The organism is Ruegeria sp. BE9, from assembly GCF_056538765.1.
This window is the reverse complement of sequence record NZ_JBQFTS010000001.1, coordinates 1,304,795-1,362,465: the sequence shown is the minus strand read 5'-3', so window position 1 is coordinate 1,362,465 and position 57,671 is coordinate 1,304,795. Positions and strand designations below refer to the sequence as shown.

Annotated in this window: 47 protein-coding genes (2 of these 47 running past the window's edge); 28 read left to right on the top strand and 19 right to left on the bottom strand. The window is 54.4% G+C overall.

From position 1 onward, the window contains the following. On the bottom strand, positions 1-673 hold the 5' portion of the coding sequence (locus tag ACR0EO_RS06600; protein WP_480688178.1) for a tripartite tricarboxylate transporter substrate binding protein. The gene continues 257 nt to the left of window position 1, outside the view; 673 of the gene's 930 nt are visible here — the first part of the coding sequence; its start codon is at positions 671-673; its stop codon lies beyond the left edge, outside the window. Positions 674-781: 108 nt separating this feature from the next. Here ACR0EO_RS06600 and ACR0EO_RS06595 point away from each other — a divergent pair, with 108 nt between their 5' ends. Both ACR0EO_RS06595 and ACR0EO_RS06590 read left to right on the top strand, forming a co-directional pair. Beyond that, entirely contained in the window at positions 782-1,561 is a 780-nt protein-coding gene (locus ACR0EO_RS06595) for an IclR family transcriptional regulator (protein WP_480688176.1), read from the top strand. A 32-nt stretch (positions 1,562-1,593) separates the two neighbouring features. After that, positions 1,594-2,946 (top strand): aminotransferase class III-fold pyridoxal phosphate-dependent enzyme, encoded by a 1,353-nt coding sequence (locus tag ACR0EO_RS06590; protein ID WP_480688174.1) that lies wholly within the window; start codon positions 1,594-1,596, stop codon positions 2,944-2,946. A gap of 64 nt (positions 2,947-3,010) precedes the next feature. Here ACR0EO_RS06590 and hpaR read toward each other — a convergent pair whose 3' ends face one another. Further along, on the bottom strand, positions 3,011-3,451 hold the full coding sequence (hpaR, locus tag ACR0EO_RS06585) for a homoprotocatechuate degradation operon regulator HpaR (protein ID WP_480688172.1): 441 nt from the start codon (positions 3,449-3,451) through the stop codon (positions 3,011-3,013). A gap of 106 nt (positions 3,452-3,557) precedes the next feature. Between hpaR and ACR0EO_RS06580 the strand changes: the two genes are divergently transcribed. From ACR0EO_RS06580 to ACR0EO_RS06545, 8 genes are all read left to right on the top strand, one after another. After that, positions 3,558-3,956, top strand: coding sequence for a 5-carboxymethyl-2-hydroxymuconate Delta-isomerase (locus tag ACR0EO_RS06580; RefSeq protein ID WP_480688170.1), 399 nt, complete (start codon positions 3,558-3,560; stop codon positions 3,954-3,956). Between the two features lie 3 nt (positions 3,957-3,959). Next, positions 3,960-5,468, top strand: a complete 1,509-nt coding sequence (hpaE, locus tag ACR0EO_RS06575; RefSeq protein WP_480688168.1) for a 5-carboxymethyl-2-hydroxymuconate semialdehyde dehydrogenase — start codon at positions 3,960-3,962, stop codon at positions 5,466-5,468. A 164-nt stretch (positions 5,469-5,632) separates the two neighbouring features. Next, positions 5,633-6,475, top strand: a complete 843-nt coding sequence (hpaD, locus tag ACR0EO_RS06570; RefSeq protein WP_480688166.1) for a 3,4-dihydroxyphenylacetate 2,3-dioxygenase — start codon at positions 5,633-5,635, stop codon at positions 6,473-6,475. Positions 6,476-6,499: 24 nt separating this feature from the next. Further along, entirely contained in the window at positions 6,500-7,981 is a 1,482-nt protein-coding gene (locus ACR0EO_RS06565) for an NAD-dependent succinate-semialdehyde dehydrogenase (RefSeq protein WP_480688164.1), read from the top strand. Next, positions 7,981-8,835, top strand: a complete 855-nt coding sequence (locus ACR0EO_RS06560) for a fumarylacetoacetate hydrolase family protein (protein ID WP_480688162.1) — start codon at positions 7,981-7,983, stop codon at positions 8,833-8,835. The genes ACR0EO_RS06565 and ACR0EO_RS06560 overlap by 1 nt, the downstream gene beginning before the upstream one ends. Continuing rightward, the gene (gene hpaH / locus ACR0EO_RS06555; RefSeq protein WP_480688160.1) at positions 8,832-9,632 is read left to right on the top strand and encodes a 2-oxo-hept-4-ene-1,7-dioate hydratase; all 801 of its coding nucleotides are present in this window, start codon (positions 8,832-8,834) and stop codon (positions 9,630-9,632) included. Before ACR0EO_RS06560 ends, hpaH begins: the two co-directional genes overlap by 4 nt. Before the next feature lie 14 nt (positions 9,633-9,646). Then, complete coding sequence (locus tag ACR0EO_RS06550) at positions 9,647-10,702, top strand: aldolase/citrate lyase family protein (protein WP_480688158.1); 1,056 nt, start codon at positions 9,647-9,649, stop codon at positions 10,700-10,702. Between the two features lie 12 nt (positions 10,703-10,714). Next, entirely contained in the window at positions 10,715-11,455 is a 741-nt protein-coding gene (locus ACR0EO_RS06545; RefSeq protein ID WP_480688156.1) for a metallophosphoesterase family protein, read from the top strand. A gap of 505 nt (positions 11,456-11,960) precedes the next feature. Here ACR0EO_RS06545 and ACR0EO_RS06540 read toward each other — a convergent pair. The 4 genes from ACR0EO_RS06540 to ACR0EO_RS06525 form a co-directional block, all read right to left on the bottom strand. After that, positions 11,961-13,037, bottom strand: a complete 1,077-nt coding sequence (locus ACR0EO_RS06540) for a PLP-dependent cysteine synthase family protein (RefSeq protein WP_480688154.1) — start codon at positions 13,035-13,037, stop codon at positions 11,961-11,963. A gap of 574 nt (positions 13,038-13,611) precedes the next feature. After that, complete coding sequence (gene sstT / locus ACR0EO_RS06535; protein ID WP_480688152.1) at positions 13,612-14,841, bottom strand: serine/threonine transporter SstT; 1,230 nt, start codon at positions 14,839-14,841, stop codon at positions 13,612-13,614. Between the two features lie 349 nt (positions 14,842-15,190). Further along, entirely contained in the window at positions 15,191-15,715 is a 525-nt protein-coding gene (locus tag ACR0EO_RS06530) for a hypothetical protein (protein WP_480688150.1), read from the bottom strand. A 63-nt stretch (positions 15,716-15,778) separates the two neighbouring features. After that, positions 15,779-17,500: an adenylate/guanylate cyclase domain-containing protein gene (locus ACR0EO_RS06525; RefSeq protein WP_480688148.1), complete on the bottom strand. Its 1,722-nt coding sequence runs from the start codon at positions 17,498-17,500 to the stop codon at positions 15,779-15,781. 276 nt (positions 17,501-17,776) lie between these two features. On the opposite strand from ACR0EO_RS06525, the gene ACR0EO_RS06520 reads away from it, so the two are divergent. The 8 genes from ACR0EO_RS06520 (at position 17,777) to ACR0EO_RS06485 (ending at position 26,538) form a co-directional block, all read left to right on the top strand. Next, entirely contained in the window at positions 17,777-19,309 is a 1,533-nt protein-coding gene (locus ACR0EO_RS06520; protein WP_480688146.1) for a cryptochrome/photolyase family protein, read from the top strand. 365 nt (positions 19,310-19,674) lie between these two features. After that, positions 19,675-20,271 (top strand): hypothetical protein, encoded by a 597-nt coding sequence (locus ACR0EO_RS06515; protein ID WP_480688144.1) that lies wholly within the window; start codon positions 19,675-19,677, stop codon positions 20,269-20,271. Between the two features lie 2 nt (positions 20,272-20,273). Then, positions 20,274-21,560, top strand: coding sequence for a hypothetical protein (locus tag ACR0EO_RS06510; protein ID WP_480688142.1), 1,287 nt, complete (start codon positions 20,274-20,276; stop codon positions 21,558-21,560). A 17-nt stretch (positions 21,561-21,577) separates the two neighbouring features. Continuing rightward, positions 21,578-22,828: a hypothetical protein gene (locus ACR0EO_RS06505; RefSeq protein ID WP_480688140.1), complete on the top strand. Its 1,251-nt coding sequence runs from the start codon at positions 21,578-21,580 to the stop codon at positions 22,826-22,828. Continuing rightward, a complete protein-coding gene (locus ACR0EO_RS06500) occupies positions 22,815-23,717 on the top strand; it encodes an OmpA family protein (RefSeq protein WP_480688138.1) in 903 nt (300 codons plus the stop codon). The genes ACR0EO_RS06505 and ACR0EO_RS06500 overlap by 14 nt, the downstream gene beginning before the upstream one ends. 17 nt (positions 23,718-23,734) lie before the next feature. Further along, positions 23,735-24,559, top strand: coding sequence for a hypothetical protein (locus tag ACR0EO_RS06495; protein WP_480688136.1), 825 nt, complete (start codon positions 23,735-23,737; stop codon positions 24,557-24,559). Positions 24,560-24,916: 357 nt separating this feature from the next. Beyond that, positions 24,917-25,777, top strand: a complete 861-nt coding sequence (locus ACR0EO_RS06490) for a hypothetical protein (protein ID WP_480688134.1) — start codon at positions 24,917-24,919, stop codon at positions 25,775-25,777. Beyond that, positions 25,774-26,538 (top strand): hypothetical protein, encoded by a 765-nt coding sequence (locus ACR0EO_RS06485; RefSeq protein WP_480688132.1) that lies wholly within the window; start codon positions 25,774-25,776, stop codon positions 26,536-26,538. The genes ACR0EO_RS06490 and ACR0EO_RS06485 overlap by 4 nt, the downstream gene beginning before the upstream one ends. A 95-nt stretch (positions 26,539-26,633) precedes the next feature. Here the strand turns inward: ACR0EO_RS06485 and ACR0EO_RS06480 are convergent, their stop codons facing one another. The 5 genes from ACR0EO_RS06480 to ACR0EO_RS06460 all read right to left on the bottom strand — a co-directional run bounded on the left by ACR0EO_RS06480 (position 26,634) and on the right by ACR0EO_RS06460 (position 33,211). Then, entirely contained in the window at positions 26,634-27,584 is a 951-nt protein-coding gene (locus ACR0EO_RS06480; RefSeq protein WP_480688130.1) for a hypothetical protein, read from the bottom strand. Positions 27,585-27,695: 111 nt separating this feature from the next. Further along, positions 27,696-28,979 (bottom strand): histidinol dehydrogenase, encoded by a 1,284-nt coding sequence (gene hisD / locus ACR0EO_RS06475; RefSeq protein ID WP_480688128.1) that lies wholly within the window; start codon positions 28,977-28,979, stop codon positions 27,696-27,698. After that, entirely contained in the window at positions 28,976-29,668 is a 693-nt protein-coding gene (cuyB, locus tag ACR0EO_RS06470; RefSeq protein WP_480688126.1) for a cysteate racemase, read from the bottom strand. The genes hisD and cuyB overlap by 4 nt, the downstream gene beginning before the upstream one ends. A 14-nt stretch (positions 29,669-29,682) precedes the next feature. Next, positions 29,683-30,696: a D-cysteate sulfo-lyase gene (cuyA, locus tag ACR0EO_RS06465; RefSeq protein WP_480688124.1), complete on the bottom strand. Its 1,014-nt coding sequence runs from the start codon at positions 30,694-30,696 to the stop codon at positions 29,683-29,685. A gap of 79 nt (positions 30,697-30,775) precedes the next feature. Beyond that, the gene (locus ACR0EO_RS06460; protein ID WP_480688122.1) at positions 30,776-33,211 is read right to left on the bottom strand and encodes a GcvT family protein; all 2,436 of its coding nucleotides are present in this window, start codon (positions 33,209-33,211) and stop codon (positions 30,776-30,778) included. 193 nt (positions 33,212-33,404) lie between these two features. Between ACR0EO_RS06460 and ACR0EO_RS06455 the strand changes: the two genes are divergently transcribed. Then, positions 33,405-34,928: a trimethylamine methyltransferase family protein gene (locus ACR0EO_RS06455; RefSeq protein ID WP_480688120.1), complete on the top strand. Its 1,524-nt coding sequence runs from the start codon at positions 33,405-33,407 to the stop codon at positions 34,926-34,928. A gap of 7 nt (positions 34,929-34,935) precedes the next feature. On the opposite strand, the gene ACR0EO_RS06450 is transcribed toward ACR0EO_RS06455, so the two are convergent. The 3 genes from ACR0EO_RS06450 to ACR0EO_RS06440 form a co-directional block, all read right to left on the bottom strand. Continuing rightward, positions 34,936-35,910 carry a LysR family transcriptional regulator gene (locus tag ACR0EO_RS06450; RefSeq protein ID WP_480688118.1) on the bottom strand — a complete coding sequence of 325 codons (975 nt, stop codon included), beginning with the start codon at positions 35,908-35,910 and terminating at the stop codon, positions 34,936-34,938. 494 nt (positions 35,911-36,404) lie between these two features. After that, positions 36,405-37,349, bottom strand: coding sequence for an SDR family oxidoreductase (locus ACR0EO_RS06445; RefSeq protein ID WP_480688116.1), 945 nt, complete (start codon positions 37,347-37,349; stop codon positions 36,405-36,407). 63 nt (positions 37,350-37,412) lie between these two features. After that, positions 37,413-38,366, bottom strand: a complete 954-nt coding sequence (locus tag ACR0EO_RS06440) for an alpha/beta hydrolase (RefSeq protein WP_480688114.1) — start codon at positions 38,364-38,366, stop codon at positions 37,413-37,415. 117 nt (positions 38,367-38,483) lie between these two features. On the opposite strand from ACR0EO_RS06440, the gene ACR0EO_RS06435 reads away from it, so the two are divergent. After that, positions 38,484-39,086 (top strand): TetR/AcrR family transcriptional regulator, encoded by a 603-nt coding sequence (locus ACR0EO_RS06435; RefSeq protein ID WP_480688112.1) that lies wholly within the window; start codon positions 38,484-38,486, stop codon positions 39,084-39,086. A 259-nt stretch (positions 39,087-39,345) separates the two neighbouring features. After that, positions 39,346-42,666, top strand: a complete 3,321-nt coding sequence (locus tag ACR0EO_RS06430; protein WP_480688110.1) for an AAA family ATPase — start codon at positions 39,346-39,348, stop codon at positions 42,664-42,666. Between the two features lie 15 nt (positions 42,667-42,681). Here the strand turns inward: ACR0EO_RS06430 and ACR0EO_RS06425 are convergent, their stop codons facing one another. Together ACR0EO_RS06425 and ACR0EO_RS06420 are read right to left on the bottom strand one after the other, a co-directional pair. Beyond that, positions 42,682-43,623 (bottom strand): lipid A-modifier LpxR family protein, encoded by a 942-nt coding sequence (locus tag ACR0EO_RS06425; protein ID WP_480688108.1) that lies wholly within the window; start codon positions 43,621-43,623, stop codon positions 42,682-42,684. A gap of 411 nt (positions 43,624-44,034) precedes the next feature. Then, positions 44,035-44,715: a type 1 glutamine amidotransferase domain-containing protein gene (locus ACR0EO_RS06420; RefSeq protein ID WP_480688106.1), complete on the bottom strand. Its 681-nt coding sequence runs from the start codon at positions 44,713-44,715 to the stop codon at positions 44,035-44,037. Positions 44,716-44,964: 249 nt separating this feature from the next. On the opposite strand from ACR0EO_RS06420, the gene ACR0EO_RS06415 reads away from it, so the two are divergent. Both ACR0EO_RS06415 and ACR0EO_RS06410 read left to right on the top strand, forming a co-directional pair. Next, a complete protein-coding gene (locus ACR0EO_RS06415) occupies positions 44,965-45,561 on the top strand; it encodes a TetR/AcrR family transcriptional regulator (protein ID WP_480688104.1) in 597 nt (198 codons plus the stop codon). Positions 45,562-45,872: 311 nt separating this feature from the next. Next, the gene (locus ACR0EO_RS06410; RefSeq protein WP_480688101.1) at positions 45,873-47,507 is read left to right on the top strand and encodes a DUF6798 domain-containing protein; all 1,635 of its coding nucleotides are present in this window, start codon (positions 45,873-45,875) and stop codon (positions 47,505-47,507) included. Between the two features lie 31 nt (positions 47,508-47,538). Here ACR0EO_RS06410 and ACR0EO_RS06405 read toward each other — a convergent pair whose 3' ends face one another. Next, entirely contained in the window at positions 47,539-48,549 is a 1,011-nt protein-coding gene (locus ACR0EO_RS06405; RefSeq protein ID WP_480688099.1) for a glycosyltransferase family 2 protein, read from the bottom strand. A gap of 362 nt (positions 48,550-48,911) precedes the next feature. Here ACR0EO_RS06405 and ACR0EO_RS06400 point away from each other — a divergent pair, with 362 nt between their 5' ends. The 5 genes from ACR0EO_RS06400 to arcC are packed head-to-tail and all read left to right on the top strand — an operon-like array spanning position 48,912 to position 55,003. After that, positions 48,912-50,399: a YfcC family protein gene (locus ACR0EO_RS06400; protein ID WP_480688097.1), complete on the top strand. Its 1,488-nt coding sequence runs from the start codon at positions 48,912-48,914 to the stop codon at positions 50,397-50,399. Positions 50,400-50,408: 9 nt separating this feature from the next. After that, on the top strand, positions 50,409-51,782 hold the full coding sequence (locus ACR0EO_RS06395) for an amino acid permease (protein WP_480688095.1): 1,374 nt from the start codon (positions 50,409-50,411) through the stop codon (positions 51,780-51,782). Continuing rightward, positions 51,779-53,005: an arginine deiminase gene (locus ACR0EO_RS06390; RefSeq protein WP_480688094.1), complete on the top strand. Its 1,227-nt coding sequence runs from the start codon at positions 51,779-51,781 to the stop codon at positions 53,003-53,005. The genes ACR0EO_RS06395 and ACR0EO_RS06390 overlap by 4 nt, the downstream gene beginning before the upstream one ends. A 57-nt stretch (positions 53,006-53,062) precedes the next feature. Next, positions 53,063-54,061: an ornithine carbamoyltransferase gene (argF, locus tag ACR0EO_RS06385; protein ID WP_480688092.1), complete on the top strand. Its 999-nt coding sequence runs from the start codon at positions 53,063-53,065 to the stop codon at positions 54,059-54,061. A gap of 3 nt (positions 54,062-54,064) precedes the next feature. Then, complete coding sequence (gene arcC / locus ACR0EO_RS06380) at positions 54,065-55,003, top strand: carbamate kinase (protein ID WP_480688090.1); 939 nt, start codon at positions 54,065-54,067, stop codon at positions 55,001-55,003. 77 nt (positions 55,004-55,080) lie between these two features. Here arcC and ACR0EO_RS06375 read toward each other — a convergent pair whose 3' ends face one another. Then, positions 55,081-56,175 carry an aminomethyl transferase family protein gene (locus ACR0EO_RS06375; RefSeq protein WP_480688088.1) on the bottom strand — a complete coding sequence of 365 codons (1,095 nt, stop codon included), beginning with the start codon at positions 56,173-56,175 and terminating at the stop codon, positions 55,081-55,083. Positions 56,176-56,191: 16 nt separating this feature from the next. Further along, positions 56,192-57,671: the 3' portion of a trimethylamine methyltransferase family protein gene (locus ACR0EO_RS06370; RefSeq protein WP_480688086.1), read on the bottom strand. 62 nt of this gene lie beyond the right edge of the window; the window shows 1,480 of its 1,542 coding nt (coding positions 63-1,542); its start codon lies off the right edge, out of view; it ends in the stop codon at positions 56,192-56,194.

Below are 57,671 nucleotides of genomic sequence, written 5' to 3'. Positions count from 1 at the left end.
TGTCGGGGGTCAGGCTCAGACGTTCCGCACCGATATTGGCCAGCACGTTCACTTCGTTGATGCAGGGCAGGATCAATTGCAGCGTTGTGTTGATCACATCCACATCACCCGAAGCAAGAGTGTTGCAATCCAGCGCGTCGAAGGCTGCCTCGCTAGCGAAGTCAAAGCCGCTATTGATTGCGGCTGCAAACGTCACCTGTGTGGGCGGCAGGAACGAGCCGAAATGACCCAGAGCGACATCATTTTCTTTGCCGTATTCGACCAGGCCATTCCAATCGGAATAGGGCGCGTCACCCGCCGAGGCGATCACGAACGGATAGGTCATGAAGATGCCAATCGGTTCGAACGGGTTGGGTGACAGTTCTGGGATGCCGATCTCAGGGCCGCCAATTGGCACGTCTGTCACAAAAGACCCGATGGTGTAACCATCTGCAGGGGCTGTTGCTACTTCGACAGCGCCGGGGAAGGGACCTCCGCCTCCGCCGGGCTTGTTCACGACTGCTGCCGGAACGCCATACATTGCCTGAAATTCGTCTGCGATGATCCGCGTCAGTACGTCCTCCAGATCGCCCGGAGGCCATGGAACGACGAATGTCACCGGCTTTTCTGGATACTCGGCCATTGCGGCTGTTGCAGAGGCAACAAAAGCGGCGGCTGTTAGAACTTTCTTCATTGACACCTCCCGTCAGTGGTTCATTATTTGATCCGCGTTAACAATAATTATGTTGCTTTGTTAAGTTTGTTCTGTCAAGTATTACCTTAGCACGAGGATACCAAACACATGGGTACGGCCCTAAACGCATTGAAAATGCTCAACTACTTCTCGAATGCCCGACCGGAAATCGGGCTGAGTCAGTTTGCGCGGCTGTCTGGATTGAACAAAGCCACTGCGCTGCGCCATCTTCGGGCGCTCGAGGAGTATGGGTTGATCGAGCAGAACCCCATGACGAAATCTTATGCGATTGGGCCGGCGGCATTGCGTCTGGCTGCGTTGCGCCAAATCGCCCGACCCGGTATCGAAAGTGCTCGTCAAAGGATGCAGGTCGCTATGCAGGATGTTGGTGAAAGCCTGCATCTTTCCCTGCTGGAAAAGGGTTCGCTTCAGACGGCTCTGGTGGTGGAAACGACGCGCCACAGCGTGCGTGTCAGTCTCGATCCAAGTGAGATACTGCCGATCAATGCGACCGCTTCGGGTCTTTGTATGCTCAGTTTCGGTCCATCGTTTCTGCTGGAGCGTCTCGAGCATTCAGAGATTCCGCAATACACAGAAACCACGCTAACGGATCCGGTGCAGATCAAAGATCGGGTTTCGGCGATCAGCCAATCGGGTTGGGCCAACAGCAATGGAAGCTATGAGAGTGGTGTCTACGGCTATGCTGCGCCGATTTTCGGCATTGATCAGGTGGCCTTGGGAACCATTGCTATTGCAGTTCCCGAAGGCCGTGCCGGAGACGATCGGCTGCCCGAGATTTTGACAACCCTACACTCGCTTTCGACTGATCTGACAGCCAGCTTTGGTGGTCAGCTTCCCGATACATTTCCAACCGAATTCCAACCTTAAACAGGTGGACTCAAACCCTGGAGGCCCGAGACATGAAAGACTCGAACTTTCTGAAAGAAAACAACGCGCGTTACTTCTGGCACCCAATGGCGCACCCCGCGGACAGCCAGAAGAACCCGCCCACCATTCTGAACGGCGGTGAAGGCGTTAGCATTGTTGATGTCGATGGCCATAAGGCGCTGGATGCGGTTGGAGGGTTGTGGAATGTCAATTTGGGGTATTCCTGCGAGCCGGTGAAGCAGGCTATTGCCGATCAGCTGAATGCGCTGCCCTATTACTCGACCTTTCGCGGCACCAGCAACGACAAGGCGATCGAACTGTCGTATGAATTGGCGCAGTTCTTTGAGCCCGATGGGCTGACCCGCGCCTTCTTTACCTCGGGCGGTTCTGACTCGGTTGAAATCGCGCTGAAACTGGCGCGGCAATATCACAAGGTTCGTGGCGAAGCTGGACGTACCAAATTCATCAGCTTAAAGCAGGGCTATCACGGCACCCATTTCGCCGCTGCCTCGGTCAATGGTAACCAGAAGTTCCGTGCGATCTATGAGCCGATGATGCCGGGCTGTTTCCACGTCCCGGCGCCGTGGACTTATCGCAACCCGTTCGATGAAACCGACCCTGAACGTCTTGCGCATCTCTGCGTCAAGGCGCTTGAGGCCGAGATCGCTTTCCAAGGGGCAAACACTGTGGCCGCCTTCATCATGGAGCCGGTTCTTGGGGCAGGGGGTGTGATCCCGCCGCACAAGAGCTTTATGCCAATGGTGCGCGAGGTCTGTTCGAAACACGGCATTCTTTTGATATCGGATGAGATCATCACCGCATTTGGCCGTACCGGCAGCGAAAGCGGCGCAAGACATTGGGGCGTACAGCCAGACATCATGACGACCGCCAAAGCGATCACCAACGGCTACTTCCCATTTGGTGCCGCCATGATCTCGGGCACGGTTGCCGAAGTGTTTGAAAGTGACACGACGGGTAAGGCTTCGGTCGATCAGGGTTACACATATTCCGGGCATCCCGTTGGCGCAGCCGCCGCCTTGGCCGCGCTGTCGGAGATTAAGCGTCTGCGCGTTTGGGAAAATGCAGCAGCACGAGGTGATGAGTTGTTTGCTGGTCTCCAGAAGCTGGGCGAAAAATACGACGTTATCGGAGATGTACGAGGGGGCGAGGGCCTGATGTGCGCCCTAGAGTTGGTTTCTGACCGTGAGACAAAGGCGCCTATCGCCAAGCACCTTCCTCTGCAGGTTCAGAAAGCGGCCTACGAAGACGGTGTGATGGTGCGTGTGTCCGGTAACAACATCATTCTGTCGCCGCCACTGATCATCACATCTGACGATGTGGCCAAGATCCTGTCGGCGCTAGATACTGGTCTAGCCACTCTGTAAATGTCAAAGCGGCCCTGTCCGGATTGGATGGGGCCAAACGGTCCTACGGAAAGGCCGGGTTTGCTTAGACTTTTACCGCCTGTAGTTCTTCAAGGAGGTCCAGTAATTGATCTAACTTTTCGCGGCCCATCTGCGCCTCGATATTGTTAGAAATAGCCAGAGAAGTGGCGAGGTTGTCTTGCAGGACCGAACGCCCGGCATCAGTGATACGAACCATGGTGCGGCGCTTATCTTCGTCATCCTGACGGCGGGTGATCTGACCATCAGCCTCCATTGTGCGCAGAATGCGGGTGAGGCTGGGCAGTAGCAGGCAAGCTTCGTGAGCGATCGCACTTTGTTCAACTTCGCCGAGTTCGTCCAGAACCCTCAGAATTCGCCACTTTTGCTCGGTCAGTTGAATATCCTGCAGCATATCGCGGATCGGCGCCATTACGGTTTCTCGGGCGCGCAATAACGCAATTGGCAGAGAGCGAGCGGTACTTTTTGTGTGGCTTTGTGTGGTCATGCGGCCTTCTAAAACGCCAATTCTGAAATTGCAAAGATTAACAAGACAAGTTCTTGACAGCTTCACTGCAAAATACTAAACATGTTAAGCAATAGCGGGAGGACACATGCCACACTTTCACGTCGAATATTCCGGAAACCTGGAAGACAAGATCGACATAGCTGGCCTGTGTGAGTGCATCCGGGCTGCGGCCACCGAGATCGACACCTTTCCAATGCCAGGCATTCGTGTTCGCGCCACACGCGTTGATCACTATGCCATCGCTGACGGCAATCCAGCGCACGGTTTCATCGATATCTCGATCCGTCTCCGAGGAGGTCGGCCAGATGAAGTCAAGCAGGATGCTACCAAGCATATTTTCGAAGCGGTCAAAGCCTATTTGGACCCCGCCTTCTTACATCATTCCATCGCGCTCTCGCTTGAGATGCGCGACATCGACCCGAAGCTTTCGCCCAAGACCGGTACGATCCGCGATCACCTTGGGGCGACCACGCAGGAGACCTGAGCTATGAGCGCACTGGACACAAATATCGAAAAACTGAAGGGTTTTCTGGCGCGGTTCCAAGAGACGGGCATCAAGAACCGCATCGCGGGTGAGGACGTCGCCGGTTCCGCCGGTGTGTTTCAGTCCACTTCCCCTGTCGACAAGTCGGTGATCTGTGATGTGGCGCATGGTACAGCGGACGACATCGATGCTGCGGCCAAAGCGGCCCATGCGGCCTTTGCCGAGTGGCGCGACATGCCCGCTAGCGAACGCCGTCGCATCCTGCTGAACGTGGCTGACGCCATCGAGGCGCGCGCCGAGGAAATCGCGCTTTGCGAATGCTGGGATACGGGTCAGACCCTACGCTTCATGTCTAAAGCGGCGCTGCGTGGTGCTGAGAACTTCCGCTATTTCGCAGACCAGGTGGTGCAGGCGCGGGATGGTCAGCATCTGAAGTCGCCGACCCTTATGAACGTTACCACTCGTGTGCCGATTGGGCCGGTTGGTGTGATCACCCCGTGGAACACGCCGTTCATGCTGTCGACCTGGAAAATCGCACCTGCTTTGGCCGCAGGCTGCACTGTGGTTCACAAACCCGCTGAGGATTCGCCTCTGTCAGCCCGGCTGTTGGTCGAAATTGCTGAAGAGGCGGGACTGCCCAAGGGGGTACTAAACACCGTGAACGGGTTTGGTCCGGATGCGGGCAAGGCACTGACGGAACATCCACTGATCAAGGCCATCGCATTTGTTGGCGAAAGCCGAACCGGCAGCATTATCACCAAGCAGGGTGCAGACACGCTGAAGCGTATGCACTTGGAACTGGGCGGCAAGAACCCGGTTATCGTGTTCGACGACGCCGATCTGGACCGCGCGCTGGATGCGGTGATCTTCATGATCTACTCGATCAACGGTGAGCGCTGCACCTCGTCCTCGCGTCTGTTGGTGCAGGACACGATCAAGGAAGAGTTCGAAGCCAAGCTGATCGAACGCGTGAACAACATCAAGGTTGGCCACCCGCTAGACCCGGCAACCGAAATCGGCCCGCTGGTCACCGAAGAGCATTACAACAAGGTCACCAGCTATTTCGACATTGCCAAAGAAGACGGCGCGACCGTCGCTGCCGGTGGTTTGAAGTTGGGCAACGAAGGGTATTTCATCCGTCCGACCCTTTTCACGAATGCCACCAACCAGATGCGCATCGCGCGTGAGGAGATCTTTGGCCCTGTTCTGACCTCGATCCCATTCTCGACCGAGGAAGAGGCACTGCAGATGGCTAATGACACGCCTTACGGTCTGACCGGCTATGTCTGGACCAACGACCTGACGCGGGCGCTGCGCTTTACCGACAAGCTCGAGGCTGGAATGATCTGGGTGAACTCGGAAAATGTACGCCACCTTCCGACGCCTTTTGGCGGAGTCAAGGCGTCCGGCATCGGCAGGGACGGCGGCGACTGGTCCTTTGAGTTCTACATGGAGCAAAAGCACATCGGTTTTGCCACCGGTCAGCACAAGATCATGCAATTGGGCAAGTAAACCTGTGGACTGGCTGCTCAGTTGCGGCCAGCTCAGATTTGCCACGTGAGGAAACGCGCATAAACTGTGGTTCGGCCATGCCTGCTTTAGCCAGAACCAAGCGACGTCCGGCGGTCCTACCCAATCAGGGTCGTCAGTCGTCTTGATCGCAAGGAGGAACTGTTATGGGAAAAATCGTACAGGCCGCGAAAATAACGCATGTGCCAAGTATCTGGATGTCCCACACGATGCCGAAATACAAAGGCATCCGCCAGCCTGCCATCGATGGCTATGCGCGTTTGCGTCAGGATGCGATCGACCGCGAGGTTGATACCTTCGTCATATTCGATACGCACTGGATCACCAATCAGGGTTTTCACCTGAACACGAAAGAGCACCACAAGGGCCGTTTCATCAGCCATGAACTGCCGCATATGCTGGCGGATATGGAGTTCGACTACCGTGGTGATCACGAACTCGGGGAAACCATCCTCGAAGTTTTGCGTGAACGCGGGGAGCGGGCCTTGGGACATTCGCATCCCGATATGGGGATGGAATACGGTACTCTGCTGCCGATGTACTTCATCAATGAAGGTGTGAATGCGCGGGTTCTTCCAGTAGCCGTCAACCAGTTCTCGTCAATTCAGGAAAACCGGGTGTGGGGTGAGGCGATTGCCGAAGGTATCCGACGCTCGAACCGGAACGTCTCGATTTTGGCATCGGGATCGTTGAGCCACGATTTCACGCCCAACGAACGGTCAGTCGACGGCCTGAATGCGGTGAATGGGGAATTCAATCGTCAGATGGACATGCGAGTGCTGGAGTTGTGGGAGCAAGGCCGGTTCGAAGAGTTTCTGGAAATGCTGCCCGACTACGCCAAGAAGTGTGCGGGGGAATGCGCCATGAACGATACAGCCTTGTTGTTCGGAGCCCTTGGGTGGGGCAGCTATAAGGGCGAGATCGACATCTATACCCCGTACTTCGGAAGCTCGGGAACAGGTCAGGCCAACATCAGCTTCTCGGTCTGAGGTCTGAAACACGGGGAAATTCGAATGACTGAATTGCGTCTTAACGATCCTACCCTGCTTGCCGAAAGGGCGCGGGTCGGGTCCAGATGGGTGGATGCGTCCGAGGTACCAAATTCGATAGATGTGACCAACCCGGCGACGGGTGAATTGATCGGTCGTATACCTAATTTGGGTGCTGTGGAAACGGCTGAAGCGATCGCGGATGCGCAGCGCGCGCAGAAAGACTGGGCCAAACGCACTGCGAAAGAGCGCAGCCAGATCTTACGCCGTTGGTACGATCTGATGATGGAAAACCAAGACGATCTGGGTGCCATCCTGACCACCGAGCAGGGCAAGCCGTTGGCCGAGGCCAAGGGTGAGATCGCCTACGGCGCCAGCTTCATCGAATGGTTCGCCGAAGAAGCTCGGCGTGCTTACGGTGATGTCACACCCGGCCATGCGCCGGACAAGCGGATCATTACTGTTAAACAGCCCATCGGGGTCGTCGCCGCGATCACGCCGTGGAACTTTCCCAACGCCATGATCACCCGCAAGGCCGGACCGGCTTTTGCCGCGGGCTGTTCGATGGTGCTGAAGCCCGCCAGCCAAACGCCGTTTTCGGCCATTGCGCTGGCCGTTCTTGCCGAGAGAGCGGGTTTGCCCGCAGGTCTTTTCTCGGTCGTCACCGGTTCGGCTCGGGAGATTGGCAGCGAGATGACGTCGAGCCCGATCGTGCAAAAGCTAACCTTTACAGGGTCGACCGAGATCGGCGCGATGCTCTACGCGCAATGCGCACCGACGATCAAGAAACTGGGTCTGGAACTGGGCGGCAACGCCCCGTTCATCGTGTTCGACGACGCAGATCTGGATGCCGCCGTCGAAGGTGCCGTGATCGCGAAGTTCCGCAACAACGGCCAAACCTGCGTCTGCGCAAACCGTATTTATGTGCAGGCCGGTGTTTATGATGCCTTCGCGGAAAAGCTGGCTGCCAAGGTTGCGTCTCTGCCGACTGGCAATGGGTTTGACGAAGGCATTATCTTTGGCCCGCTGATCGATCAAGCTGCCGTCGACAAGGTGGCGGAACATGTCGAAGACGCGACCTCTAAAGGCGCCAAGGTGACGCTTGGAGGCAAACCGCACGCGCTTGGTGGCACTTTCTTTGAGCCGACCATCCTGACCGGCGTGACCTCGAACATGGCGGTAGCGACCGAGGAAACCTTTGGCCCTGTCGCGCCCTTGTTCAAATTCGAGACCGAAGCCGAGGTTGTGGCGGCTGCCAACGATACCGAATTCGGCCTCGCCTCCTACTTCTACTCTCGAGATCTGGCCCGTGTTTGGCGTGTGTCCGAGGAGCTGGAGTACGGAATGGTGGGTGTCAACACCGGGCTGATCTCGACAGCCGAGGCGCCATTTGGTGGAGTCAAAATGTCGGGTTTGGGGCGCGAAGGCTCCCGCTACGGTTTGGACGATTTCATGGAACTCAAATACATCTGCATGGGCGGCATCGAACCCGCCGAGGAGGCCTGATGCGCTTTGCGACTTACTCTGCCAACGGCGAAACCCATTTTGGCGCAATCACGGACGCCGGTGCCATCGCGTTGAACGATGCCTTTCCCTATTACGACACCCTATACGAGGTGATTGCCGCGGGGGCGTTTGACGAGTTGGTCAAAGCCACAGAGGGCAAAGCGGTGACTCATACCGACTTTACGTATGAGATGGTGATGCCGGATGCGCGTCGCATCCTGTGTGTCGGCGTGAACTTTCCGGATCGCAATGCGGAATACAAGGATGGCAGCGCGCAGCCCAATTACATGTCACTTTTCCCGCGTTTTGCCAGCGGCTTTACCGGCCACGACCGCCCCCTGATCCGTCCGCCGGAAAACCACACGCTTGATTACGAAGGCGAGGTTGCGATTGTCATTGGCAAGACCGGCCGCCGTATTTCGCAACAAGACGCCTATGACCATATCGCGGCCCTTACCCTGTGCAACGAAGGCACAATCCGCGACTGGGTGCGTCACGCCAAGTTCAACGTCACCCAAGGCAAAAACTGGGACAACTCGGGCGCAATAGGTCCTTGGCTTGTGCCCTTTACCGATGCGGCGCAACTGGATGACGCCCGCATTCAGACCCATGTGAACGGAGAGTTGCGTCAGGACGACACCCTGAACCGTATGATGTTCCCGATCCGGCGCGAGATTGAGTACATTTCGACCTTCATGACCCTGCAGCCGGGCGACATCATTGTCACCGGCACCCCGACTGGGGCAGGGGCCCGGTTTGATCCTCCGAAATATCTGGTGCCAGGCGACGTGGTCGAGGTCTCGGTAGAAGGCATCGGTAAGCTGCGCAACACGGTTGAGGACGAACAGCCATGACCCCTGAGGATCACACACGCGCTGCCGCCGATCTGCTACAGGCTGAGCGTACGCGTGAGCAGATCGGTCTGCTGACCCTGCGCCATCCCGAGATGGGGATGGACGACGCCTATGAGGTGCAAAAAGCCATCTATCGTCAGAAGCTGACCGAAGGGCGCAAGGTGATCGGCTGGAAGATCGGCCTAACCTCGAAAGCGATGCAATACGCATTGAACATCGACATTCCCGACAGTGGCATCTTGTTTGATGACATGGCCTTTGAAAGCGGTGGAACGGTTCCTGAGGGCCGATTTATCCAGCCGCGGATCGAAGCCGAGATCGTTTTCGTTATGAAATCCGCAGTTGGGGGCGAAAACGTTTCCCGGGAAGATATTATCGCTGCTACGGATTACGTCACACCATCGATCGAAATCCTCGACACCCGTATTCAGCGAGTCGATCCCGTGTCCGGCAAGGCGCGCACGGTTTTCGACACGATCAGCGACAATGCTGCGAATGCCGGCATCGTACTGGGCACGGAACGGCACGCCGTGGATGCCTTTGACCTGCGTTGGGTCGGTGCGTTGACCTTCCGCAATGGCGAGATCGAGGAAACCGGCTTGGGGGCGGGCGTCTTGAACGATCCGGTCGAAAGCGTTGTTTGGCTGGCCCGCCGCATGGCGCAATACGGCCAAAGCATCGAACCCGGTCAGATCATCCTGTCTGGCAGTTTTATCCGCCCGGTCGAATGCCCACCCGGTACAGAGATCCACGCTGACTTCGGGCCGTTTGGCTCGGTCGATATCAATTTCGCCTAAAAGGAACGCCGCCCATGCCCGCGCCGAAGAACACGTTCAAAGCCGCTCTCACGGCCGGACAGCCGCAGATCGGTTGTTGGGTTGGCATGGCCAACGCCTATGCGGCCGAAATCGCAGCAACCGCACAGTTCGACTGGCTGCTTGTCGACGGTGAGCACGCGCCGAACGATCTGCGCTCGATCCTTGAACAGGTGCAGGTGATCGAAGGATCAGGTTGCACCCCGGTCGCACGCCTTCCGATTGGCGAAACTTGGATGATCAAGCAATACTTGGACGCCGGAGTGCAAAACCTCCTTGTGCCCATGGTTGAAAGCGGCGATCAGGCGCAGGAGTTGGTGCGGGCGGTGCAATACCCGCCACATGGTGTGCGGGGAGTGGGCTCGGCATTGGCGCGTGCCTCGCGGTTTGCGGCCATCCCGGATTACCTGAAAACGGCGGACGAACAGATTTGCCTGCTGGTGCAGGTGGAAAACCAAAAGGGTCTGGCCGCGCTGGACGATATTCTGGCTACCGACGTGGATGGAGTGTTTATCGGCCCATCCGATCTGGCCGCCGACATGGGTCATATCGGTAATGCCGGTCACCCCGACGTGGTTGAGGCCGTGCTGGATGCCCTGACCTGCATCGTGGCTGCGGGCAAGGCGGCGGGTATCCTGACCCTTGATCCGGAGATGCAGCGCAAATGCGTAGATCTGGGAACCACGTTCGTGGCGACCAATATCGACGTCACATTGTTTGCAACAGCGATGCGCAATGCCGCCAAAGACGCCCTTAGCCTGTTGCCGGACCAGACCGTCTCGGGCGTTGCGGAAACTGCTGCGGCCAGCAAGTATCTGCAACAGTTGTGTAAACACTGGTCTCACAAGGCCGAGGTGTTCTTTGACGATACGAAGGGCAGTGTAGCCTTCCCGGATGGCGACAGCGTGACCTTGGAAGCGAATGACGGCCGTCTGACAATCACCGCGGCGACCGGTCCGCGTGGGGACTTGGCGCGCTGGAAAGACGTGATCGAAGCCCACCTGGTGCGCTTCGCTTTTCGCGAAGAGTTCCGCATCGACTGGTCTGAATAAGAGCGCCTGAACATGCCTGAACCTATTTACGCCATCGGTGACATCCACGGTCAGTTGTTCATGTTGGAAGATGCACTGGCGCGTATCGAAAAGGATGGCGGGCCCGATGCCCAAGTCGTCTTTATCGGTGACTATACCGACCGTGGCGCACACAGCCGTGAGGTTCTGGACCTTTTGGTGAAAGGCCAGGCCGAAGACAAAAACTGGACGTTCCTGCGCGGCAACCACGACCAGATGTGCGCTATGTTTCTTGAGGACTACCCGCGAAACGACGCACGGCTTTTGGTCGGGTATCACTGGCTTCACCCCCGGATAGGAGGCATTGAAACGCTGAAATCCTATGGCGTTGAGGTGAACGAGGGGGATCGAACCTATCAGGTGCACGCCGAGGCCAAAACTGTTGTGCCCCAAAGCCATATAGATTTTTTGTCTGGGCTACGGCCCTTTTATCAGTACGAGAATTTGCTGTTTGTTCACGCAGGCATCAGGCCGGGCATTCCATTAAACCAACAAGATCCCGACGATCTGATCTGGATTCGGGAAGAGTTCCTGAACTATCCAGCCGCTCATCCATGGTTGGTGATTCACGGCCATACGCATGTCGCGTCACCTGAACACCATGGAAATCGAGTGAACATCGACACTGGTGCGGGGTATGGAAAACCACTTACTACGGCAGTCTTTGAAGGATCAGAGTGTTGGGTGTTGCAGGGTAATGAGCGAATTCCATTAAGGCCGTGCAGTCCTTTCTAATCGGGCTTCTAACCTCGAAGGAACGTGAAATTACTATGATGCCATTCGCAGGGTTCAATAAAACCGCGTTCTAAAAGAACATGCAGGTAAGTGTTGCATGGTGAAAATCATAGAAAGCGGTTGTACGCGAAAACACATGTGACAACGAGCCGTTCAGCGAGTTTCTTTGTTGTCTCGCTACCCTAGAGCCAGAAAAGCTCCACAGTCGGTGAGAGCATCCGGGGCTAGATGCGAATTCTGACTCACGTGCGTGACAGCGATGCAGCGACGAACCGCAGCCATGTGCGTCAGGGCCAAAAGTTTCCATTGGTCGAACTGTATCCCATACCGACCAATACGCCCACGAACCTCGTATCTCGCCATTCTTATCGACTGGCGAGATACGCTTTCCATCAAATGGGCGGTCTAGCTGTCAGTTTGGGGCTGAGGCGCAATCGGCAAACACTGATGCCATCCCCCCCGCAAGGTAACAGCCGAACAATCAAAGCAGTGTGTTAGATCACTGCTACTCAGCAACCATTTGCGCAGACGGTGTGGACATTGAAATTGCCAGTTCCTCGTCCGTCATTTCCTCTTCTATTCCTTCAAAAAGAGGCGTCGAAAGATAGCGTTCTCCGGTGTCCGGCAGCATTACCAACATGACGGAACCATCAGGTGCCTCTTGTGCGATTTTCATGGCAACCGCAAAAGTCGAGCCGCCGGATATTCCCGTGAAAATCCCTTCCTCAGCGGCGAGGCGGCGGGACCATTCAATTCCTTCGCTACCTGGGATTGGGATCAATTCGTCATAGTAGGAGTGATCTATAGCCTCTTGCAGAACCCAAGGGATGAAGTCCGGTGTCCAGCCTTGGATGGGATGGGGCTCAAAGTTCGGGTGGCTCTCGGTTGGTTGATGTGTGTCGTTTCGGGTGTTTACGTAGCCTGAACCTACGATTGCAGCGTTCGCTGGTTCCGTCAGAACAATTTTGGTATCTGGTCGCTCTTTACGCAGAACTCGGGCCACGCCCGAGACGGTTCCGCCCGTACCATATCCAGTGACCCAATAGTCCAGCCGCTCTCCGTTGAAGTCGCCAAGGATTTCCTGAGCGGTTGTGTTTTCGTGAATGTCGGCATTGGCTGCTGTTTCGAATTGACTGGCCAGGAACCATCCGTTTTCTTCGGCCAGTTCTTTAGCCTTGGTATACATGCCAAAGCCCTTCTGAGCCCGCGGCGTCAATACAACCTTGGCGCCCAGAAAACGCATCAGCTTCCTGCGTTCCACTGAAAAACTATCCGCCATGGTAACCACAAGAGGGTACCCTTTGGCTGCGCACACCATCGCCAGGCCTATCCCGGTGTTGCCCGATGTCGCCTCGACAACGGTTTGACCAGGCTTAAGTCGACCTTCTCGCTCAGCGGCTTCAATAATGTTCAACGCCAATCGATCTTTGACAGAGCCAGCAGGGTTAAAGGCTTCAAACTTAACGTAAACCTTCACATGCGGCGGCGCGATCCTGGCAACGCGTATGCAGGGTGTGTCGCCCACCGTATCAAGAACGCTTTCGAATAGGCGTCCACGCCCATTTGTGTTTCTGATTGCCATGACATCCTCCCAGTTCTGTATCCTCGGAGCCTGCCACAGATCGGGTAGAAATGACATGTGTGTCATTATGTTCGCGTTTCACAAGTGGACGAACCGGTAGTGCAGTGATCATCAGATCGGCAAGAAATGAACTTCGTATTGCAAATAGCCTTGGTTTTGCGAGCGCGAGTAAATGACGGTCGAAAGAGCACAATAAGCCGTGGGCCTAAACTTTCGACAAAACCAATGGACTGTTCGGAAATCCCTTGGTCCAACCCATCAATCGCCAAACCAAAGATTAACCTCGCCGCTCAAAACGATCGCATTCTGCTCACTTTAAACAGAGTACCCTTCAGGGTGTGCTGTTGTCGGACCGTAAGTGAGGAATTACCAGGGGGCTTTGATCAGAGAGCCTTCTGGAGGAGAAATTATTCCCGTGTCCCAACACTCCAGTCGATCGGGCTGGCTTGCTTCACGGACTGACCACAAAAAATATGGGAAGCGCCGGCTGGCAGCGCTTCCCACAACTATAGGTAACTTTAAAGACGGAAACTCGGTCCATCATCTAAACGATTAGGTTGACCCATGTAGCGTTTTAAGCGGGAACCTCTTCCATAGGCAGTTTGCGAGGATAAGGAGCGCCTTCTTTGTAAGAACCCGCCGCAGTGAACAGAACGTCGGTTGACGAGTTTAGCCCAGTTTCAGCAGAATCCTGCAGAACCCCAACAATGAAGCCAATGCTAACCACCTGCATGGCCGTTGCATTGTCGATCCCAAAGAGGCTTGCGGCCATCGGGATCAACAGCAGCGATCCGCCTGCTACTCCTGAGGCACCGGTCGCGGCGATAGCAGCGATGACGCTCAGCAGAAGGGCTGAGAGGAAATCAACCTCTATACCCATGGTGTGAACAGCGGCCAGTGTCATGACTGTAATGGTTATGGCAGCGCCCGCCATGTTGATTGTCGCCCCGATCGGAATGGTGACTGAATAGGTCTCCTCATCCAAATTCATCCGGCGGCAAAGCTCCATGTTTACCGGGATGTTGGCGGCAGAACTCCGCATGAAGAATGCAGTGATGCCGGATTCTTTGAGGCAGGTGAACACCAGCGGGTAGGGGTTCTGCCGGATGCGCAGGAATACGATCAACGGGTTAACTACAAGCGCCATGAACGCCATACAGCCAATGAGTAGAGCCAACAGGTTGGCATAGCCGACAAGTGTTCCAAAACCGGTCTCAGCAATGGTCGAGGCAACGATGCCGAAAATACCAATGGGTGCGACGCGGATAATGGCCGAGACAATTTTCGTGATCCCGTTATCCAAATCCTGCATGAAGGTTTTAGTCGTGTCACTCGCATGGCGGAAAACAAGCCCAAGGCCAACGGCCCAAGCGAGAATGCCAATGTAGTTGGCTTGCGCCAGTGCATTCACCGGGTTGTCTACAATTTTCAACAAAATGTTCTTCACAACCTCAGCCAGCCCGTCAGGGGCATCCATCACTTGAGGTGTTCCTGTCAGTTGCAGTGTGACCGGAAACATGAAGCTTGCGGCAACGGCGACCAACGCGGCGGCAAACGTTCCAAGGACGTAAAGAAGAACGACTGGACCCATACGGGCCTGGCTGTCCTTTTTGTGGTTCGCGATCGCTGCGCAAACAAGGATCAACACCAGTATTGGTGCGACAGCTTTTAACGCATCGACAAAGAAATCTCCCAGCAAACCCATAGCCATTCCGGCTTGGGGCCAAACGGCAGCGAGAAGGATACCAGCGATAAGCCCGATAATGATCTGTGTAACCAGGCTACTTTTTAGAATGAAACTCATCGGGACCATCCTGTTTGTTGTGGGCCTTGCTGGTAACTGGAACACCCGCCAAGGCACAGTGATAATTAACAGATTGGCGGCTATATGGGCGCTTAGAGAGCAATTGTAACCTTTGTGACCAGCTCAACCGGGTAGGGAGCATCATCAAGCGCGCCAATTCGCAGTTGCTTGGCAATCTTCTGGGCAAGAGCGTTCAAACACAAAATTGACGTTAAATGGCGTCAGGGCTTGGATAAAATTTGAATTTGGGGAATTTGACATCTTCCCCAACGTCAACTTCTGGCACCAAGTAATTTTTTTCGAGAAAATTCAAAGTTTTTTTGCGTTTCCAGAGAAACCAGAGGTTTGGCTACTGTGAATCTGCGGCACAAGTTCGGATTTTGGGCGCTTCTGTGGACACGCGCGTTAGACTCCATATGCATGTCTGAACTGTTAGGCCGGGAATATTCGGCACCTGTTCAGACGCCCAGACGCTTGTGACCGATAGGCTGAACGGCGACGCGCTGGTGGATGCAGGAAAAAACCGCGCCAGCTCTTTCGATGGAAAGGTACCACCGCAAGCTTCGAAATAGCCGCTTATCAGAACACCATCCGACGAAAGGGCAATTGACCCAGAGTACAATGAGAACTCGGCTCCAAGTTCTTGGCTATCGGTATAGCGCAGGTCAATATTGATACGCTCGCCATCCTGAACGATCCCAGCACGCATAGGATCGGACCAGGTAGATGGAACTCCAGCGGTTGTGCTGTCGCAGGCGTACCGGCCTTCGTATTCACCGGTCAGCGAAAAGCTTTCTGCAGAGGCTGAAGCTGCAAATTGTCCCAAGCCAAGGGTCGTCACTGCAAAAAATCCGAAAACAACATTCTTAGTCATGAATTGCCTCCCTATAGTCTTTCACCTCAGTCAGCGTTCAGAATATCGGTCCGAAGGTCCTTATTAGGCGGGCAGCCCCATAGTTTTTAGATCAGCTGCCAGCCCGTCTGGATAATTGGAACTCCGGTACAATCGAGAACTGACGTACTTAGAAATCGAAAAATGCGGGTCGATCTGTCGGATTTCTGAGGCGACGCGCTCCAATTGCTTAGTCTGATGAGCCCGTTGAAACGCACTGGCCAGAACGATCCGTGACTCCAGATCTTGATCATTCAAACGCGTTGTTTCTTCGGCCGTGGTGATGGCGTCGTCTACTTCATTCAGTGCCAGTAAGGTCGCCGAAAGAATATTCCTAAAGAAAGGAGGGTTAAGGGGGTGGAACCGCATTGCCAAACAGATGTGATGCTTGGCTTCTTCGTGTTCGTCACAGTGGTGCAGAACGTTTGCAAAAAATGCGTTGGCGTTGGCGCAGCCCGGTCGAACCGTTGTTGCATCGCGACCTGCTGAAAGAGCGGCGTCGTAGTCACGCCGCATCAGATGCACATGGCTTAATACGGTCAGGGCTTGCCCATCTTCGTCCTGTTTGGAAGCGGCCATTTCAGCCCATTGCACAGCTTGCTCTTGGGCATAAGGAACATCCTTGGCCCAACCTTTTTGCAATTCGTACCAATAGCACATCGCTGCCTGCATCGGGCCAAGCGCCGATTGCGGTTCCATTTGCGAAACCTTCTCGAAGTAGCCGCGCGCGATCAGCATGTCGTCTGGGTTCATGCGATAGAACGTGTCGACGCCCTTGTAGAAAAGCTCGAGCGCTTTGAACGACCGCAGAGACTTGTGCCAGATTTTCGCCTGCTCGCCAGCAACAAGCGCGACATCCATCTCAACCAGAACTTTGGCAGCGATTTCATCTTGGAGGGCAAAACCGTCCTCTAGATCGCGGTCAAACTGTTCGGTCCAAACGATCTCACCGGTGGCAGTGGTGATGAGGACCGCAGTGACGCGCACTCGGTCTCCGGCAACGCGCATAGTGCATTGAAGAGCGTAACGCACACCTAACGCCGGTCCTGCTTCCTCTGGCGTTGCCCCACGGAATTGGTCGGCAGCCCCCATTGCTATGATGAAAACACCTAGCACTTGGGTTAACGCGCTTTGGACATCTGCGCGAAGGCCTTCCGCGAAAATCTCGTGGTCAGGATCCTTAGACAGGTTGCGAAATGGCAAAATCACCACGGACGGTTTTTCGGGTTCAGCGAGATCATACTTTGCGAGCCGTTGAGGCACGGCAAAATGGCATCGCCACTCCCAAACGTGGATCGGATGCAGAATGTTTTTGAATTCCTGGGCGCCGAGGTCGTCAAACCGGACATCCAACTGATCCCGGACTTGCTGGTAGACGTCATCCGAGACGACAATGCAGCCGGTCTGAGCCATCGGCTCAAGTCGGGCAGCGATGTTGACACAGTCGCCGTAGACGTCGTCGCCCTCAACAATGACTTGGCCGTGGTGGATGCCAACGCGGAATTTCAAAAGGGCTGCGTCGTCGGACCTTGCGCGGCGTTGCCAATCCAAGGCACAGCGAACGGCGTCGATCGCGCTGTCGAACTCGACCAGAAACCCGTCACCTGTCCGTTTGAAGACACGCCCGGAATGCTTGTCGACGCATGGTAAAACGATTTCGGTTTCGCAAGCTTTGAGGAGCTCCAACGTACCGGCATCATCGTCGTGCATGAGGGCTGAATACCCCACGACATCCGCTACCAAAATCGTCGCGACTTTACGCTTCATGTCACTCGCCACTACAGAATTAACGCTTCTGCTTCAGGTCTTTGGCCGTTCAACCACCTATGGGATAGGCTATTGACCTTTAAAGGGTAGGGTAATCAATCGCACTGAAACTTCAACGAAATTTACCGATACTGCGGTGGGTGGACTGAGTGCTGCACCTGTACCGGCCTGAACTTGCTGCTCCGAAGGTGTTTACAAGCTTTCCCCGCAATACGGCCGATTGCCTATTTCGATTTACCGATAGTCTTTTGATCGAAAGAACCTACCCTCTCGGTCATGAAAGCACCTGACCATAAACCGCTTGCCCCAAAATTAATCGTTGTTTTGGGAGACCAGCTGACAAAGAACAACGCCGCTATGCGTTTAGGTGATCCTGAATGCGATACGGTGCTGATGGCCGAAGTCATGGACGAGGCGTGTTACGTACCGCATCACAAAAAGAAGATTGCCTTTGTCTTTTCTGCGATGCGCCACTTCGCCGAGGAATTAGTCAATAGCGGGTGGAAAGTTCGATATGTGCGTTTGGATGATCCAAACAACACCAACAGCTTAGCTACAGAAATTGCCCGTGCGCGGCGTGAGCTGAAAATCGAAAGTTCGGTTGTGACCGAGCCTGGTGAATATCGATTGGCGAATGAATTTGCTCAATGTGAAAGATTAGAGGTTCTTGCCGATGATCGCTTTCTGACCAGCCATCAGGAATTCAAAGACTGGGCCGAAGGCCGTAAGCAGTTACGGATGGAGTATTTCTATCGCGAGATGCGCCGAAAGACCGGGCTTTTGATGAACGGGGGGGAGCCGGAAGGGGGGCGTTGGAATTTTGATGCTGAGAACCGTAAGCCGGCTCAACCCGATTTCTTCATGCCACGACCGATGCAAATTGAGCCTGACGATATAACAAACGGTGTTTTGCGGCTTGTAGAGGATAGGTTTGGAGGCAATTTCGGCACACTCCGTCCCTTCTGGTACGCAGTTACCCGTGAAGACGCACAAGGGGCGTTAGAGCATTTTGTCGACGCCGCCTTGCCGCAGTTTGGTGACTACCAGGATGCGATGCTGTCTGATGAACCTTTCCTGTACCATTCAGTTCTAGCACAGTACTTAAATGCCGGGCTTCTTTCGCCACTCGAAATCTGCAGACGCGTCGAGAGGGCGTATTACGAAGGGCACGTGCCCTTGAACGCAGCTGAAGGATATATTCGGCAAATTATCGGGTGGCGTGAGTTTGTGCGCGGCATCTATTGGCTGCAAATGCCCGGCTATACACAGGAAAACTACTTTGCCGCGAAACGCCCTCTACCTGCATTCTATTGGACTGCAGAAACGGACATGGCGTGTGTGGCTGCAGCAATTGAACAAACACGTGACGAGGCATACGCCCATCATATTCAGAGGTTGATGATAACCGGTAACTTTGCCTTGTTGGCGGGTATAGATCCTGCCGAGGTACATGAATGGTACCTGGCGGTTTATGCGGATGCTTATGAGTGGGTCGAAGCACCAAATGTTATAGGCATGAGCCAGTTTGCCGACGGTGGCCTTCTGGGATCAAAACCCTATGCGGCGAGTGGGAATTACATCAACAAAATGTCGAACCACTGTGCGTCTTGTCGCTATGACGTGAAACAGAAAACCGGTGACGCCGCGTGTCCTTTCAATCCGCTCTATTGGGACTTTCTGGTGCGAAACGCTGACAAGCTACGTACCAATCCGCGCCTTGGTAACGTCTACAGAACGTGGGACCGCATGAGCGAAGCCAAGCAACGTGAATACTTGGACAGCGCTCAAGAGGTGCTGGCGCGTCTTTAGGTTTGGAGCCCCTGAGTGCTTCTCGCAGTTGGCCGAGCTAGTGTTTCGCGGCACTCTGAACACGGCTGAATGGTGCTGGGATTACTGGCTGAACGTCGAAATTTCGTTTTGAATTTCGACGAGATCAGTCCGCTTCTTTTATGCCCGATCTTTAACGGCGTTTCGATCGGATTGAGCGCGCATTCTGTGCCTTCAATAAACCCTTTGCCTGACGGCTGTGTCTCAACAGCAAGCATCTCGAATTGCTGTCAATAAACATCGACGTGAACTCCGAAAATTAACCTTTTGTTAACCCCTGTTTTTTAGCGGTCGACCGTTGGTGCATTGCGCCAAAACGACTGCAGAAAAACTGCTGAGTACTGGGTGTGGGTAAATGGAAGTCGAATATATTTGGAGGTGCCGCTTTGCAGGGGCTGTTTAGTAATGCCGGAAATCGGTTGGTTCGTTTGGGGGTCAGCTCGGCGCTGGTGGTAACGTTGGTTGGATGCGCAGGCATGACGACCGAGCAAAAAGCACTTGCGTGCGGCGGCGCCGTTGTTGGCGGAGCTCTTTTGGGTGCGCATCTGGCTGGTGGCGAAGGTGCGGCAGTCGGCGTGGCACTCGGCAGCGCGGCGTGTGGCGTGATCCTGCATATCGCTGATGAAAAAGATCAGGCGCGGATCGCAGCGGCCCAAAGGCAAGCGGCATTGTCAAACCGTTCCAGCAAAAAAAGCTTCACCACGCAGTCGGGAAAGAAAGCAACGGTTACAACTAAGGTTGAACAGCGTCCCAAGCCTAAGAAGCTGAGCGAAAGCCTGTTCTCTGCAGTTCCGGCTTCGGCGTCCAGCAGTGAGAAACCCAAACAAGAGTACTGCCGCTACGTGAGCCAGACGGTCACCGTTGAAGGGCAGAGCGCCAATTTGGGCGGGCAGATGTGGTGCTCGACCGACGGTGATTTCAAACCATACAAAGGAGGGCTGTAATCATGGACGGTCAACTTCACAGCACCGATTCAGCCTATCTTTCAATGGACCTTTCTCAGGAAGGTAAAGCCGGTTCGGAACTTTTACAGTCGGCAGAAGAAGAGGCGCGCAAATCCAAGATTGTCCTGACCGATATCGTAGGCGCTGTGCCAGCCTATCTTACGCCAGCGATGGCGAACTGGTTTCAGTTGCAAATCATGGCAAACCGTCGGGCCGCGCTAGATGAGATCGATGCCAAGTTCGGCGAGGCCGAGCACACTGTGCATGGTGAGCCTCTGTTTTACGAGCGCCGACGCAACGAAGCCGAGGACAAACGTGTCCGTGACAAACGGGAAGCGCTGGCAAACTGTCGCGAGCAGAACAAGGTTCTGTTTGAAAAGATCGACAGTTCAAAAAGCGACCTAGCAGTCAAGAATAGCCGTTTTGAAACTCTGCGAAACAAACACAAGCGGGAGCCGAAATCCCCTAAAGCGATCTTGTATCTGATTGGGATTCTGTTGATTGCGCTGGCCGAGTTGGCAATCAACTACGAGTCTTTCCTGGCCATCGAATACTTTTCTCAGGCAATCGCTCTGGGAACCTCGCTTGTCGTCGCTGCCGCGATCGCAGGATCTGCGCATGGGTTCGGTACTATGATGTGCCAGTTCCGCTATCGGTTCGACCCGGCGCGCCGGGACGACGAGATCAGTTCGGGATGGATGATGCTAAGCCTTAGCTTAACCGCGTTGAGCATCGCCTTGGCGGCTGTTTGGTGGGGGCGCGTCATTTATTTTGACGAGCTGATGCGCGAAGTTCTGGTGACTGGCGGAAGCGCCGCAAGCCCTATGCGCGTGATCGGTGGCTCAATGCTCGGCAACGTGCTGGTGTGGATCCTTGGCGTTTTGTTGGCCTATTTCACACATGATCCAGATCCCAACTTTCCTGCGCGAGCGGAAGAGCTTCGCAAAGAGGAAAAGCAGTATAACGCTTTGAAAAAACGTGCTGAAAAAGAAACCCAGCGCGCGTTTCAGCAGGCTGATGCAGCGCTGGAGAACCAGCTTGAGGATATCACCAGTCGAAATGAATCCATGTCTTCGATCCCCGAGCACAAAGAAGCGCGTGAAATGTTGCGACTGGTTCAGGCTCAGGATCAGAAGGTGCTGGGTTTGTTGATGAACTATCGTGAAGCTCTGGTTCAGCGGCTCGGCGACAAAAGCGTTCTACAAAAGCCGTTGGAGCGGAGTGACGAGAACGCGAAGATTTCGCGAGAGGAATACTCTGCACTTGCCCTCCAAATGAAATACCTGTGACCACCATGACTTTGAAAATGATTAATAAAATCACCCTCGCTTTTGCGATTTGTGCTGGCGGTGTGGCAAGCGCAGCACCTTACACAAACGAAGAATACTGCGCATACGAAGGGTTGCCGGACGCGTTGCGTCAAACTGTGCTAATCATTGATGGGGCAGTAATCGCCCCTGAAGCGCCCGAGGCGGGTGCCTCAGAGGAGAACCAGGATTGGCGGCAGTTCGCGGTGTCTTACCTGGACGCCTCTAATACGACGTCGCAGAAGAACCTGGCCCCTCGTGAGCGTGTCACAGTTGTGGCCACCAACGTTGCAGGGTCAGGGTCAAAAGCGCTGGTATCTGGTTGCGTCCCTGTCTTTTCTTCAGAGGAAAGGTCAACTCTGCAGGCGCAGTCTTCTTGGTTGGCGAGGTTCTTTGGCAAAGACTGGGCCAGCGACTGGAAGTCCAATGCCAAGGAATTTAGGCGCCAATCTGTTTTCAAGCTGGTGGATGAAGCTCGCGGGCTGGGAGCACAGAAGAGTCCGGCAGTAGCCTTCCGGGAGTCTGGACTAGTATCGTCGCTCAAGCGTGGAGCAATTGTTGACGTAAAGGACGGTGTGCCGCGAGTGGTTCTTTTCACGGACCTCTCGAAATACGAGTTCCCAGAGGGCGATCTTGAAACAGTGCGCCGACTGGGCTTTGCCGACGGTGAGAAGGCCGGTATCGATTTTGACCGCGCCGAACTTCATATCGTCTCGCGGGGGGCAGGTGCATCGGATGAAGCGGCTGCTTATTTAGACGCGTTCTTTCTGAGTTCTTCTGCTCAGGTTGCCAGCTACAGCGACTCGTCGGGTCAAATCTCAACGACACTGCAGCCATCGAAGGTCGAGTTCTATCAAGGCGTCTGGCAGATCGGTGGCTTTGGTAAGTTCCCTGTGCGCATGCGTCTTGCGACTGACCGAAACGGAAGCTTGGTTCATTCGTGGATCGAAGAAAACCGAGAGGGTCAACGTCCTGTGCCAATCTCAGGATCGCTGACGTGTTCAGCGGGTGGAAGCTGCGACTACATCGGTGATTCAAAGTTCGCCCAATCATACAGTGTGTCCTCGGGTTCGGATCCTGAATGTGGTCAGCACATGCCTTTCCTTGGCTACAGAAGCCTGAACATGACAGTGGGGCAGGATGTCGTTGCTGGCGAGATCAGCGATCAGACATGCTACACCAATGAACAGGAAAACCAGGGCGAAGCCTTCAAACTGGACTTGAGAAAGATCCCAGATGGCCTTTGGTGATTTTCGCTTTAAGCTGGCTGTCGCATTCGCGGCGGCCAGTGTCATTTGTGGTAGCAGTGCGCAAGCACAGCAAACGCTGTGTGATGACAGCAATTCGACTGATGCCCCTTGCACGGTAGAGGCCTGGCAGACCGTGGAAATTGAGCACAATTTCCGTTTGCAACGGTTGCAACGTTTGTCAGAAGGACAGGCGGGTTTTGACTATTCCGCCGCAACTATGCCGAGGGATATGCATGGGATTGCCGATTTCCCAGCCGATATTCCTGTTTTGCGAGTTGTCGCCAAATCAGATGTCTTTTTCGATACAGGAAGCACAGAAATTCGAGAAGAAGCGCTGCCGTTTCTGGACATCATTGCTGAAAACCTTCGGTTGGAGCCGCCGGACGTGGCGTTGTTCATCGGGGGGCATACGGATTGGCGCGGGTCTGCGGAATTCAATATGGAGCTTGGACAAAAACGTGCCCAAAGCGTAGCCGAAGCTCTGGTGCGGCGCGGGATTTATCAAGCTCGTATTTTCGCTGTTTCCTTTGGCGAGCATATGCCAATTGCAGACAACGACACTCCGGCAGGCGAAGCACGAAACCGCCGTGTTGAGTTTCTTTTCGGCGCACGCCAGCAGGCAGTGGTCACTGTGTTGGAGCAACAGGCAACTTTGCTGTGCCCGAGGTCGGAATGCGGAACCGAACTCAAATTTGTCGCTCAGGAGGTTATTGTCCCGTTAGAGCATCGGAAAAAGGTTCTGGAACTCGCTGCGCGGTACAAGTCTGTATCTCTGGATACCAACCTTTCAGCTGAAGAACTTGCTCAGAAAAAGCAGGTGATTGAGTTGGAAAGAAAGAGTATCCCGGTCGTGCTTGAGCGCAAACGTATCTACATCGAACTTAACTGAGAAAGTTGGGTTCTAACTTGATACGGCACCTGACCGCAGTCTGCCTCGCAGCATCTGTTCTTTCGACCAATCCTGTTGCGGCCGAAACGGCAGACAATCCCAAGATGCCTCCTGAACTTGAACGTTGTCGCACAGCGTTTGATGACGGGGGGTCTGAACTCACGAAAGGAATTCTGTTCGACGGTGAGTTGTTGTGTGTCTACGGCACGATAACTGCGTCAAACGCACAAGCAATTGTCGAACGTAACCAGTCTTTGCGGATATCAACGATTGTGGTGCAGTCGTACGGAGGGGATGTTGCTTCGTGGCTGCTGGCAGCAGAGAGTTTTTCAGATGGCATCGATTTGTTGGTCGTTGACGGGTTCTGCTTTTCCAGCTGCGCGAACTACTTTGCGCCCTTGGCCAAAAGAATTCTGGCTGTTCCGGGTTCGCTAATGGTTTGGCATGGAGGTCCGAACCGCTGGGATGACGCCGAAAAATACGGTGCGGTTACAGACCAGGACCGCCAAAACTATGCGGAGTTGAGCCAGCGCACTGAGGCCTTTTTCAAGCGTCATGGAATAAGCCCCGGAATTTTGCGGGTATCTGGTCAACCACTAAGCGCCTGGTCCTCAAGGCAATTGGCTCTGATGGGACTAAGTGAACGAACGTTGGCTGGCTACGCGTTTTCGCCTGAGCGATTGACGGACTGCTTTGGATTTTCATCCGTCAATGACCTTTGGCATCCAGGGGGGAACATAAAGGTCATGCGTCTCAGCAAAGATATTTCAGAGAGATTTGCTGTGGCCGAGACACCAAAACAGTTCTTTTCCTGTGATTTCCCACCGGATGATGAATTCTGAGGTGCGAGCCGCAATTATGGCGACGGCTAAGCCTCGAAGCAGGTTCGCATCAAAGTATGTTTGGTGTCTCAGAACTGTATTTCAGTTTCATCGAAACGGTCGTCGGTTGGTAGTCTTGCGAGTTTCGGCAGTCTTTGCCTCTTCGCTCTTCTTAGGCATTGCAAACAACTGTCAGAACTATGTTCGCGGGTAGGACGCCATGGAGTTGAACTCAGGCGAAGTTGGTTAGACCGAGTGGGAACAGAACTGGTCTCGGGTCTTTCTTGGCCAAGCGGTTATTTTCTGTACAAAATTTTTGTGGCGCAATCGGTGTAAACGGTTACCTTGGGGTACATGATCGGACAGGGGTGGTCTCGGATGGCATCGTCTCGACTAAACAAGGGATTGCTGATCGGCGCTCTATTCGCCGTATTGCCGGGGTGTGGAAGTAACGCCCAAGATCAAGGTGCTGGCGTTGACACAGCGGTTCAGGCAGATACCTCAGTGAGTTCTTCCGCGGCTTCCTTGAGTGGTATTGATCCTGCCGATTACGCCGGGCGTTTCCAGGTCAAGTTCAGTAAGGAGGTACCTCTGCGCGATGTGCCTGTACCCTTTACGGTTTATGGTGGGCTCGAAGAAGCCAGCCCGACACGATTGCGGCTTAAGGCTTTTATGGATTTACGCGGATTGCAGGAAAAGGCCCCAGAAATACTGACGGGGCCATTGGAGGAAAGTTGCAAGCGGCAAATCTATCTTGAGATCCGCGACGTGACCGCCATCGGCGACACCGTGAGAGTGGAAGGGTCCGCCCGTGCGCAATTCACGAGGTGCAACCGGCAGGAAGAGGCGGGCTTCCAGTATTTTGGTGCGACGGTGGATGCGGTCGCCATTGGTAAAGCAGAGGTCGTGGGCCAGTGTCTGACTTTCAGCATAGAAGGTGTGGACCTTAGTCCACGAGGTTTCATTGGCGCGGTTTCAAACCTCTTCGGTCTGACGCGCCGCATCAATGAGGCAGTTCTCGAGAAGGGTGGAGAGTTCTTGGCCGAAAACCCGGTATGTCCACCATTGCCTGAGGAATTCTCGGTTCTTGATCCCTATTACGAATCCGGTGGGACACGTGAAATAGCGCCCGGTGGGATGGGAGCCGCCATCGTCGGATCCGCCGATGTGAGTGCCGCGACCTTGGTCAAATTGCTTAGCGGCCTCAAAGAGCTTGGCGTGTTGGAGTTTGCCCAATGAGACAATGGTCTGCGATCCCTGTCATGGTGGCTCTTGCCTTGTGCGCGAACGCGTCAATTGCACAAGAGGTCGAATTCAACTTTGATGCGACAGTCCCCATTCGTGATACAGAGTTGCCTTACAAGCTCGATCTGAACCTTAGCGCGGTGGCGCCGACTCGGGTAGGAGTGGATGCTCTGCTCGATCTTCGCGAAATACAAAAGATCGTGCCAAAGCAGTTGGCCAATAATGCCATAATCGACAATTGCGGCCTGCAGGTATGGCTCGATGGCTTGAGCTTTGTTGCCGAGGGTGAGGCGATTGGTTTGGACGGAGCATTGACCGTTAACACCTTTGAATGCAGTCGCACCAGCGAACGAGATTTTAGGCGTGGTGATCAGAAAAATACAATTTCTGCCAACATGTCTACCGAGGCAACCGTCGAATTGCGCGACAATTGCGCTTATTTCAAACTTCTTGATCTCGACCTCACAGCCCCAGAAGCAAACCGAGAACAGCTTCTTGAAGATGATACGTTGGAGACTGTGAAGGAACTGATGTTGGCTGCGGTAGATCTCGTGCTAAAGGAAAGTCCGCTTTGCCCTCAGTTGCCACCAGGACTAGCGTCTTTGGACCCGAAATACGACAAGGGCGGTCCTCGTGAAATCGAAGACGGAGGGCTGGGAGTTATCTTGCAGGGGTCTGTTGATGTCAGCCCATCGACCATTCTGGATATCCTGACAGTACTTCAGCAGCAGGAATTGATCCCCGGCCGGCCTTGAAGGTCACGTCAATTCGAAACTCAGCCCGGTCTCGGTAAGCCAAAACGAGCGTGGTTCGCCTTCAGCAGCGTTCGAAATATCGGAAAGGCACAATGTTACTTAGGGCCGTCAGTACTTAGCGGTGGTGCTGGTATCATCTCATCCAGGATCGAACCGGCCTGATAGCCCAATAGGTCGACTTCCATTCGTGCTGCATCGCCAAATGCCCATGCCCCAACGGTTCGCTGCATTATCATGTACCCAACATGATCGGCCAGCGCGTCGTTGCCATGTGCGTTCTCAGCAAACATTACTTGCCCCGCTGCGACCTTTCCGGGCATTACTCTTTGAAGGTACAATAGAACGACATTGACGTCCTCCACGCTTGAGCCGCCGTGGTGCACGACAAACATCCTGTCCCAATCGTCGGGATGCATTGCGGAACGGGCGTCAGAAACGGCCTTGTGCAGAGCAGTCAATTCAGCGCGTGCGGCTTCACGCATATTACTTACCCAAATGGCGCGCGTTTCGTTGATTACCTTGGAAACGGCTTCGCGGGTGATTTCTCCTTGCTGAAGTGCATTTTGGGCAAAGGAGCGTGCCTGATCCAACATTTCTCTTTGACTGGCGACCGTGTCTTTGGGCAATCCTAGGTCATCAATCTCCGCAAGGAGGCTATCTATCTCGTCGACAATGCTTGAAAAGTCTTGCTTCCAGCGTGCATCGGCAGTGTCGCCGTCTGGCCAGGGGGTGACGGCACCAATGATTGCCAAGAGAACATGAGTAGTGGCTTTAAGGTGCTGATAACGCGGAGCGCTTCGTGAATACGTTGCCTCTCCGTCTTCTGAAATGACTGTAACGTCGCGGGCAATCACCATGATAGGCCGCGTGTCTGTGGTCAGTGCGTCCTGCCCTTTGTGAAAAATCGAGAGCATCGCGTGATTGAAAGTGTCCAAGACGTTCTCGGCATCACTTTGATCAGCCATTGTCTTCGTCGAAGAGAGCGTAAGGGCCACGGTCAACGCAGCGGCGAAGTTGAAGCTGCGCCGCATCGGAAATTTCTGCATGATGCACATCCTCTGAACTGAGTTCGTCTGTCCATCATACACGGTAGATGCCTTTGGGGCGAACGCGGCGCCCCAAATCCAGCAGGATCAGAGGGGTAGGGCGTGCTGCACCTAAGTTGTTAGCGCAGATTGGGCCAGTCGCAATTCCGCCGCACGGGCGTGCCCTTCCATCCCTTCCATGCGGCTGATCCTAGCGGTACGTTTTGCCAACTCGTTCGAGGCCTCAGCGTTACTTCGCTGCCAAGTGACCGTCTTTGTGAACTTGTGCACGGACAGACCGCCCGTATAGCGCGCAGCTCCGCTGGTGGGCAGGACGTGGTTTGGTCCTGAGGTTTTATCGCCAAACGAAACGGTGGTTTCCCTGCCCAAAAACAAGGAGCCGTAGGAAGTCAAACGCTCTAACCACCAATCCAGATCTTCGGCCTGCACTTGTAGGTGTTCGGGCGCGTAGCTGTCACTGACTTGGGCTGCTTCTTCACGGCTATCGCACAAGATAACCTCGGCACGTTCAGCCCACGAATGGCGTGCAGCTGATTGATTGGGTTCCGGCAATTGATCGATCAGGCCCTGCACCCGATGCATAACGCCTTGTGCAAGTTCTTTGCTGGTTGTGACCAGCCAGACTGGGCTGTCAGCTCCGTGCTCTGCTTGACTTACTAAGTCCCATGCAACGGTTTCGACCTCGGCATAGTGATCAGCGATAACCAGAGAGTCTGTCGGCCCTGCAAACATGTCGATGCCGACCGAGCCGAACAGCATCCGTTTGGCTTCAGCAACATAAGAGTTGCCGGGACCAACCAAAATGTCTGCTGGGGTGGCGCCAAATAGACCTTGCGCCATGGCAGCAATTGCCTGAACGCCACCGAGGTTTAGGATCAGGTCTGCACCGCACAGGTCCATTGCATAGACGATTGCGTCCGGAATCCCCGTTTCGGGCCGGGTTGGGGACACGGCAGTTATGTGTTTAACCCCCGCGACCTTTGCGGTGGTGATCGTCATCAAGGCGCTCGCAATATGGCTATAGCGCCCGCCGGGCACATAGCACCCTGCGCTTGTGACCGGGATCTGTTTTTGGCCTGCGATCAGGCCTGGAATAACTTCGATCTCACATTCACCCATTGTCGCCTTTTGGGCCTCTGCGAAACGGCGGATGTTGGAATGAGCGAACTGAATGTCCTCTTTCAGCTCTTGAGGAACGCGCGCGCAGGCAGCCTTTCGGTCCTTCTCCGACAGCACAATGTCGCCAGTCCAGCCGTCCAGTTGTTGGGCATAGCGTCGAACGGCATCCTCGCCGTCTCGTTTTACGTTGGTCAACATGACCGAGACTATGTCTTGGATGTCGTTGTTTTCGGCATCAGGGCGGGGGGCGGCTTTTTTCAGGTAAGTAATCGTCATTGGGTCAATCCAATTGCGGTGTGGTCATGGATCGCGGTGGTCAGAACGTCGACTGTATCGATAACTGGCACTGTCGCGACCAAATCAGGTGTCATGAGGGAGAATTCTGAACAGGCAATAAGCAGGAGGTCAGCACCGTTCTCTACCAACTCTGTTGCCGCACCCGTCAGAATATCCAACGCGTGTTGTGTCATTCCATTGGCTTTGATCATCTTGATGGCACTCAGCAAACTGTCGGTATCTTCTGGCCAAATCGCTGATAGCCCTGCGGCTGTCAGTGGCGCGTCAAAAACGCCGGCCAGTTTAACTGCAGGCGAGGCAAGAATGCCCACATTGGAACCTTTCGGCAGCGATTGCCGAGCCTTGAGTGCCGAGAGCTGCACCATGTCAAGGAATGGTATGGGCACGGCATCGGCAATGAACGGCGCGTAGTGGTGTGCCGTGTTACATGGCATGGCCAGCGCCGTGGCCCCTGCAGCCTGAAGCCGTTTGGCCATGCTCGCAAGAACAGGGCCGGGGTTGTCTCCGTGTCCCTCAATCAAATGCGCAATGCGGGATGGAACCTGCGGGTTCATGTCGATGAGCAGCGGGATGTGGTCGGCGTCGTCGTGCGCCTCAACCTGTTGCAACACTCGCTGCTGCAACAGGATGGTGGCCTCGGGCCCCATGCCGCCAAGAACTCCGACCACTCGACGCACCATGATTACAGGTTTACCCAGCGGTTGCTGTTGTCAAAGGCAAAGTCGTAGCCGCCCAGCGCGGCTGCGCCGCCTGTATGAAGAAAGACGACGCGTTCGTCCTTGAATTCCCCTTTGCGGGCCAAGTCGATCAAACCTGCAGCGCCTTTCGCGGAATAGCAGGGATCCAACAAAATGCCTTCGAGTTCTGCAAACATGCGGATAGCTTCGATACCGCTTTCGGTTGGCAGGCCATAGCCTTCTCCAACGTAATCTGTGTTTGCCATCACGTCTTCGCGCGTTACCACTCCGGGGCAGCCCAGTTTTTCAGCAGTACGGCAAGCCAGATCATAGACCATCTGTTCTTGTTTCGGTTGGGGTGCACGCGTGCCGATCCCCAGTACAGGAATTTGGGCATTCATCGCGCACAAACCCGTCACCAGCCCGGCCTGTGTTCCGGACGATCCGGTGGCGTGCACCACTCGGTCGATCTTTAGCCCCGCGTCATTGGCCTGCGACAGCAGTTCGAACGCGCAGTTCACATAGCCAAGCGCGCCTGTCGGGTTCGAGCCGCCACCGGGGATGACATAAACCTTGTGCCCCTTGGCGCGCATCTTTTCTGCTGCGCGCTCCATCTCGGCTGGCATGTCATGACCGCCCGGGAATTTCTCGGTCGTGGCACCGTGTAGGTGGTCCAGAAGAACGTTGCCGTTGGTGTTATAATTACCATCTTGATAGCCAGTCCGGTCCTCTAACAAGATATGGCACTTCAGTCCCAGTTTGGCAGCGAAGGCGGCTGTTTGACGGCCATGGTTGGTTTGGGTCGCGCCTTGAGTCATCACCATATCGGCACCTTGTTCCACGGCCTCGGCCATCAGGAACTCAAGCTTTCGGGTTTTGTTGCCGCCGGTGGACATACCGGTGCAATCATCACGCTTGATCCATAGCTCGACACCCAGTTCGTCAGAAAGGCGCTTCATTGGCTCCAACGGTGTGGACAAGTGGGCAAGGTGCAATCGGGGAAAGCGGGCGAGGTGCATTATTGGATCCTTGTTTTTTGGAAAGTCGGTCTGTCGGAAGCATGGGGCTAGTTAGGAGGAAACATAGCCCACGTTTGTTTCAACCGCGCATTAGATTATGGTCAGGGTCGTAAGGCGATGACGCGATGACCTCCGCGTCCACCAAATCCCCAAACATGTTGAGCTTCATTTTACTGCCTTCATCGGCGAGCGATGGATCGACGAAGGCATAAGCCAAGTTCATTCCGACCCGGTGCCCCCAATCGCCAGACGTAATCGTTCCAACCACAGTATCATCCTGCATCAGAGACGCCCCGCCATGAGCAGGCGCATGAGAAGCGTCGATCTTGAGCGTGATCAACTGCTTTCGTTGTCCCTCGGCCTGACGCTGTAGTAGTGCGTCTTTGCCGATGAAGTCGCCTTTGTCGAGTTTCACGAAACGGTCCAAACCGGTTTCATAGGGGTCAAATTCTGTAAGGATATCGGCCTTCCAATGCAGGAAGCCCTTTTCCATACGCATCGATTCAACTGCGCGGGCGCCAAACAGCCTTAATCCATGCGTCTCGCCCGCTTTGCGCAAGGCCAGATATGCAGCGTACAGCGACGCGTTGGGGACGTGGATTTCGTAGGCTAGTTCGCCTGAGAAACTGACACCCATTACGGTGGCAGGAGAAAACCCGATAAAACACTCACGCACAGAGAGCCAAGGGAAGGCCTCTTTCGACCAGTCGCCGCGCGAACAGGCGGAAAGCACATCACGCGCTTTTGGTCCGGCCAATACCAGAATGGTCTGATCATTGGTCATTGAGCGGATCTGAACGTCTTCGTCCTTGCGGATATGCTGAGTCAGCCAATCCATATCGTGGAATTCGCTTGCCGCTGCAGAGCCGTACCAAACCCGTTCTGGCCCACGGTCTGAAGCGGGGAGGTTGGCGACCGTTGCTTCGGCTTTGACCATGCCATGATGGTTCAGCAAGTACCCGAGGCCCACTCGACCGTCGCGTTTGGTGACGGTGCCGCAGAACATGCGAGCAAGAAAACTGTGGCGATCCGCACCAGTGATCTCGAACCGGTTAAAGCCGTTGACTTCGCACAGACCAACGTTCTGTTGAATGTTCTTCACATCCCCGGCGATGATGTCGAATGCTTCGTCGAAAGTGAAGCTAAGCGTGGGGTGGAAATCGGGCGAGGGCTTGATGTAGTCCATCCGCTCCCATCCGTTGACCACGGTAAACTCTGCACCTTCGGCGGCCAGGATCGGGGTCAAAGGGGTTGTCTTTGCCGGACGTCCTGCTGGGCGATGCTCGTGGGGGAAATGGAACCGGAACTCGTTCTGGTAATCCTCGATAGCTTTGAGCGAGGTCAGTTCGACATTAGTGTGTCCAGTAAAGCGACGAGGGTCGAGGCACCACGTGTCGTAGCAGGCTTCGCCGTGCACGATCTGCTGCGCCAGAAGCCAACCGTGCCCTCCACCTTCTCCAAGGCCTGCGCGCAGACCGATGATACAGAAGGCATTTCGCTTGCCGGGGATTGGTCCAACCAATGGCGCGCCGTCGATCGTATAGGTGATCGGCCCGTTTACGATGGACCGGATGCCCGTTTCCTCTAGCGCCGGCATTCGTTCAAAGGCCCCGGCCAAAACGTCCATGACGCGTTCCAGATCATCCGGACACAAAGCGTTCACAAAGTTCGGGTCGATGCCATCCATACCCCAGGTCTTACAGTCCTGTTCGTAGAAGCCGACCAAGAGACCGCCTTTTTCCTGTCGGCTGTAGTAATCGCTGATCGGGCAACGCAGCAAAGGCATCCGATGACCGGCTTCGGCGATACCGGGAATGTCCTCAGTCAGGAAGTACTGGTGCTCCATCGAAGCGACGGGGTGGTGAACGCCCATCATCGCGCCGACTTCGTTCACCCGATATCCGCAGGCGTTGACGACGATGTCACAATCAATATCGCCATGTTCAGTGTGAACGGTCCAGGTGTCATCCTTGTGCTGGGTCAGCGCGGTAACCGGCGTATTGCGATACACCTCAGCCCCGGCCTTGCGGGAGTGATAGGCCAGTGCCTGACACAGCTGAGCGGGATCGATGTCGCCATCCAGAGGATCCCATAATCCGCCTAGCAGATTGGTAGTCGAGATCAGTGGGTGACGGCGGGCACATTCTTCGGCGTCGATCACCTCAAAGTCGACGTCCATTCCTCGGGCCATCGACGCAAAGTGGCGATAGCCCTGCATCTGCGCTTCGGTGTTGGCAAGTCGGATGCCGCCATCGGCGTGGTGGTAGTTGATTGGGTACTCAGGATTTTCCGAGAGCTCTTTGTACAGGTTGATCGAATGCGTTTTCAGACCGACCATCGTTTGGTTCATGCCAAAGTTCGTCACCTGCGCCGCGGAGTGCCATGTGGTTCCGCTGGTCAATTCGTTGCGCTCGACCAGTACCACGTCGCTCCATCCCTCCTGAGTGAGATGATAAAGCGTCGAACAGCCGGCAATGCCGCCACCGATAACAACAACCTTTGTGCGAGATTTCATGACAAGAGCGCCTCCGAGACTATTGGCTACAGATACGCTTGCAGATTGCCTTCCAGCGCAATCGTGCAGAGCCAGTTTTTCAAAAAATCGAAATTAGAGTTTAATAATTTCGGATTTTTGAACGAACATGTTGAACAACGCTCCACTAACCCCCTTGGATTGCACCCAAAATCCCTGCGTCAAAGGACTTGGAATGGCTGGACAGCGTGGAAAACGAGGTGGACGTCGAGAGCGTCTGGCGCAGCGAGCGGCAAAACCAGCAATGGACCCATGCCCTCCAGGGCAAATTGGCGGTGCCTATAAACCTCTGAGCGAAGGCGATCTACGCCGCATCTTCGATACAGCGCTAGACTTGTTGGAGAAGCTGGGTATTGGCGAGGTGCCGGACAGATTACGAACCGACCTTCTGGCCATCGGTGCAACCGACAACGGCAAAGGGCGAGTGCTGTTTCCGCCCGCTCTGGTCGAAGAGGCAATTGATCAGGCAGCAAAGACTTTTATCCTGCATGGCCGCGACCCTTCACGATCGATCGAAGTAGGCGGAAACAAGGTGCATTTCGGAACGGGTGGAGCTGCGGTTCAAACGCTTGATATGGACAGCGGGCTCTATCGGTCTTCAACACTGCAGGACTTACACGACTTTACCCGGCTTCAGGACACGCTGGCCAATGTTAGTTGGTTCACGCGTTGCTGCGTGGCCACCGATGTGCCGGATAATTTCGACTTGGATGTAAACACCGTTTTTGCGCTGCTCAAAAACACAACCAAGCCAACGGCGACTTCGTTTACCCTTGCTGAGTATGTCGCTCCAATTGTTGAGATGTTGGATATCGCCGCAGGAGGCCCTGGAGAGTTCTCAAAACGACCGTTCATGAAGGCGCATATCAGCCCAATGATTTCACCCATGCGCTACGGTGAGGATGCCGTGGATGTGGTCTATGAGTGCATTAAGCACAACATCCCGATATCTTGTATTACCGCCGCTCAGGCGGGGGCTACCGCACCCGCAACGTTGGCCGGGTTCCTGGCGCAGTCCTTGGCCGAAACCTTGGCGGCGCTTTTGATGGTGCATGCCATTCAGCCCGGCTATCCGATGGTCTTCTCGAACTGGCCGCTTGTGATTGACCTGCGTACCGGAGCATTTTCCGGTGGCAGCGGAGAAACGGCCGTCCTGAACGCGGCTTCGGCCCAGCTTTCGAACTGGCTCGGCCTGCCGTCCGGCGTTGCTTGTTCGATGACCGACGCCAAGGCGATCGACGCGCAATACGGAATGGAAAAGGGCATAACCTCAATGGCAGCGGCGCTTGCGGGGGGCAACCTGATCTATGAAAGCTCAGGCATGACCGCGTCGCTTCTGGGGGCCAGTTTCGAGGCCTTTATGCTGGACGACGAAATGCACTCCAACACTTACCGCGCATTGCGAGGGATAGAGGTTACGGATGAGAATCTTGGTTTCGAGGCCATCTGCGATGCGGTTTTGGGCGACGGCCATTTTCTGGGTGGACAGCACACCTATGCAGCGATGGAACGGGACTACTTTTACCCTACGCTAGCGGATCGCGATGAACCTCGGACGTGGGCTGAAAACGGGGCTTTGGATGCCTGGTCGCGCGCCAAGAACCGTGCTCGCGAGATCCTTAGTGAACACAAGCCGACCTATCTTACCTCAGAGCAAGAAAAGGAAATCCGATCCAGATTCAATATCCTGTTGTGCTGAGCTCGGTTTAGTCCACCAGTTTGAAGCTGTTTATGAGCCACGGCGCTTGTTCGTGCAGCGACGAAATAGCGTGTTCATGAAGGAGTTCGCGCATCTTGCTGTCAATCAGTTCCAATACGGATCTGGAGCAGTCAGGTGTGGCGACAATTGCCAAAGTTCGGGCAAAGCTTTTGCTCGGAAAACGGTGCATTTTGAGCTTGGACTCAAACCGCTTAGCGCGTGAGAACAAAAGAGGCGTCGTGATGGTCCAGCCAGCCCCGGCGGCGACCATTGCCATTAGCGTCTGATTGTTACTGCATTCAAAGTTGGAGGGGGCAGAAAACCCTAAACGCCGCATCTGGGATTCAATCTGTCGGGCGATGATCAGATTACTGGAAAAGCGGAGAAACGGTAACTTTGTGCGTCCCTCGACAACATCAGCCAAGGATTGCTCGCTAAAGCGGGGCAGGACAACAACGAACGGATCACGCAGCAATGGACGGTCTTGGAGGTCACGCATCCTATCATCCGGGGTAGTCGTGATGCCCAGATCAAGATGCCGGTTCCGCAGCATTTCTATTATCGCGTGACTAGAGTCCGTTTGGTACATGAAGTCACATGAAGGCATGACACCAGACAGGAAAACGGCCAGTTCCGGGATGATGTCGCTGACAAAATCCTCAATCGTGCCGACCCTTAGATAGCTTGCCTCCGCGATGCTGCCAGCCGAAGCCTCTGCCTTGGCCTTGCGAATGGCGTATAATGCATCGTCAATATTCCGCAGAAAAACCTGACCTTTGGGGGTCAACACCATTGGTCGACGAGAGTGGTTGAACAGCTCAACACCGAGGTGATCTTCTAGATTGCGCAGGTGATGAGAGACAGTACTGATGGTCAGGCCGGTTTCCTCGGAGGCGGCCTGAAGCGAACCTTTATGTGCACAGATCTGAAAGAGCTCCAGCCACTTAAGGCTGAGGTCTTTGGGTGCGGAGTGGCGAGGCATCTAGTCTTTCTTTTCCCGGGTTTGGTAAAAGGTATTCCCACTTTATGAGAATATTAGTTCTAGATTATCTGAGTAATGAGCTGAGTTCCAAACGTTTTTTTGGAACCGACTAGGTGCTGTGTAAAGTGCCCCAGCAGGATAGTAGCCCGTTCCCAAAACGCGTTCACCTTAGGCATGGATAGGCTGGTGTTAAGTGAGTTTCTGTGGAGTGGTTTTTGTAAATTATTGACTAATATCACTTATTTTTTTGGGATTGCCGGGACTGGTCTCGAAGTGTTTTGCGGCGAGCCAGTAATACGTTTCCTAACCTTTGTGGAACTGGATCAACCACCTTTGGATTGATTGGAGAGCGTGAATTCGAGCGTGCTTTTTGTCGCCCTTGGTTCAACCGCGCCTGTCATCATCATGCAGGCACTGAGTTTGTCTGAACCTTCAGTAGTGGGTTATGGACACAGCGACGCTAGGCCGCTGTGTTTCGTTTCCCAACTCTGCAATCAGAGACCCCAGCTAACGCCGGTTTCCTTCTCAGACAGCGACCAGAGTTTTTCGGCCTGTTCTTGGTTCAATACGCCTGTCTCCAAGGTGCTCTCACCAACCGGGCCTGCCATCTCGCCACGTTTGGTGGGGCCATAATAGGCCGTTTCCTTAAGGTTGCTCTCGGTCGCGCACAGAACTTCGGGCCAAGCTCCACGTTCGGCGGATTGTGCAAAAGGAGCAGCGACTTTGAGCATGAACTTGATAAAGCCTGCCGACTCTTCTTGTGCCAGCGTGGTTTTAGCCATGCCCGGATGGCAGACATGAACCGACACCGGCAAGTTGGCGGCTTTCACTCTACGCTCAAGGTCGTAGGCAAACATCATCTGGGCGAACTTGCTGTGGCAATAGGTGATGTGCGGGTTGTAGTTTTTGTCAAAGTTCATGTCGTCCAGCTGAAGACGCTTCAAACCCATTTTGTGGCCATTGCTGCCTACGATCACGATACGGGACTGGCAGGCAACCAAATGGTCAAAAACTAAACAGGTCAGCAGAAAGTGACCATAGTGGTTCGTGCCAAGTTGGCTCTCGAATCCGTCCTCGGTCAGTCGCTGAGACGCAACCTGCGCAATCGCGGCGTTTTCGATGAACGCATCAATCTGAGGCACTTCGGCGACTACTCGTTCTGCCGCTTTGCGGACGGAATCCAGATCGGCCAAGTCCATCTGAATGAAGCGTACATCTGCATTAGCACCAACCTCATTTTTCAATTGGGCGATTGCGGCCTCAGACTTTGGGACGCTGCGGTTCAGCATCACCACGGCTGCACCTTTGGAGAGGAAAATCTTGGCAGCCTCATAGCCTGCACCGGCATTGGCACCGGTGATCACATAGGTTTTGCCAGTAAGATCGCCGACACGTTCGGGGGTCCAGCCTTTGGGACCAAAGGGATTTGTCGTAGCCATTGATTTGATCTTTCGAGTTCGGAGGAGGGCAAGCAGGTAGTCCTACCTGCTTGAGTTATTCAGTTAAGCGACAGGATTTGGGTGTTTCTGAAAGAAGGCGTCAACGATATCGACCACCTGCGCGATGTTTTCCGGAATGTCGTAGAGACCGACATGGCTTGCGCCTGGGATCTCGTGATATTCTTTTTCAGAGGTCACCTTGTCGAAGAAAACTTTGGTGCAAGGCGCGGTTTCTGCTACTGCTCCGACAATGCCACAAAAGGGTTGCAGCATCTTGTCAGCGTATTGTTCACCAAGGTTCAAAACCCCGGATTCCTCGGCATTTGACATGATTACTTTGGTGAAGTTTGGATAGGTTTCGGTGCCGCCGCGCTTTGTTCCGTAGTAGTCATAACCTTCGACCATCCCTTGGGGAATGCCGGGGTTATTCGCCAAGAAATCAGGGTCGGTGTACCCAAAGAAATCATGATTTAGCGCTTCACCAGTTTCGAACATTTTCTGGCGTGCTTCGTTGCCGGCTTTTACTCGGGCTTTAAAGGCATCCATGTCAGCAAACTGAATCATGTCTGTCGCAAGCATTGCGCTAACCGAAGCAAACGCTTTGACGCGCAGGTCGGTGATGATTGTCGAGGACATGATGTTGCCGCCACCGCAGAAGCCTAGCCCGTTGATTAAGCTCACAAAGGGAAGGGAGCCAAGGAAAGAAATCGCGTTGCGGAGGTCTTCCCATTTGCGAGGGAAGTCCTCGTCGTCGCGGAAGCCTTCTTGGTAACTGTCGGACTCGCCTTTGGAGTTGTAGTCGAACCCAAGCGCAACATATCCACGCTCGGCCAGCTTTGGCCCATAGTTGACCAGAACCTGATCTTTCACTTGTGGGAAAGGCGGCGTCATGACGATGCCTTCATATGTTTTACTCGCATCAAAATCGGCAGGAAGGTAGAGGTCTCCTACGATGGTGATGCCCTTGCTTTTAAAACTGACCTTATTAACGCCTGCTGCGAAGTTGTTCTGCGACATCGGGTTTTACCTTTCGGGTTGGTTGACCACTTGGTCTTGCAAAAGTAAGTTCCACTGTTTACTTATGTGTGGGTGCGGAAAAAGTAAACAGCTCAACTTACAATTTACGTGAAAACAATGAAGCTGACTGAAAAGAAAAGAAAAAATATTATAGATGCGGCTGTGGAAGAGTTCAGACTCCACGGGTTTGAGGGTGCGCGCACAACTCGGATAGCCAAATTAGCGAACGTATCAAGTCGTACGCTTTACAACCACTTCCCGACCAAGGAGGGGCTGTTTAACGAAATCGTTGAGATCATCGTTGCAGAAACCGGAGCTATCTCGTCTGAGCCTTATACCCCTGAGAAGCCTGTCCGAGAGCAACTGATCACCGCGCTGCGGGACTTCATCAAAGCGATTACCGATGATCGGTACGTTGATCTCAACCGAATGATGATGACGGAATACCTGCGCGATCTTGAGTTGGCGCACCGTATTTTTACTCGGGCTGAAATGAGCAATAACCCGGTACGATCGATTGTCGCCGGCGCTGTTGAAAACGGGCAACTCTCGGAAGTGGACCCGAACTATGCCACCGAGTTGCTAACTGCGGGCGCTAAAGCATTCTTCTTCTGGCCCAAGTTCCTTGTCGGTAAAGATGCTGAGGTCGAAGCGTCGAATGTTTTGGATGATTGCGTTGACATGTTTCTATTCAAGTTCGGGCCTAAAACCAAAAACTGAAGCCGATGATTTCCTTTATTCCCAGCACGGTTTTTAGGGCGCGCATACCTGACGAGTGAAGGTTGAGACCCAGAGGCTTAGGGCTCTACTGGCGCTTCAGTGAATGATGAATCCCTTGACCGCAGGCAGAGTGTCGTTCTTCAATGTGAAACGGCTGCTCAAGAACTTCCTATTAATCTGAGAAGGCAAACCATCAGGGAGATGCGTGCCGCTTCGAGGCAGAGTAAAAATCTGCATTGGCGGTCTGCGAAACGAATAAATGTCCGATATTGCGCTCTGGCTTCAGCAACATGGATTGTCCAAATATGCCGGTGCGTTTTCCGATCATGAAATTGAGCTTGGTGACCTGACCGAGTTGACGGACGAAGATCTTGTTACAATCGGGCTGCCTCTTGGGCCGCGCCGGCGTTTCATGAAAGCGGTTCGCGACAGCGCGCAGGGCGGCAGTCACCCGCAGAATACCGCGCTCGGCCCCTCGATCGTCGCGGAACGACGACAGCTGACGGTCATGTTTATAGACTTGGTCGGCTCAACGGAAATTTCTCAACGCGTCGATCCAGAAGACCTGGCGGAGGTTCTGCGGCTTTTTAAAGAGACATGCGCAGCGTCAGTCGCAGCATTTGATGGCCATATCGCAAGCTACTATGGCGACGGGATCATGGTGTTCTTTGGCTTCCCTCATGCGCATGAAGATGACCCTGAACGGGCCATTCGTGCAGGGCTGCGCATAATAAAGGAAATACCAGAACTCCGAACTCATGCCGCGCTGAATGTCAGAATAGGGATTGCGACAGGGTTGGTCGTTGTTGGTGACCTGCGTGGCGAAAAGATGTTCGAAGACGGTACGGCGATGGGCGAGACGCCTAATCTGGCCGCGCGGCTGCAAGCCATGGCAGAGCCCGGCACAATGATTGTCGCGCCTACTACTCATCAGTTGGCGGGTGATGCGTTCGAGTATGTTCTGCGGGGGGCGTTTAAACTCAAAGGCTTTGTGAAGGCGGTCGAAGCTTGGCAGGTAACGGGTGCCCGCGAAACGATCAGCCGGTTTATGGCCTTGGATGGAGCGCTGTTAAAACCCTTAGTTGGGCGCTCGCAGGAATATGAGACACTTCAGGAAAAGTGGAAGCTGGCCAGTACGGGGCAGGGTCAGGTTGTACTAGTGTCAGGCGAGGCGGGTATTGGTAAATCCCGGCTGATTGAAGAGTTGCGCCAAAACCTTTCAGAGACATCGCATACTCAGTTTCGATATCAGTGCTCTCCTTACCATTTCGCCAGTGCACTGTACCCTGCCATACGCAGGTTAGAGAATGCTGCGGGTCTTCGTGCGGAAGATACAAACGACCAAAAGCTTGCAAAGCTATCGGCCATCTTGGGGGATCAATCCGACTTAAGTTTGAAATTGGCGGCGTCGTTGTTATCGCTTCCGTTCGAGGAAAAGTTGGGGGCGTTGGATTTGTCCCCACGACAGGTCATGGATCAAACGTTGGAAATGCTGATCCAAAAGCTAGTCACTGCGGCTTCGGATAAACCAGTCTTGCTTTTGTTCGAAGATGCGCACTGGATTGATCCAACGACGAAAGTGCTGATGGATCAGGTCGTGGAACGAGTCCGGGATCTGCCAGTTCTGGTTGTGATGACGTTCAGGCCGGAATTCGACCCTGGCTGGGCGCTTCAATCAAACCTAACCAAGGTTTTGTTGAAGCAACTGGACTATCATCAGGTCAAAAACATCGTGAACGAGGTCACGGGCGGCAAACCAGTCTCAGACGAAATTTACGAGTTGATTGCGGCTAGGTCGGATGGCGTGCCGCTTTATGTAGAAGAGGTAACGAAAGATCTTCTTGAATCCGGACAACTGACCGCCGGACCGGGTACCTACAAAATGGTGGATACATCCCCAGCCAACTCGGTTCCCAGCACGCTTCATGATGCTCTAATGGCGCGTTTGGATCGATTGAGTTCGGCCAAGGAAGTGGCCCAGATCGGCGCGGTGATCGGACCTCAGTTTTCTTATCCGTTAATCGCTAAAGTATCCCGTTTCGGGGAAAAACCATTGCGCGCCGGCTTGGAATTGCTGGTGGACGCAGGCATCGTAACCATTTCTGATGCTGAAAACCTGGAAACCTTTAGCTTCCGTCACGCTCTTATCCGTGACACTGCTTACAACAGCCTCTTAAAAAGTGAGCGGCGTGTTCTCCACGCTCGGGTCGCGCAGGCATTGAACCAAGAGGACTCGCACATCGGAGACGCGAGCCCTGAGATTCTTGCGCATCACTACACCATAGCCGGGATGGGGGGCGAAGCCATCGATTGCCGCTATCTTGCAGGACAGAGGGCAGTTAAGCGGTCAGCTAACATTGAGGCGAACACTCAGCTTGCGTTGGCAGTTCAGCAGCTGAGTGAGCAGGATCAGAGCATCGAGCGCGACCGGAAAGAGATCGAGATACAAGTTCTTCGGGCGGGCGTTCTGCGCTCGACTGAAGGTATAGCTGCGGATGAAACAGGTGCGGTTTACGCCCGGATACGAGACTTGTGTGAACGTGTTGAGGAGTCAAAGCACTTGTTTCCCGTTCTGAACGGTTTGTACTCATATCACTTAGTACGTGCCGAGTATGACTTGGCCCGGGATGTTGCAGGACAATTATTGAGTTTGGCTGACACAACTGGTGAAACGCAGCACGTGATGGTGGCTAACCGAGCAATGGGCGCCGTGCTGTTTCATATTGGCGAGTTGGACCTTGCGCATGAGCATCTGGAAAAAGCGCTCGCGCTGTACGATCGCGAAAACCATGGGCATCTCGCCTACATTTTTGGATCGGATCATGCGGCAATAACATCCTGTTTTCTCAGTCTTGCCATGTGGATGCGAGGCGACCCCGACAAGGCGCTTGAGATTCAGGAACGTGCCGTTGCTGCCGCGCGAGAGCTTGAGCACGCTCATAGCGTTGCACAGTCCCTTACTTATCTGTGTATGCTACATCTTTTGCGTCGCGAACCGGATGATGTCATCGCAGCCGTTGAGCAGCTGGAAGAAGTTTCAGCCAAGCACTCATTTACCTTTATGACCCTAACAGCGGCTGTTTGGCGGAGTTGGGTAGAGGCTTATGTGGCACCCAAACCAGAAACGATCCGCGCATTGCAAAATGCATCAGAGGCCTGGTGGGCGAGTGGTGCGGGAAACTACCGACCGTTCTTTCTGACACTGATAGCCGAGGTCACTTTACGGACGGGCGACAGAGAAGGTGCAATGCGTGCGTTGCTGGAGGCACGAAGACAACACAATCGTACGAACGAGGGATGGGCACAGGCCGAGACGGACAGGGTTTTTGCACTGGTAAGTTCGGAAGAAGGGCCTGCCGAAGCGGAGTTTCGTGTGGCATTGGAAACCGCGCACCGCCAGAACGCCAAGATGTTCGAACTCCGAACAACAGCGGACTACTTGAGGGAGTGCAGAAAGTCCGGTCGAACAGGAACTGCCGAGTTCGACCTATCATCGGCCCTTGAGGCAATCACAGGTGGAGCGAACACGGTTGATGTCAGGGATGCTCTCAGCCTGAATGATGAGACGGCCCAAACCTGACTGGGTATCCCGTCTTCAGAACCAGATTTTGAAGTTCAGTGAACCGACAACCTGCGATTCCGGTTGCTGATCGAATTCGCGACCTAAATACGTCGCTCCGTAAAACAAAGTTCCGTATTTGGCGTCCCAGTTCAGGCCAAGTCGAGCGCGGTAACGATCATGCTCGAGCCGGGCATTACCAGAACTCGGAAGATATGCGCTGTCGGCTACATAGGCCGCGTCAAAGCCAACGACACCGGTGAACCCCTTTGGACCGGAACGCATCGTGCGATAACGCTGACCAGTTATCTTGTCACGCACAAGCAGTTCTGAGCGGCCGACCTGTCCAAAAGTAATATCAACCCCTAACCGGGCCAGGGTTTCGTCACCTGCGCGAATAGAGGCAAAGGGACGTATTCGCGTGGACGATCCCAAAGACAACTCACGACCGATTTCAGCGACTGCTGTTGGGTAGAAATCATTTGAGATCTGGTCATCCAGAACCGCTTGCGAAGGAGCAACGCTGCCGATCAGTTTATGAAATTCGGTTTGGAGGTTGTCGACACCGGTTTGAGGCCCAACCGCAACCAACTCGGCCCCCAACGTAAACTGGGTATTTCGCCGTTGAAAGTGCGTGAATGCCCCTAAAGATAGAATGCCAGCGTACCGCCTATCGCTCGCGCTTGGATTGACGAGGTCTTCTGGCGAAATCATTTGGGTATAGGCGCGTATTTCGATCACGTCGCCGAATACTTCTGGCAATTCTCCATCCCAGCCCCGGGCGAGTACCCAAGAGAGATTGAGTGATGACGTCTGCCAGCGGTCGTGATCGTCTCCGATTAGATCGTCAGTGAACAGCCAGCCGAAGCCAACCAACTCGCGCTTTTCCGACAGTTCTGGTGTGGTTGAGTTTGTGGTTTCCTGAGCAATAAGAACCTGAGGCAAGCAAAGAAAAATAGTGGTCAGAAATTTTCTCATAAAAAAACCTCAAGTTTCCTCGTCTTGGGTTATTTATCAGATAAATTAATTGTTTAGATGTGAATTTGGCTGCCATTTGTGACTATTTGCACTTTTGTAGCAACTGAACCACGTGGTGGCGCCAATAGGGATCTTCCATTGCAATTAGAGCTGAGAAAGAAGCCGAGTTATTATTTGCTCCGGTTACGCCATTCAAGCTCGGCGCAGGCTTTGGAGCGCCGTGATGTTGCATTGGGTCGAAGTGCATCTCAAAGGCCGGGAATTTATTCACACCGGTCACGAGGAAATATCAGGCAAGCAGGTCTCGCCAGAAGACAAGCGGAAAAGAGCTAGATGGGGCGGAGGGCGGGATTAGGCGCCCAAGCAAAACGAAATGTTGGTGGTCGGGCGGCGAAAACCGCCCGAACCGAATTAGTTTGCCAGAGCGCGCAGCAATTGCTTGGCTGTTTGCTCAGATGAAGCTGGGTTTTGACCGGTGATCAGGGTACCGTCCTGAACCACATGTGCGCTCCAATCCTCGCCAGCGCTGAAGCTCGCACCATTGTCCTTCAACATGTCCTCAACCAAGAAGGGGACGATCTCGGTCAGCTCGACCGCAGCTTCTTCTGAATTGGTGAAGCCGGTCACCGTTTTGCCCTCGACGAGAGGTTTGCCATCCGTATGTTTGACGTGGCGCAAAACGCCCGGTGCGTGGCAGACTAACGCAGCCGGTTTTTCTGCTGCGGCGAAGGCTTCGATAAGCGCGATGGAGTGTTCGTTTTCCGCAAGATCCCACAGGGGGCCATGTCCACCCGGGTAGAAGACTGCGTCGAAATCGCTCTCGGACAGATCGCTCAGCTTTGCCGTGTTGGCCAGCTGCGAACGAGCATGCTCGTCCGCTTCGAAGCGGTGGGTCGCGTCCGTCTGGAACCCTTCCTCTGCGCTCTTGGGGTCAAGCGGTGGCTGACCGCCAGCAGGCGATGCCAGCGTAATGTCGGCGCCAGCGTCCTTAAATACAAAATAGGGTGCGGCCAGCTCTTCGAGCCAAAAGCCTGTCTTCAAACCAGTGTTTCCAAGGTCTTCGTGAGAGGTAAGAACCATTAGAATTTTCATATGTCAGCTTTCTATTAGGAGTTTTTTACGTGCGGTTAGGGCGCCGCTGCGGAATCGGGTCGGTGCGTTTAGTGTAAGTAGGAAATAATAGACCAGTCGTCTAGTGGAGTTGAAAGAAAAACTGAAGGAGGTTCTGCACGAATAGTATTCGATAAAATGGTTCATCTTTTGCGATTAAGTTCCGTATTGCTCAAGGTTGAGCGAAAAAGTAGACTGACCGCCTACAATCAATGGCAAGGTCACGACACTATGGACGGAACACAAGAGATGGGCGCGCGTTCGAGCATTCTCGCCGCAGGTCGCGAACTGCTCAGTCAAAAGGGGTTCAGCGCTGTTGGTTTGGCAGAGATTCTCAAAGTCGCGGGGGTGCCAAAGGGGTCATTCTACCACTACTTCAGCTCCAAGGATGACTTTGGTGCGGTGCTGCTTGAGTCTTATTTTGAAACTTATCACGCCGAGATGGACCAGATCTTTGCCCGCACCGGTTTGAAGGCCGACGAAAAGCTGATCTTGTACTTCTCGGAATGGCAGGAAACTCAAGTGACTAACCAGTGCCAGGGCCGATGTCTTGTGGTGAAGCTTGGGGCAGAGGTTTCTGACTTCTCTGAACCGATGCGCCTGGCGCTGCAGGCTGGGACAAATGGAATTGTAGCGCGCCTTGCCGAATTGCTTCGATCCGGTGTCGAAGAAGGTTCGGTTAACCTGCGGAATGGTGAGCAAAGCGTCGCGGCTTCGCTATACGAGCTGTGGGTCGGGGCAAGTGTAATGGCCAAGATTTCACGCGGTCAGGAGCCGTTCGACTCTGCAATGCAAACTACGCGTGGAATGCTGGGGCAGGCAGATTGAAACCCTGTACAAGGGATGCTTGTAATCGCCTTACGGGCTGGCTCCAAATTGCCTATCGATGTCACAGTCTAATCAAAAATTATGACGTTGAAACAAAATGTTGTATTTAACCCTTAAACGGACACCGTCGACGGGATAAATTCAACCGCGTGTCCGATCACTTTGGCCGCAGTGGCGATTATGCCGCGATCCAAACGTTCCGGTTCGGGCGCTTCGTGCAATAAGTTGTTACCGCAAGTATCCATTGTTATCAGACCTTGTGCGACGCCATCGCACCTGGTTCGACGCTATTGCACCGATGGAGAGCCCTCTTGCAGCGATCACAGTTTGACCTTTCGGTCGTATTACTCGTAGCGGCTTTTGGTTTGCTTGCTCATGTTGCGGTCGGGTATTGGGCGTTTCCCCAAGGGGATGATTTTGCCTATGCGCCATTGGCCAGCTATCGCGCGGATCCGACGCTCTTTGCGGCTGATGATCAACTCAGGTTGTTTGCCAATCATGCGCGGGCTTATGAGTGGGTTTATCTTCTTGGCGAGTCGGGCCCCGGTGTAGAGCCCGTTTTTCGGTGGGCGGTTTGGTCGCTGGCCATCGCCTGCACGGTTTTCCTTTGGCTCATCTTGCGTGGATTGGGGGCACCTCTTGCTGCTCTGCCACTTGTGTTGGGGCTGGGAGTAGCAACTCAGATAGATGGAATGGGGCGAGGAGACTATGGTGGCGTCATATCGCCTTTCTTTCACCACCATAACATCGCACTGGCGGCCATTCTGGCGGCGGCAGCAGCGGCTTTGCATCGAAGGGGATGGTTGGCAGGCATCGCATTGGGGATTGCCGCTTACGGTCAACCTATGACGGCGCTTCATGGTGCGATGGTCGTTGGGATGGGGGCGTTGTTTATGTCTCCGCGTGAGGTGCCGAAAATGGCGCTGGCGGCGATCATCGTTGCCTTGCCAGCCGCGTGGCTTGTATCGGGGGCATTGACTGACGGTGGGGCAGGGGCTGCGATGCCTAACCCTGTTGAAGATGCCTATCGATTCCGTGCCCCTGCACACTACGACCCCCCTTGGCCTGCAATCGTCATTTGCTCGTTGTATTTGCTGTGCGGCTGGGTTGGTGCGGCTCTGTTTGCGCTGCGCTCAGACGAAAAGGCGCGGTTTGTTTCAGGCATGATGCTTGCGTTTTCCCTACTCTTGCTGGTTACCGTCGTGGTCTATAAGGGGCGCATGGCTGAGTTTTTGCCGTTCTTTATTCTTGATGCCAATCGCTCTTCATCACTGCTTTTTGTTTTGGGACCGGCCAGTCTGGTGGCGGCCACATTTAGCGCTTCGATGGTGGCGCGAGTTTCAGCAGTCATGCTTGGCTGTGCGATCCTCTACCTCAATGGTACGCCGGAGGGGATGATCCTCATCGCTTGCGCTGCCATCTTGTTCGTCCTTGAACAGTACCGCTGGGGTGTGCCGATGGCTGCAGCTGGCGCCTTGGTCGCGCTGGCTTTTGTCTTCCCCCCGGAAGAGAACCCTGAGAGTGTCCCGATTGAGAACCAGAAGTTCTATGCGAAAGTTCGCGCCGAAACCGATCGGGACGCCCTGTTTGTCGCCCCAATAAGCCTCGTAGGTTTTAGGCATTTCACGCATCGCAGTACTTACGTGGATTTCAAGCTCTTCTCGGTCGCTCAACCCGACCAGGCTGCGCTGACCCGTCTTAGGATCGATCAGGTGACCAAGCCCAACGATGCTGATCCTGATGCAATCGGATGGAGGGGCGCGATACTGCGCGATGATGCGCAGTGGCAGGTTAGCACCTGCGATCGGATGCGAGAGATTTTGGTTGATACGGGTGCTGACTATTACGTGCGCCTGCGTGCGCCCGACGAGGTTCTTCCCGAGTGTTCCGATTTACCCCGGCCAATCGAAAGCGAGAGCCTCGCACTGTACGGTCCTCTGGGGTAAGGGGTGAACAATCTGAGGATTGTGCGCTTTATTAGTCTTTGTCCGAAGCTTTGTGAACAGAACGTAAGACGTAAAGCGGACGTTGGCGTACTTCGGAATAGATGCGACCGATGTATTCACCCAAGATCCCAATCGCAAAGAGGTTGAGGCCTCCAAACGCGAGGATCAGGATCAAGGTCGATGCATAACCGGCTACGTCGACACCCAAGACGAGGGTGCGGAAAAAGATGACCGCAGCATAGATAAACGACAACCCAGCGATCGCCGCCCCTGTGTAGGTCCAAAAGCGCAGAGGTTTCGTCGTAGAAGAAAAGATACCGTCCAGTGCAAAATTCCACAGTCGCAACTTAGGCCAACTGGTAACGCCTGTGTCGCGTTCCGGTCTCTCAAAGGTTACTTCTGCTGTTTCAAAGCCCACCCAGCTAAAAAGCGCTTTGTTGAAGCGTACGCGTTCGCCCATTTCGCGAAGGACATCTACAACCTGACGGTCCAATAGACGGTAATCCCCAACGTTGGTTGGAATCTGATGATCGGCGAGGGCGTTGAATACGCGATAGAACCCGTTTGCGGTCGTGCGCTTGATCCAGCCATCGCTCTTACGGCACGTCCGTCTTGCGTTGACTACCTTCGCACCGCGCTGCCACTGCGCAATCATTTCCGGAATAAGTTCGGGCGGATCCTGCAGGTCGACATCCATTGGGATGCAAGCATCTCCTTGCACGTAGTCCAGCCCGGCAGACAAAGCGGCTTCTTTGCCAAAGTTACGGGACAGGTTCACAAGGCTGATGTTCGAGTGTGATTGCATTCGGCTGCGGATTGCGAATTCTGTCGCGTCCTGACTGCCGTCATTCACGAAAACTACGTCGTAACGATAAGCAGGTTCGAGCTTTTTAAAAACCTGATCGACTCTTTCCAGAAAGGGCACGATCGAGTCCTGCTCGTTCAGTACAGGCACAACGAGGGTGATAAGCAGACATGAGGAGGCGGTCTCCCCACCGTGCGTCGGAAGTTCGGCTTTTTGCTTCTTATCTTGCGCAGTCACGATACTCGCGCCCTCTGTATACCGAAGTCAGGGTAAGGAGACATTGGGGCAGAAGTTGGGCAGGTAGATTGGCAAACGTCAATAGAGGTTATACCGACACCTGTAATTAGCGGCCGCAATAGTGTACCTTTCCTGCCTAGATAGCAGAGTTCAGAAATGCCCGACACGCGCCTTTTTACATGCTGTCTTTTGGTCTGCCAGCCAACCATTTTGATCTACCTAGGGTTGGTTCGGCTTTGGGGTTTGCTTTTCTTCAAACAGTTGACCCAACTTAAAAAATGTCTTCTTAGTGTTAACGTGAGACTATAAAATTCGAATGTTTGAAAAAGTGACCACATAACTCCACCTAGCAAGAGTTTCCAATGTCCAAATTCAAATTCCCCACCGCCTTTACTATTCTATTTATCCTGATCGCCGTTGTTGCACTACTGACTTGGGTTATCCCCGCCGGTGAATATGAGCGTCAGATGAACGAAGCCCTCGGTAGTGAGGCGCCAGTTCCCGGCACTTATCATGAGGTTGAGCCGAACCCTCAGGGTATCACATCAGTTATTCTGGCCCCCATTGCTGGGATGTATGACCCGGGTCTTCTGGGCAGTTCATCCAGCGCTGCCATCGATGTTGCGCTGTTTGTTCTGGTTATTGGCGGTTTCCTTATGGTTGTAACAAAGACCGGTGCAATCGATGCCGGTATCGGGTGGTTGCTGCATCGGCTGGCGGGGCGGGAAATCCTGATGATCCCGATCCTTATGACCGCTTTTGCCTTTGGTGGAACAAGTTACGGCATGGCCGAAGAGTCACTCGCGTTCTACGCACTGATCATTCCTGTATTCATACGGGCTGGATACGACTCTTTGACTGGAGTTGCCGTGATCATGCTAGGCGCGGGCATTGGCACGCTTGGTTCGACTTTTAACGCTTTTGCAACCGTTGTTGCTTCGCAAGGGGCAGGGATCCCATTTACGAATGGGATCGTTCTTAGATTTGTCATCCTCGCCTTGTGCCTGGCAGCGGGTATCGCGTTCGTCATGCGGTATGCGTCACGTGTCAAAGCGGATCCGTCGCTTTCGGTGGTTGCTGATCAGGCAGAGGAAAACAGAACGCACTTCCTCAAAGGCTCTGAAAGTGATGACGCATTCCCTGAAATGACCCGAGTCCGGTCGATCATCCTGACGCTCTTTGGGCTGACCTTTGCAATTATGATTTACGGTGTGGTCGCATTGGGCTGGTGGATGGCCGAAATGTCGGGGCTGTTTCTGGTCATGTCGATCATCGTCTGGTGGGTCGGCAAGTTGGACGAAGGTTCCCGGATGGATGAGGCGACCTTTGTTGACACGTTCGTCGACGGTGCCCGTGACCTGCTGGCCGTCGCGCTGATCATCGGTGTGGCCCGAGGCGTCGTGGTCATCATGGATGCGGGCAAGATCACAGACACGATCCTTGCCAGCGCCGAGGGCTTTGTCTCGGGGCTTAGTGAATTCGCCTTTATCAACGCCATGTTTGGCATTCAGATCCTTATGTCATTTCTGGTGCCTTCGTCCTCAGGCTTGGCGACACTGTCGATGCCAATCATGGCTCCTTTGGCAGATTTTGCAGGCGTCGGGCGTGATCTGGTTGTGACAGCTTATCAATCGGCAAACGGATGGGTGAACCTCTTCAACCCGACCTTTGCTGTGGTCATGGGCGGCCTAGCTATCGGGCGAGTATCCTATGACAGATGGCTACGCTTCGTATTTCCGTTGCTACTTATTCTGGCTGTCATCATTTGCGCGGCGCTCACGGTTGGCGCGATGGTAGACCCGGGGATAGATGGACCCGCGACTGAGACTTCGGACACCGTAGCGAACTGAGGTTTCGCCATGACCGATCAATCCTCAGCAAAGACCACTTCGGGAGCGCTCGGCTTGACCGCATGTATCGCTCTGGTCGTTGGGAACATGATCGGGTCCGGAGTATTTTTGCTGCCCGCATCGCTCGCGCCGCTAGGACCGATTGCAATCGGTGGGTGGGTCCTGACATCGGCAGGTGCGCTTGTGCTGGCCATCATTTTCGGGCGGTTGTCACGCGTCGTCTCAAAACCAGGAGGGCCTTACGCGTATTCGCAGGAAGCCTTTGGGGATTTCGCCGGGTTCATTATTGCCTGGGGTTATTGGATCGCCCTTTGGACCGGAAACGCGGCTGTGGCAGTCGCGCTTGTTGGCTATCTGGGCTTCCTGTTCCCTATCATCATAGAAGTCCCCATGTACGGGCTCGCAACCGCGCTGGTTGCGATCTGGTCGCTTACACTCGTCAATATTCGCGGCGTCGAAGGCGCCGGAGCGGTGCAAGTCGTGACCACGGTCCTGAAGCTCGCGCCGCTGCTTTTGATCGGCATTCTTGGCGTTTTCTGGATCGAGCCTGCCAACTACACTCCGATCAATCACAGTGGCACAACGGCGTTTTCGGCAATCTCGGCAGCGGCGGCTTTGACGCTCTGGGCCTATTTGGGGCTGGAATCTGCAACCGTGCCCTCGGGTGATGTGATTGAGCCTGAAAAGACCATCCCAAAGGCCACTGTGATCGGCGTAATTATCGCGGCGGCGGTCTATATCTCTGTCACCGCTGTTTCTATGGGGGTTCTCCCTCCGCAGATCCTTGCGGAATCTGCTGCCCCGTTAGCTGCGGTCGCAGAGGTCATGTTCGGCCCATTCGGAGCAATTCTGATTGCTTGCGGAGCCGTCGTCTCAACGTTCGGAACCCTCAACGGTTTCACATTGCTCAGCGGCCAAGTCCCTTACGGCGCAGCACTGGATCGGGTTTTTCCTGCGGCTTTCGCGCAGAGATCAAAGTTCGGGACGCCAGCGAATGCGCTGATCCTGTCGAATGTGCTCGCTTCGGTTCTGATTATTTTGAACTATGCCCAAGGCCTTGTCGCTGCATTCAATTTCGTCATCTTGCTTGCTGTGGTGGCAAGCCTTCTTCCCTATGCCATCTGTTCCGTTGCCGAGATCATGATCCGCCTTAAAGGCGGCGAGCTGCTGCGCGGGCCCGAATTGGTCAAAGTGGTCGTATTGGGTGCGCTTGGCTTCATCTATTCCGTCTGGGCCTTCATCGGTTCAGGGGCCGAAACCGTATTGATCGGCACCGTGTTGTTGTTGGCCGGTGTACCAATCCATGTTTGGGTTCGTTGGAACCAGGCAAAGGAAGCAGAAGAATTTCAAAAAACTGATACCTCGAAAGGAGAGTTGCCATGAAGCTCGGCGTTCATTCCGAGATTGGAAAGCTCAACAAGGTGATCGTCTCGCGCCCGTCACTGGCGCATGACCGTCTGACACCGCGCAATTGCGAGGAGCTTTTGTTCGATGACGTGATCTGGGTGGAACAAGCCCGTAAGGACCATGCCGAATTCTGCTCACTCATGCGCGAGCGCGGGGTCGAGGTGTATGACATTCAAGACATGTTGGCCGACGCGATTGCCACTGACCCGGCGGCGCGTGCTTTCCTGTTGGATCGTCTGATCACGCCTAACATGGTAGGGCTTGGGTTCTCGGTCGAGATGCGCGCGTGGCTTGATGAAATGGACGCCAAGCTGCTGGCCCGGCACATGCTGGGCGGGATCATCTTCGCGGACCTGCCCAAAGGCATGATCGACGAACAGTTCGGCGATCTGGTCACGCTGGGGGACTTCATTCTGCCGGCCATTCCAAACGCGCAGTTCCAGCGCGATCCGTCCTGCTGGATTTTCAACGGTGTCACGACCAACCCGATGTATTGGCCTGCCCGCAAGCCGGAAACCCTGATCATGCGGACCGTGTACCGATACCACAAGATGTTCAAGGATGCCGAGTTCGAGTTCTGGTGGGGCGACAGTGACGGGGATTTCGGACTCGCCTCGGTTGAAGGCGGCGATGTGCAACCCGTCGGCAATGGCACTGTTTTCATCGGCATGGGCGAGCGCACAACGCGGCAAGCCGTGGCGCAAGTTGCCGAAGCCTTGTTCCGCAAAGGCGGGGCTGAGCGTGTGGTGGCCTGTGCGATGCCCAAAAGCCGTGCGGCGATGCATCTGGATACGGTCTTTACGTGCCTTGACCATGACAAGGTGACGGCGTTCAAAGAGGTCGCGGATCAAATTACCTGCATTTCGATACGTCCTGGCGATCGTGGGGATTTGGATATTCGCGTCGAAAAAGGTCACCTGTTCGACGTCTATAAAGAGGCCCTTGGGCTTAACTCGCTACAGGTCATCTCGACCGGCGGTAATGAGTTCCAAGCCGAGCGTGAGCAATGGGATGACGGCAACAACGTCGTGGCGCTGTCGCCAGGTGTTGTCGTTGGGTATGCCCGCAACACCTTTACCAACGGCAAGATGCGCGCCGCTGGGATCGAGGTGATAGAAATTTCGGGCCAAGAATTGGGACGTGGCCGCGGTGGCGGACACTGCATGACCTGCCCAATCGACCGAGACCCCGCATATTGAATTTACCAAAGGTGCAGCCCCCTGCGCCCCAAGACTTTTTGTTAGGGAGAAACAAAAATGGCATTCAATCTCAAAGGCCGCAGCTATCTGAAAATTGCCGACTTCAGCCAGCGTGAAATGCTCTACCTGCTGGATCTGGCCCGCGATCTGAAACGCGCCAAATATGCACGCGCGGAACAGCAATCTTTGAAGGGCAAGAACATCTGCCTGATCTTCGAGAAAACCTCGACCCGGACCCGCTGCGCGTTCGAAGTCGCGGCCTATGATCAGGGCGCTAATATCACCTATCTTGATCCGTCGGGGTCGCAGATCGGCCACAAGGAGTCCATGAAAGACACCGCCCGCGTGTTGGGGCGTATGTTCGACGGAATTGAATTCCGCGGCGCGGGGCAGGACATGGTCGAGACGCTGTCGGATTACGCTGGAGTGCCTGTGTATAACGGCTTGACCGATGACTGGCATCCGACCCAGATGCTGGCCGACATGCTGACAATGATCGAACATGCCGACAAACCGCGTCGGGATATCGTCTATGCCTACTCGGGCGATTGCCGTTCGAACATGGGGAACTCGCTGCTGATGCTGGGTGCGATCATGGGATGCGATGTTCGGATGATCTCTCCGAAAGAGACGCAACCCCATGATGATGTGCGTGAATTGGCGATGGAACGAGCAGCCAAATCCGGGGCGCGTGTAACCATCACAGATGATATCTCGGCCGTAGAAGGGGCTGACTTCATTCACACTGACGTTTGGGTTTCAATGGGTGAACCCAAAGAAGTCTGGGCCGAGCGTATCAAGCTGCTCAGCCCCTATCAGGTCAACATGGACATGATGAAGAAAACCGGAAATGCGGGCGCCAAGTTCATGCATTGTCTGCCAGCCTTCCACAATCTGGAAACCAAGGTTGGTAAAGACATCCATGAACAGTTTGGCATCACCGAAATGGAGGTGACTGAGGAGGTCTTTGAAAGCGACATGAACATCGCCTTTGAGCAAGCCGAAAACCGGATGCACACTATCAAAGCGATCCTTGTTGCAACACTGGGGGCCTGAACCATGGGACGCGTTGTTGTAGCCCTCGGCGGCAACGCGCTTCTGAAACGGGGCGAGGAAATGACGGCGGACAATCAGCGCAAGAACGCGAAGATTGCCGCCAAAGCCCTTGCACCTCTTTGTGAAGCGCATGAGACCGTCATCACTCATGGCAATGGTCCTCAGGTCGGAATGCTGGCCCTGCAAGAGATTATGTACACCGACGTCGAGGAATATCCGCTAGACGTCCTCGTCGGCGAAACGATGGGCATGATCGGCTATATGATCGAACAGGAACTGGGAAATATCCTGCCGTTCGAGCACCATATCGCGACCTTGCTGACCATGATTGAGGTCGATCCAAATGATCCGGCCTTCGACAATCCGACGAAGTTTATCGGTCAGGTCTATTCCGAGACTGATGCCAAAAAGGAAGCGGCGGATAAGGGCTGGACGGTTAAACCGGATGGTGACTATTGGCGCCGTGTCGTTCCATCTCCCAAGCCAAAGCGCATCTTTCAGGTCGAACCGATCCGCTGGATTTTGGAAAAAGGCGCAACGGTAATCGCCGCCGGCGGAGGAGGGATTCCGACGATGTACGACCAAGAGGCCGATCGGAAATTGATTGGTGTCGAAGCCGTCATCGACAAGGATTTCGCGTCCTGCCTGTTGGCCCAGAACCTCGGTGCTGACTCTTTTGTCATCGCCACGGATGCTGAAGCCGTGTTTCTGAATTGGGGAACCGCTGAGCAAAAGGGGATCCGCGCGATCACACCGGACGCACTGGACGCATATGATTTTCCTGCGGGTTCGATGGGACCTAAGGTTCAGGCCGCGCAGGATTTTGTTCGTGCAACTGGTGGGCGCGCGATTATCTGCTCTCTTGCGGATGTGCCTGCCGCATTGCGCGGTGAAAAAGGCACCACGGTTTCGGCAGATGCAGGTGCTACGGTGTTCCACTGACGGTCACCCGACTGCGCGACAACCCATTTTTAGACCGGAGCCCGTTCGACGGGCTCCGGACTTCAGGTTCTGATCGGCTATCGCTGATGTGTCCTTATCTTTTGTGGATCGTAGATAGGGCTTTGGATCACAGTTGCTCCGGTTTCCAGTGCGTCGCTTTTGACTGTCAATTTTGATCCGATGGCAATGCTCGGGTGAATATGCGCCAGTGCCAGCGATTTTCCCATCCTATGTGAGTAGCAAGGGCTGTTGACCACTCCAATTTCTTCACCGTCCAACAGTAATACTTCGCCGCCTTCAACCATGTCTGAATGGTCAATTTCGAGGCAGGCATTGCGAACCTTTTCGAGCCCCTTAGCAGGCAACAGAGCGTCCTTGCCTCGGAAGCTGGCTTTGTTGCTGTTGACCGTAAAGCCTAGACCAACCTCCCAAGGCGTGTTTTGATCGGTCATGTCGTAACCATAAAACAAAAGCCCAGCTTCGATCCGCACTTTGTCGAGTGTGGTGAATGAGCAGGGCATGACCCCAGCTTCGGCCAGTTTGTCCCAGATATCTGTTACGACAGATGCGTCGGCAAAAATTTCATAACCGCGCTCGCCGGAGTAGCCGGTACGCGAAATCCGACAGGGATGACCGAACAGATTGGCTGGGGAGTGTTCAAAGTAGCCAAGTTCTGACAGATCGACATCGCAATGTGGGTTCAACACCTCAAGCGCTGCTGGTCCTTGTACTGAAACGTCATGCAAGTCGTCGTCGAATTCAAGTTGCACCTCTTTGCCGTCAGCCGAAGCTTCAAGCAGCGCCATGGTGTCGCCAGAGCCGTGCACGATCATCCACTCATCGCCACCATTGTTTGAAACGATGGCGTCGTCGGCAATCCCGCCGGCCTCGGTCAACACACAAAGATATGCCGCCTTGCCTGGCCTGACCTTGGACAGGTCACGCGTTGTCAGGTGATCCAGCACGGCCTGCGCATCGACCCCTCGGACAAAGACCTTTTTTAGGGGGGACATGTCGAACATGCCTGCATGCTCACGTACCGCGTCATGCTCATCATTTGGGTTGGTGTTGTACGTCCACGCTGTCCCCATCCCGTTCCAGTCCTCGAGTCCTGAGCCCAGAGCGGCGTGACGGAAAGCAAGTGCAGAAGTACGGCTTAGTTCTTCGGTCATTGGCGAGTGTCCTATCTTAGTACCATTCGTCGGGCATGGCGGCTTTGCGCTCCGCTATGAAGTGGTCGAGAGCAAGGCGGGTGTTCTCGGGCATGTCTGGCGGCTGGTACTCTGCCAACATGTGCCGCCACATTCCTGCGGCTCGCTGATCGGCAGTTAGTCGTCCGTTCTCATCCCATGTTTCAAACGGACCGCCTTCGGGCACCTGTGGTTCAAAATTTGCGTGGGTGTAATGGCGCAAGGTGTGGCCGGTGGTTAGGAAGTTATCGCCGGGCCCAGCTTCGGCATAAGCATCGCGGCCAAAGGCCTCTTCATCGGTTTCAAACCCTTGCAGCATCCTCAACATTGCGTTGCAGTGATCGAGGTCCAGGATGAACTTCTCATAGGACATCACAAGCCCACCCTCGAGCCAGCCAGCTGCGTGCCACACTTGGTGCGCGCCGGACAAAAGTGTGGCCCACATTGCACCGGCGGCGTCTTGCATGGCTTGCCCGTCCGCAGTGTTTGACGCCGTCAACTGACCACCGCCTGAACGCACCGGGACACCCAATCTTCGACCAAGCTGTGAAAGTGCCATGGAGGTCATGTTGGCTTCGGGAGAGCCAAAGGTCAGGGAACCTGTGCGTAAGTTCATCGAAGAGTGGAAGCTGCCCATTACCACCGGGCAGCCCGGTCGCACCAGTTGTGTAAGCGCAATGCCGACCATGGCTTCGGCCAGAGTTTGCGCCGCGACGGCTGCAGGCGAGAGGGGGCCCATTGCTCCGGCAAACACAGCAGGTGAAACGCAGACGCATTGATCGGCCTGGGCGTAAATTCGGAGTGAGTTGGACATCACCTCATCAAATACCAACGGTGAATTGACGTTGATGTTCGCCTGTATCACGGCATTTTCATCCACGAATTCCGCGCCAAAGACGATCCGGGCCATATCAACGCTGTCCGTCGCCCCTTGGTTAGAGGTCACCGCGCCCATAAAGGGTTTGTCTGATAGGGTTAGATGAGCACGCACCATGTCCAGATGGCGTTTGTTAACTGGGACATCGGTTGGCTCAACTACGGTTCCTCCGGTGTGGTGCAGGGCGGTCGAAAGGTGTGCGAGTTTTACAAAGTTTTCAAAGTCCTCAAGCAAGGCATAGCGACGACCGTTCTTTAGATCGCTGACAAAAGGAGACCCATATCCCGGCATCAAAACCAAATGATCGCCCCCCAAAGTTACGGTGCGGTCAGGATTGCGGCCGTGTAATTGGAATTCGGCAGGTGCAGTTGAGCACAGCTTTCTGACATGGCCGGGTTCGAAACGGACACGAGCTTTGTCGATCCGCGCTCCGGCCTCGGCAAACAGATCAAGCGCGGTTTCGTCGCCCCGAAACTCAACACCGACGTTTTCTAAGATCCAATCAGCCTGATCCTCAATCCGGGCGAGCGCAGTATCATCAAGAAGATCGTAAACGGGTATATTGCGATGCTGATAAACGGGAGTCGGCAGTGGTGCATTG

Coding starts and splice junctions, on each gene's coding strand:
- ACR0EO_RS06595 (WP_480688176.1), top strand. CDS start 782: ATGGGTACGGCCCTAAACGCATTGAAAATGCTCAACTACTTCTCGAAT.
- ACR0EO_RS06590 (WP_480688174.1), top strand. CDS start 1,594: ATGAAAGACTCGAACTTTCTGAAAGAAAACAACGCGCGTTACTTCTGG.
- hpaR (WP_480688172.1), bottom strand. CDS start 3,451: ATGACCACACAAAGCCACACAAAAAGTACCGCTCGCTCTCTGCCAATT.
- ACR0EO_RS06580 (WP_480688170.1), top strand. CDS start 3,558: ATGCCACACTTTCACGTCGAATATTCCGGAAACCTGGAAGACAAGATC.
- hpaE (WP_480688168.1), top strand. CDS start 3,960: ATGAGCGCACTGGACACAAATATCGAAAAACTGAAGGGTTTTCTGGCG.
- hpaD (WP_480688166.1), top strand. CDS start 5,633: ATGGGAAAAATCGTACAGGCCGCGAAAATAACGCATGTGCCAAGTATC.
- ACR0EO_RS06565 (WP_480688164.1), top strand. CDS start 6,500: ATGACTGAATTGCGTCTTAACGATCCTACCCTGCTTGCCGAAAGGGCG.
- ACR0EO_RS06560 (WP_480688162.1), top strand. CDS start 7,981: ATGCGCTTTGCGACTTACTCTGCCAACGGCGAAACCCATTTTGGCGCA.
- hpaH (WP_480688160.1), top strand. CDS start 8,832: ATGACCCCTGAGGATCACACACGCGCTGCCGCCGATCTGCTACAGGCT.
- ACR0EO_RS06550 (WP_480688158.1), top strand. CDS start 9,647: ATGCCCGCGCCGAAGAACACGTTCAAAGCCGCTCTCACGGCCGGACAG.
- ACR0EO_RS06545 (WP_480688156.1), top strand. CDS start 10,715: ATGCCTGAACCTATTTACGCCATCGGTGACATCCACGGTCAGTTGTTC.
- ACR0EO_RS06540 (WP_480688154.1), bottom strand. CDS start 13,037: ATGGCAATCAGAAACACAAATGGGCGTGGACGCCTATTCGAAAGCGTT.
- sstT (WP_480688152.1), bottom strand. CDS start 14,841: ATGAGTTTCATTCTAAAAAGTAGCCTGGTTACACAGATCATTATCGGG.
- ACR0EO_RS06530 (WP_480688150.1), bottom strand. CDS start 15,715: ATGACTAAGAATGTTGTTTTCGGATTTTTTGCAGTGACGACCCTTGGC.
- ACR0EO_RS06525 (WP_480688148.1), bottom strand. CDS start 17,500: ATGAAGCGTAAAGTCGCGACGATTTTGGTAGCGGATGTCGTGGGGTAT.
- ACR0EO_RS06520 (WP_480688146.1), top strand. CDS start 17,777: ATGAAAGCACCTGACCATAAACCGCTTGCCCCAAAATTAATCGTTGTT.
- ACR0EO_RS06510 (WP_480688142.1), top strand. CDS start 20,274: ATGGACGGTCAACTTCACAGCACCGATTCAGCCTATCTTTCAATGGAC.
- ACR0EO_RS06505 (WP_480688140.1), top strand. CDS start 21,578: ATGATTAATAAAATCACCCTCGCTTTTGCGATTTGTGCTGGCGGTGTG.
- ACR0EO_RS06500 (WP_480688138.1), top strand. CDS start 22,815: ATGGCCTTTGGTGATTTTCGCTTTAAGCTGGCTGTCGCATTCGCGGCG.
- ACR0EO_RS06490 (WP_480688134.1), top strand. CDS start 24,917: ATGGCATCGTCTCGACTAAACAAGGGATTGCTGATCGGCGCTCTATTC.
- ACR0EO_RS06485 (WP_480688132.1), top strand. CDS start 25,774: ATGAGACAATGGTCTGCGATCCCTGTCATGGTGGCTCTTGCCTTGTGC.
- ACR0EO_RS06480 (WP_480688130.1), bottom strand. CDS start 27,584: ATGCAGAAATTTCCGATGCGGCGCAGCTTCAACTTCGCCGCTGCGTTG.
- hisD (WP_480688128.1), bottom strand. CDS start 28,979: ATGACGATTACTTACCTGAAAAAAGCCGCCCCCCGCCCTGATGCCGAA.
- cuyA (WP_480688124.1), bottom strand. CDS start 30,696: ATGCACCTCGCCCGCTTTCCCCGATTGCACCTTGCCCACTTGTCCACA.
- ACR0EO_RS06460 (WP_480688122.1), bottom strand. CDS start 33,211: ATGAAATCTCGCACAAAGGTTGTTGTTATCGGTGGCGGCATTGCCGGC.
- ACR0EO_RS06455 (WP_480688120.1), top strand. CDS start 33,405: ATGGCTGGACAGCGTGGAAAACGAGGTGGACGTCGAGAGCGTCTGGCG.
- ACR0EO_RS06450 (WP_480688118.1), bottom strand. CDS start 35,910: ATGCCTCGCCACTCCGCACCCAAAGACCTCAGCCTTAAGTGGCTGGAG.
- ACR0EO_RS06445 (WP_480688116.1), bottom strand. CDS start 37,349: ATGGCTACGACAAATCCCTTTGGTCCCAAAGGCTGGACCCCCGAACGT.
- ACR0EO_RS06440 (WP_480688114.1), bottom strand. CDS start 38,366: ATGTCGCAGAACAACTTCGCAGCAGGCGTTAATAAGGTCAGTTTTAAA.
- ACR0EO_RS06435 (WP_480688112.1), top strand. CDS start 38,484: ATGAAGCTGACTGAAAAGAAAAGAAAAAATATTATAGATGCGGCTGTG.
- ACR0EO_RS06430 (WP_480688110.1), top strand. CDS start 39,346: ATGTCCGATATTGCGCTCTGGCTTCAGCAACATGGATTGTCCAAATAT.
- ACR0EO_RS06425 (WP_480688108.1), bottom strand. CDS start 43,623: ATGAGAAAATTTCTGACCACTATTTTTCTTTGCTTGCCTCAGGTTCTT.
- ACR0EO_RS06420 (WP_480688106.1), bottom strand. CDS start 44,715: ATGAAAATTCTAATGGTTCTTACCTCTCACGAAGACCTTGGAAACACT.
- ACR0EO_RS06415 (WP_480688104.1), top strand. CDS start 44,965: ATGGACGGAACACAAGAGATGGGCGCGCGTTCGAGCATTCTCGCCGCA.
- ACR0EO_RS06400 (WP_480688097.1), top strand. CDS start 48,912: ATGTCCAAATTCAAATTCCCCACCGCCTTTACTATTCTATTTATCCTG.
- ACR0EO_RS06395 (WP_480688095.1), top strand. CDS start 50,409: ATGACCGATCAATCCTCAGCAAAGACCACTTCGGGAGCGCTCGGCTTG.
- ACR0EO_RS06390 (WP_480688094.1), top strand. CDS start 51,779: ATGAAGCTCGGCGTTCATTCCGAGATTGGAAAGCTCAACAAGGTGATC.
- argF (WP_480688092.1), top strand. CDS start 53,063: ATGGCATTCAATCTCAAAGGCCGCAGCTATCTGAAAATTGCCGACTTC.
- arcC (WP_480688090.1), top strand. CDS start 54,065: ATGGGACGCGTTGTTGTAGCCCTCGGCGGCAACGCGCTTCTGAAACGG.
- ACR0EO_RS06375 (WP_480688088.1), bottom strand. CDS start 56,175: ATGACCGAAGAACTAAGCCGTACTTCTGCACTTGCTTTCCGTCACGCC.